Here is a 57,671-nt window from a genome sequence, read left to right as displayed (position 1 = left end):
ACGAATGCAGATACGTCACCGGCTTGGGTTTCAATAATAGGCAACGCCGTTAACGAACCTGTCTTGCCTTTCACTTCACCATTGGTTAAGCGCTCAACTTCTTGAGCATTGATGCGCGCTGCGCGTTCCAGTAAGCGCGAATGCAGGTAGAAAATATCCCCTGGGTAGGCTTCACGGCCTGGGGGACGACGCAACAGCAACGAAATCTGGCGATAAGCCCAAGCTTGCTTCGTCAAATCATCATAAACAATCAACGCATCCTCACCGCGCTCCATGAAATATTCGCCCATGGAACAGCCAGAGTAAGGTGCAATAAACTGCAACGCAGCGGAATCAGAAGCACCGGCAACCACAACAATGGTGTGCTCCATCGCGCCGTGCTCTTCCAGTTTTCGAACGATAGAAGAAATTGAGGATGCTTTCTGGCCGATAGCAACGTAAATACATTTAACGCCAGTGCCTTTTTGATTAATAATAGCATCAATAGCAATCGCGCTTTTACCCGTTTGACGGTCGCCAATGATAAGCTCACGCTGACCACGGCCGATAGGAATCATAGCGTCCACAGCTTTCAACCCAGTTTGCACGGGTTGGTCTACTGATTTACGAGCAATGACTCCGGGAGCTACTTTTTCAATTGGTGACAACTTATCGGCTTCGATAGGTCCTTTACCATCAATAGGATTTCCTAATGCGTCCACCACACGGCCTAGGAGGTTACGCCCAACGGGAACCTCAAGAATACGACCGGTACACTTGCCTTTCTGACCTTCAGATAGAGAACTTGCATCTCCTAAAACGACCGCACCAACGGAATCACGCTCTAAGTTAAGAGCCAAACCATAAATACCGCCTGGAAATTCAATCATTTCCCCTTGCATAACGTCAGCCAAGCCGTGAAGACGAACAATACCGTCTTTTAAACTTACGATTGTGCCTTCGTTACGGGCTTCAGAAATCACACTGAATTGTTCAATCTTACTTCGGATTAACTCACTGATTTCTGATGGATTTAACGCAATTTGTTCTGACATGGAATATATCCTCAAATAATTATGCGGCCAAACTGGTGCGAAGTTTATTCAGCTTCCCTCTCACCGAGCCATCAATGACCAAATCACCTGCATGTATTACAGCACCACCCAGCAATGACTCATCAATAGTCACATCAAGGGTGATTTGTCGTTGCAGGCGCTGACTAAGAGATTTGATTAGTTGCTGTTGTTGCGCTTCGGTTAATTTCGCAAACGAGCGAACCTTTACGACCAACGTTTTTTCCTGCTCAGCCCGTAAAGCCTCATATTGCGCGTAAATATCGGGCAACAATAAAAGACGCTTATTTTCAGCTAATAAAGCAATTAAGTTAAGAATCGCTTTTTGCTGCTCTTTAAATGGTGCGTCTTGAACGACCGCCATAAGCAACTTAGTTTGCTGCTCAATCGTGCTCGCAGGATTGCTTATAAAATCCCTTGCAGCATGGTCTAAGACAGCTCGTGCCAGCGTTTGCAATATCCCAGACCATACCGCTAACGCTCTGCTTTCTAGGGCATGCTCAAACATTGCTTTGGCATAAGGTCTGGCAGTAGTAGTTGTTTCAGCCATATCAAATCTCTTCGATCAAATTATCCAGCAGTGCACGATTTGTGCTTTCATTGATTTCCTGCTTCAGAATTTTTTCAGCACCAGCAATTGCTAATGAAGCGACTTGCTTACGTAAATCATCACGAGCGCGATTGACTTCTTGAGCAATCTGATCTTTAGCCATCGCTGCAAGCTTTTGTGCTTCTTGTCGTGCATCGTCTTTGGCTTCTTCGACGATTTGATTAGCGCGACGATTGGCCTTTTCGATGATTTCAGCAGCCTGAGCTTTCGCTTGTTTCATTTCATCTTTAACACGATGCTGCGCTAGCTCAAGTTCTCTACGGCCGCGCTCAGCAGCCGCCAAACCATCGGCTATCTTATCTTGGCGCTCTTCTAGCGCTTTAGACAGCGGAGGCCAGACAAATTTCATGGTAAACCAAACAAATGTAGCAAAGACCAGCATTTGTATGACCAGCGTTAGATTGATATCCAAGGTCTTTTCTCCTGTAGCATTGGGACAGTATTACCTATAGAACGTGTTCTCAAGAACCCAGGTTGGCTAAGAAAGGATTCGCGAACGTGAAAAATAACGCAATACCTACACCAATCATGGTCACCGCGTCCAGAAGACCCGCCACGATAAACATTTTCACTTGCAGCATAGGCACCATTTCTGGCTGACGAGCAGAACCTTCTAAGAATTTACCGCCCAGCAAACCGAAACCAATGGCTGTACCTAAAGCACCCAACCCAATCAGTAACGCGACTGCGATTACGGTCATGCCTTGAACTTGTGCTATTAAACTTGCAGCTTGCATATATTTCCCCTTAATGGATATTGATTAAAAAATTAAACACTAAAACACCGATTAATGATCTTCATGGGCCAGACTGAGGTATACAATCGTTAACACCATAAAGATAAAAGCTTGCAAGGTTATAACCAAAATATGGAATATGGACCATGCGAGCGATAACAAAAATTGTGCGACACCCAAGGTTGCAGCGCTTGCCATATGATCATTCGTGGCGTGCAGCGTCAGCAGTGCAATCAAAATAAAAATCAATTCACCGGCGTATAAGTTACCAAATAGACGAAGTGCTAATGAAATTGGCTTAGCGATGAGGCCTACCAATTCTAAGAGCAAGTTAAATGGAATAAATATTGGGTTATTAAACGGTTGCAGGGTAAGCTCTTTAACAAACCCCTTCACGCCTTTGATTTTCAGACTATAAAAAATGATAAGAAAGAAAACGGAGAGCGATAAAGCAAACGTTAAATTGAGATCGTTGGTTGGAACCACTTTAAGATAGTGTACGCCAAACGCTTGCGCAATAGCAGGCAGAACGTCCACGGGAACAATATCCATGAAGTTCATTAAAAACACCCAGATAAAGATCGTTAAGGCCAACGGGCCGATCACTTTATTTTTGCCGTGAAAACAATCTTTCACCTGGTTATCGGCAAACGACAGCATCATCTCGGCGAAGTTTTGTAATTTCCCAGGAACTCCAGTTGAAACACGTCTGGCTCCAGCATACATGAATAAAACAGCCAGCAACCCAAGGACGATGGAAAAAAACAGGGTATCCAGATTTAAAGTCCAAAACCCACCATCAGCACCAAGCGAGTTGGTTTTTAGGTTGTAGGTTAGGTAGGTTAGGTGATGTTTAATGTATTCGGTGTTTGATACCATTTCAGTCACTTTCTGGCCTATTCTGTTTATTATCAAAAATAATTGGCGCAAACCAAAAAACCATTTGCACCACGATATACGTTATGAAAAACAATAAGGGCTTTAAGGAAAAAAGCACAAACACCAACGCGAAGAGAATCAGTGTCAGAAAAATCTTTATGGCTTCGCCTTTATAAAGACTGTTTACGATTTTCCTGGCGGCTCTTGCGCCTTGGTATTGAAATACTTTCCAAGCAAAATAAGCATTAGGTATGACGCTGACTAACCCACCTAAAAAAGCGGATTGAGCGGCATGACCCCCGCCCCATAAAGCAGCCGCTATCGTTATGATTAAGGTTAGCCCGGTCTGGCATGCCAGAAGACGGCGAGCGCCCCGCATGCCTTGCTTGTTTTTCACGATTACACCCATCTTTTGGCGCGGATTATAAAGTAAACAAAATGGATAATCAACGCCAACGATGGCAATACATCTCAAAAATTTTACTACATACTATGAGTATTATTTCCTTCTTACGAATTTTTGCTGTTTTATATTTGTGCACCTTGCTTTGCATATCCTATAATTTTATTAACGATGGGTTACATCGTGGGGGCAGAAGTTTACACAGCTTCGTTCATCGCGAATCGCTTATTCTGCCAGCCTGGACTCAATTCGAAGGAAGAGGCATTATGTCTGAAAAGCAACAGCGCACCGCGGCTCATATGCGGGAGAAAATGGCTAATCGTTACGGAGATGGATTAGAACATAAACATGATAAATCACACAACCCTTACCGAAAACACTTCCGATCACACCCAGCTCAAAGAAACTTAAACGAAGAGACCACGAATATTAATGAATCCACTGGCCAGCAACGCGCGTATAAACTTAAAAAGGTGAGAAAGCGCTTGAGTAAAGGGCATATTCACTAATCTAGTTTGACCGTTACTGTTTTGATTGACTTATTGAATTGAACCGAAGCGTCTGAGCGTTCTTTGAAATTCCTATGTACTGCGGCTTTGACCGCATTACGTAGGAATAATGGAGAAGCTCTCAGCTTGTGGTGCTGTTTCTAGGTTTAGATACGTAGAAAGTTAAAAATACCTGTGTGCTGTGGAATATTTTAATCCATATGTCCGCAATCAAACCAACCATTCAATCAATTCTTCCAACTTGATGATTTTTATTTCATTTTTTTTTTAGAAATTCCGATAAACAACTGGATAATAGTTTCATCAATTGATAAAGTATAATTATCCACATCAGGTTTGCCACTTTCCTGATTGGGAACAGCAGCAAATGGCCTGAGATAGCTCAGGCCTTTTATTTTTTGGACAAGTGGTAAGCTTATAACCAGAGTCAATCAAGCGTGGCCTGGTCACTTAAATGATAATACTTAAATAATTTAACTACCCTTCTTACACCAAATGTTTTTCTTGCAATCAAAATAACCTTTTTGGCTTGTTCCGGGATTACATCGCCCATGAGATATACAATTTGATCCGACGTGACCACCTTAAACTTTTTAGGGTTAATCTCTGAATCTGCGATGATGCTACTTCGTATTTTAGCAGTTATCCAACTGTCTTCAAACGTGTCTCTGGGGGCTTTTTGAATGCTCATTTGGACAAACAATCTACGATAGCCCACTATTTTTTTCACGCGTCTCTCCGCCTCTTCCTTTAATGCGTGGCTTGGCACATGGCCGGCTAACAAAATATCTCCATTGAACGCCGCGTAATCGATTGCACAATAGTCGCATTTAAACGTCGTATCCTTATAGAGCGCTCGTCCAACGTTCGCACCGAGCTGAAAATCACTGGCCTGCTTATACAGATTATGACGATCATAAATTAACGTAGCACCCGTCAAAATATTGGTGATGCAGCCAGTTAACGCGACGCACGCTAGAAGAACCAGAATTACAATCCCCGCTTTTCGATTCATATTAGCCGTGAAATGAATGGTCAATCGTTTCGCTAGGTTATGTAGCGAAAGACTTTGACTACTTTAGTTACACCGTTAACTTGTCTTGCAACGTCCACTGCTAAGTTCGCTTGTTTGTGGGTCACAATCCCCATTAGATACACTACCGAATTTTCGGTTACTACGCGGATGGATCCAGACTCCAGTCCTTTTTTAGCCAGCATTTGTGCGCGAACTTGACTGGTGATCCAAGAGTCTTTGCTGCGTTGAGACAGCGGCGTGGGGTAACCAATTGCAATTTCATTGTACACGCGTTCAACGTTTGGCGTTTGTCTTGCAATTTTTTCAGCGAAAACTTTCAAGGAAGCTGCAGGTGTTTGCCCGGTTAATAAGACCACTTGGTTAAAACTGGTAACATCGATGTGTGAATCATCAAATTTTGGATTGGTTACAATGGTCTTATGAACGACATGAAAAATTCTTGCATCTTTTTCAATCATCACCACGCTGCGTTTGTCATAAACGATTAAGCCTCCGGCAGCTCCGGCGGCCACCACGGCGACGCATCCAGCCAAAAGAGAGGATAAGAATAAAATCGTTAATTGTTTCATAATGTATTACCCCACCATTTGTCCAAACAAGCACTGATCAATTAAATCGCAAAAACAATGTAAAATAAATAAATGCATTTCCCGAATTCGTGCAGCAGTGTCGCCTGCTACGCGAAGCTCAATATCTTCCGGTCCTAAATGGTTGGCTAAAACCCCCCCATCACGGCCGCTTAAAGCGATGGTATCCATCCCGCGATCATTCGCGGCATTGACCGCTTGTAATATGTTATCCGCGTTGCCAGACGTAGTGATCGCCACCAGCACGTCTCCTTCATGCCCAAGCGCCTGAATTTGGCGGGCAAACACTTGATCAAAGTGACCATCATTGCCAACGGAAGTCAACGCGCCTTGGTCCGTTAACGCAATCACAGGCAGCGCCGGGCGTTCAACCTCAAAGCGATTGAGCATCGCAGCAGAGAAATGCAGGCAGTTTGCGGCGGAGCCACCATTGCCGCAGAGAATCAATTTACCATCATTTAATAAACAATTGGCAAGACGCATTCCCGCTTTCGCAATTACAGAGGCCATAGTATCCGCAACAGCTATTTTTGCTTCTATGCTAGCACCAAATAAATGCTTAACGCGATCTTCCAGTTGTATCATTCTTACCTCATTTTAGGGGGGTTAGATGTTAACAATACCCTAGATACTTAATCTGCGCTCATAATTCCAACATAACGCGCCCACGTGTCTCTAACCCTAATAATCTGCCCTAAAGGCATCTTTTATCCAATTGATTTGATACGGTTTGCCTTCAAGAGAGATCACGTCAAATCGAACGGGGTATTTATTGTTCAGTTTTTTTTGCATTAAATAAAATAATGCGGTTTTAATTAGCTTTTGTTGCTTCTGGTAATTCACGCTGGCAAGTGCGCCTCCAAACGCGTTTGATGCCCGTGCTCGTACCTCAATAAAAACCAGATAAGCATTATCTTGCATGATTAAATCAATTTCGCCTAGCTTGCTGCGATAATTCTGATCAATGAGTTTCAACCCTTGTGAAAGAAGATACTGTTTAGCCTCTTCTTCCGCGGCAAATCCGATTTGTTGTGACATCCGTTTTCTTACCCTCTAAATGCGTTTTGCACTCCCACTTATCGTGCGTAGCAGTTCGGAAAGCCTTTGCTCATCTTCGTAATGAATTACTAATGATCCTTTTCCAGCTTTACCAGGCTTTAATTTAATTTTGGTGTTCAATTGACTAGCCAAGTCGTGCAATTGCGCTTCAAATTGCGAAGGGATATTGGTTCGCTTACCGGCCACGGCTTTTAACGAAGCGCCCGATTTTATGCGCGCCACCAACGCCTCCGTCTCACGCACAGAGAAATTTTTCGCCACAACAAGTTCTGCCACTTGTCTTTGTTGCTCGGGGGTTAACATCAGTAAGCAGCGTGCGTGCCCCATATCCAAATCGCCATGTTCAAGCAGAATTTTCACTTCATCGCTTAATTGCATTAACCTTAAAAAATTACTAACCGCAGTACGGGATTTGGATAATAGTTCAGCCACTTGCTTATGCGTTAAATCAAACTCATCGATTAAACGCTGCATTGCCCGGGCTTGGTCCATCGCATTTAAATCTTCGCGCTGTAAATTTTCAACCAAGGCCATGGCCATGGCGGTTTCATCATCCACTTGCCGGATTAAGGTTGGAACTTCGGTTAAGCCAGCTAGTTTACACGCGCGCCATCGACGCTCGCCAGCAATGATTTCAAAGCGCCCAGAATCAATTTCACGCACCACAATAGGCTGCAGTAACCCTTGCCTTTTTATTGACTCGGCAAGTTCAAGCAAACCAGATTCCTCAATATCGCCACGGGGTTGATACTTACCAGGTTGTAATTGGCTTAAGGGAAGAGAATGAAGCGTTTGTTCATTAGGTTGATCTACCGTAGCCTGATTGGTTTGACCCAAAAGAACGGATAAATTTCGCCCAAGACCACCCCGTTTTACCATTGTTGAACCCTCAAATTAATGACTCATGACTTCTTGCTTGCCCATCACTTCAGAGGCTAAAACCATATAAGCCGCAGCACCCGCTGAAGATTTATCGTAATGCATGGCGGCTAGGCCATGGCTTGGAGCTTCGGCAAGCCTAACGTTTCTAGGAACCACGGTACGGTATACCTTATCACCAAAATGTTCTAGCAATTGCTTAGAGACTTCCGCGGATAGGCGGTTTCGCGCATCATACATCGTACGCAATATGCCCTCGATTTGAAGCCTAGGATTCACCGAGGATTTGATTTGTTCAATGGTCGACAACAATGCCGCTAACCCTTCTAACGCGTAATATTCACATTGCATGGGTACCAACACTGAATCAGCCGCAACTAGCCCATTAATTGTCAATGTATTTAAAGCCGGCGGACAATCAATCAAGACAAAATCGTATTGGCTTTGTAAAGGTTGTAGGGCTTTAAATAAAAACGTCTCACGGTGATTGCGATCCATTAAGCTGACCTCGGCAACGGTTAGATCACCATTCGCAGGAATTAAGTCATAACCGCCGCTGGTGGTTAAAGCTGCCTGTGTGGCTAAACAATCATGAAGCAATACGTCATTACAGGTATGAACCAGATCGTTTTTATCAACGCCCGATCCCATCGTTGCATTACCCTGGGGATCTAAATCCACCAGTAACACCTTTTGAGGGATTGCCGCCAGAGAAGCCGCTAAATTAATGGCCGTGGTGGTTTTTCCAACACCGCCTTTTTGATTGGCAATGGCTATGACTTTCGCCATGATGATTCCTTGTATCTTACAGAACACGATTATCGTTAACGGTTAATGATCACGCAGCAACGCTGACCTTCCAAGCCTGGTACGGTGTATGGTACAACCTGATAAGGGTGCGCAATGGTTTTCAGCTCATCTTCGGGGATTCGCCCTTTCATAGCCAGCCAAATACCATCTGCTGCAATGAGGTGGCTTGTCCAAGTCAGCATCTGGGTTAGATCACTGAACGCTCGACTGATTACTGTATCAAAACCTTGCGTTGGGTGGTAGTTTTCGACTCGGCTTTGTACAATTTCGATTTGATTTAAAGAAAGCATGCGTTTCACTTCCTGTAAAAATCGAATTTTTTTGCCATTACTATCCAGTAATACCACTCGTTTATCAGGGTTTGCCAATGCTAAAGGAATTCCAGGAAGTCCAGGTCCCGTTCCCACATCAATAATACGCTGACCTTTTACCCAAGGAAGAATAGCAAGGCTGTCTAAAATATGACGAGACACCATAGAAGTCATATCCCGCACAGCGGTTAGATTATAGGCTTGATTCCATTTATGGAGCAACTGCAAATAAATCAAAAATGGTTCTGGTGACAGATAAAGCCCAAGTTGGCGCAATCCCTGCTCTAATTGTTCTTGAACGTTTTGGGGAAAGCTCATGCTAGTAATCGCTGTTTTTTTAAATGCACCAATAATAAGGATAACGCTGCTGGAGTCACACCTGAGATGCGACCCGCTTGGGCAATGGACTGCGGTTTAATCTTATTTAGCTTTTGAACCACCTCCGAAGAGAGTCCCGAGACGTTGCTGTAATCCAACGTCACGGGCAAACTTGTGTTTTCGTGCTTTCGAAGTCGTTCAATGTCTTCTCGTTGCCGATCGATATAACCGGCGTACTTGGTTTGAATCTCAACTTGTTCAGCAACTTCTAGAGAAAGGGCTGGTAACGTCATGTCACCTAACTGCTGCAAGTGATGATATTGAATTTCTGGGCGCTTTAATAAGTCCGATGCACGGCAATCGTGCAGCAAGGGGGCCTCAAGCACCTCTTTTAACGCGTCGTTATGATTCACGCGAATCCATGTGTTTTTCAAGGCCTGGTTGGCTTTTTCTATCGCTTCTTGTTTTTCAGAAAAGGCCTTCCAGCGCGCATCACCTACCAAGCCTAACTCACGCCCTTTTTCAGTTAACCGCAAATCGGCATTATCTTCCCGCAGCATTAAGCGGTATTCGGCTCTAGAAGTAAACATGCGATAAGGCTCTTGTGTACCACATGTGACTAAATCATCGATTAAAACCCCCGTGTAAGCTTCATCCCGACGAGGACTCCATAACGGCTTGTCATTGGCTTGCAAGGCCGCATTCATGCCGGCAATCAACCCTTGAGCCGCTGCTTCTTCATAGCCTGTGGTGCCATTGATTTGGCCCGCGAAAAATAAATTGGCTAACGGCTTAGTGTGTAAATAAGGAGTTAAGCCGCGGGGATCAAAATAATCGTATTCAATGGCATAGCCCGGGCGGGTGATATGAGCTTGTTCAAACCCTTTGATGGTGCGGACAAATTGCACCTGCACTTCAAACGGCAAACTCGTAGAAATACCGTTGGGATAAATTTCATCCGTAGTTAACCCTTCGGGCTCCACAAAAATCTGATGGGATAATTTATCCGCAAATCGTACAATTTTATCCTCAATAGAAGGGCAATAACGTGGACCTACGCCTTCAATGACCCCGGCATACATCGGGGAATGATGAAGATTTTCACGAATAATATCATGGGTGGCGGCGGTGGTATGGGTAATGTGACAAGGCATCTGTCTAGGATGGTCTGCGGCGTTACCAAGGTAAGAAAACACAGGCACTGGAGTATCCCCGGGTTGCACAGTCATTTGACTGTAATCGATGGTGCGTCCATCAATTCTGGGAGGCGTTCCTGTTTTTAATCGCCCTACGGGGAGATCAAGCTCGCGTAAACGATGCGCCAAGGCAATGGCAGGAGGATCGCCCGCTCGTCCCCCCGCGGATTGACTAGATCCTACGTGTATTTTTCCGCCAAGAAAGGTTCCTACGGTTAATACGACTGCGCGAGCACGAAGATAAAATCCCATTTGGGTGCGCACACCCGTAACCCGTTGATGTTCAATCACCAGATCATCCACGGCTTGCTGGAAAATGGTTAAATGCGGTTGCGCTTGCAAGGCTTGGCGAATTGCCTGACGATAAAGCACGCGATCGGCTTGCGCACGGGTGGCTCGAACAGCAGGGCCCTTAGAAGCATTTAAGATACGAAACTGAATGCCCGCAAAATCCGCCGCTTTTGCCATAACGCCATCGAGCGCATCAATTTCTTTTACTAAATGCCCTTTTCCAATCCCACCAATGGCGGGATTACAAGACATTTGGCCAAGCATATCCATGTTGTGGGTCAGCAATAAAGTGTCAGCGCCCATACGGGCCGCTGCCAGTGCCGCTTCAGTCCCAGCATGGCCTCCGCCAACCACAATCACATCATACTGTTTCTCAAGATTCATAGTGCGCAATCATCGTAAACAAAATCGCATAATTATACACTTTTTTACCAATTTTTGATAGCTCACTGACTGTTTGATCATGAATTCTTATCTTTTCCTTGCCGGCGTATCCATTTTCTTCTCTAAACTGGAAAGTAGGCTGATTATACTCCCTTTCCCCTACCTGGCCCAACATGTTCTGACCATCTCCAGCGCTTTGGGCTGACTAACCTTACTGACTGAAATTCCCGGGCAAACCAGGAGACGTAGATTGAGTATAGGGAGCGTTTGCTGCTGGCACATAAAAAAATGGCCCAAGAAAGTCGGGCCATTAGAAGCAAGATGCTCGAGTCTAGCTCTTTTTAGCCTGGGCAGCGGCGTCAGCTACATTATGGACTGCATCCTCTAAAGAAGGCTTCTTCACTGGATTAAAAAAACCACGACTAGCTGCTAAAGCTCCAGCGCCTACTCCTGCCACAGCACTTGTCCCTGCGACAGCGACCGCCGCGGCGCTGCCTGCCATAACACCACTTACAAAAGCACCAGGACCAGACCAAAGTCCGGCAGCAAAGCCGATTCCAAATCCTATGACTGCAGCAATAAATGTAACCACAACCGCAAGAACAACCCCTGCAATTGCTTTCATTACAGAACGTTGCTTTGGAAGAATTTTCTCACAGTTAGAAATATATTCTTGAGTCACTGTTTCAAGGTTTAAAGGGTCTGAATTTTGTAATTGGGTAACTAAAGATAATGCTTCTTCACCAAGCTGCTTTTTTTGAGCCTTCGAAATGTTACGGGAGACGTTGTTTAAGTTTATTAAAGCTTGGCCCAAAAGCGATTCCCGACCAGCTTTTTTGATGGCTTGTATCATTGGATTGTCAAGGGTATGTACCTCCTCAAAAAGCGCATCAACTGCAAGAACAACCCCTGCAATTGCTTTCATTACAGAACGTTGCTTTGCTGGGATTTCAGAAGAATTTAAAGATTTTGGAAGAGTTTTCTCACAGTTAGAAATAAATTCTTGAGTCACTGTTTCAAGGTTTAAAATTTCTGAACCTTTTAATTTGGTAACTAAAGATAATGCCGCTTCACCAAGCTGCTTTTTTTGAGCCAGCGAAATGTTAAGAGAGACGTTTATTAATTTTATTAAAGCTTCGCCCAAAAGTGATTCCCGACCAGCTTTTTTGATGGCAAGCGTCATTGGATTGCCAAGGGCATGTAACTCCTCAAAAAGCCCATCAATTCCTATAATTCCTATATTTTCTTTTGCTGACGTTAAATGGGCGCCATCATAACCATTTTTATCAGAAATTAGCTGCAGATCTTTTCGCGTAAATTTTGGGTTTGGTAAATCACATTTAGTTCCTACTAATAAAATCTTCGCCTCAGGTGAGGCCATTTTAGCATCCGCTAAATTGCTTTTAATATCCTCTTCATCTAATTCTGTAGTAGAGTCAATACAGTAAACAAATATAGTTGCACCACGGTTAACCGTGAGGCTACTATATTTTTTTAATCCCGCTTGGTCCCAAATAACTAGTTTTGATTCTTCATCATAGGGATCTGGAACAATAAAAAAATCCAAATTTATTGTGGGGGGGCTCGTCTCCCGAAAACGATCGTTTTTTTTTCTTTCTAGGATAGAAGTTTTTCCCTCTCCTACCCCTTTATCTCTGAGTTTACCTAAAAAAAAGACGTTTGTTCTTGTCATTCAAATACCCCAGAAGAAATAAATATATACAAATTGTATCATTGGCGCCCATTTATTGTCAAATTGCTAGGTCTTACAAACACTTCTGTAAATATAACCATATGGCACGGCGTCTCTTTGCTTACACCGAACATGACCCGAACAAGCCGGAGCAAGTAGACGAGAAGGTAGGTTTGACTGCGACAATAATTGCCGTATTGAAAAAAAAACGTTACCGTACTTCTTATCATATCAATAAAAGAGATCTAAAGATGGGGCTTGTCGTTCAGGTTTGTATTCCCCACACTAGCCGTGATTTTTTTGATTATCATTGCGAGCAAGAATGTCCCGCCATAGGAGCTCGGGTGTTGGTTCCTTTCCGAAACAAGCAACGACTTGGGGTGGTGATCGGGCAGCATTCTAAGGAATCTAGCGTCATTAAAACCAAAGCCATAGACATCGTGCTGGATAAAAAAGCCTTAATTCCTTCTGATTTATTATCCCTATGCCGCTGGGTAGCCGGCTATTATCAATCGCCTTTATCCGAAGTGTTGCCGCTGATGTTGCCAAAGCGCTATCGTGTAGGGAAAGCTGATATTTTACCTACGGCAGATTACTATGCCTTGGCGATGCCGCAAGAATTAGCTCATAAAACCCTTCGTGCCAACGCGCAAAAACAACATGAGTTGATTGATGCTTTGGCGAGTTCGCCCTCGCCACTTACTAAACAAATCCTTCTAAAGCAAGGATTTAGCACATCACAAATTAAAACACTTTTAGAACGGGGTATTCTGAGGAAAGATGAACGGGTGACTTTGCCTATTTTGCCAGCGCCCAGCGCTTATCAAGCCGTGGAATTAAATCTCGAACAAAAAATAGCCATTGATGCAATTTTAGCGAACCTTAATCGTTTTCAGTGCTTTTTACTTCAAGGGGTCACGGGCAGTGGTAAAACAGAGGTATACCTTCGTGTCATTGAGCAGGTGCTTTCTCGCAATCAACAAGTGTTGGTTTTGGTGCCAGAAATAGGGTTGACACCGCAATTATTAGCTCGTTTTTATGCGAGACTTAATGAGCCGATGGTGGTTATACATTCGAATTTAAACGATACGGAGCGACAACACGCGTGGCAACTCGCACATCGCGGGCTTGCAAAGCTTGTTATTGGCACTCGAACCGCTGTATTTACCCCGCTGCCTAAACTCGGCTTAATCATTATCGATGAAGAACATGACTCGTCCTTAAAACAAATGGATGGGGTTCGTTATTCCGCGCGTGATACCGCTTTAATTCGTGCACGCAATCACCAAATACCTATCGTTTTAGGATCAGCGACCCCAAGTCTTGAAAGTTTGCATAACTCTCTAAATCAAAAATATAAACGACTGTTACTGCCTAATCGTGCAGCAGCCACCACCCCTTTAGAATTTCAGATCCTAGATATTCGTAGCAAACCGCTTCATCATGGTTTAGCCGAGGCCACCTTAGAACAGATTCAATCTCACCTTAACCAAGGCAATCAAGTGTTGGTGTTTATTAACCGTCGTGGCTATGCTCCTGTTCTTCTTTGCCACCAGTGTGGCTGGATGGCGGATTGTCGAGCTTGTGATAGTCATTTGACTTTGCATCAAACCACGCAACAATTGATTTGCCATCATTGTGGACTGGCACAACCCATTCCCAAATCGTGCAAAGCCTGCAAAAGCGCAGAACTCATTCCTGTTGGCGCAGGTACTCAAAGAATTTTTGATTATTTATCAGAACGTTTTCCAACTACGAGCCTTATTCGTGTAGACCGAGATGAGGTACGACGAAAACAGGCGCTGGACGATTGCTTAACACGAATAAGCCAAGGTGAAGCGCAGCTAATTGTGGGTACGCAAATGCTTGCCAAAGGCCATCACTTTCCCAACTTAACCCTAGTCGTTATTTTAGATGCAGACCATGCTTTTTATAATCAAGACTTTCGCGCATTAGAGCGGTTTGGGCAGCTAATCACACAAGTCGCAGGGCGAGCAGGGCGAGAGGAGAAACCTGGTAAGGTGCTGATTCAAACGCATTTGCCACATCATCCCTTACTCAATTGTTTAATCCAAGAAGGTTATGAGGCGTTTGCTCAAACGTTACTCGAACAGCGACGGCTGGCAAGCTTGCCACCGTATCAATTTCTGGCGGTCATGCGCGCACAGAGTAAAACCCTACCTAGCGTATTAGAGTTTTTGCACCAAGCCAAACTCAAACTTAAAGATTCCAATTTACTCCCCTTAGGACCAGCGCCTGCGCCATTAGCTAGAAAATCGGATTATCATCGCATGCAATTATTAATTAAATCGCCTTCTCGAAAAGCATTGCAAACCACATTGACCGAGTTGCGATCCTGGTTAACAATTAACAACAAGAATAACCGAGTTCGCTGGAATGTGGATGTCGATCCCATGGATTTGTCATGAATCATCAAGTTAATTACGTGCATGAAAAAATGTTTGCCATAGCCTGGGGCGACATGGATGCCTTAGGACATGTTAATAACGGCAAGTATTTCGATTATTTTCAAGAAGCACGCATTGAGTGGTTACAAAGCCTTGGGTTCGATTTAAAACGCGATAAAGGGCCTGTCGTAGTTCATGTGGCTTGCACTTTTTTAAAGCCCGTAGTTTATCCTGCGACCTTAATGCTTAAAAGCAGTTTGCAAAGCATGGGACGCTCAAGTATGGAAATGCGACACGAATTATATCAAGAAACGATGTTAATGGCAGAAGGCACCAGCCGAATTGTTTGGATAGATTATCAAAACAATAAATCTCATCCGTTACCCGATGAAATTCGCTCGCTTTTTGAAAACAGCCGAAACCAGCCTTGAGTACTTAAGTCGAGACTAATTTTATATTAATGAATGGAACAATTACATGGCAAAACTTTATTTCTATTATGCTGCGATGAACGCAGGAAAAAGTACTGTTTTACTGCAATCTAGTTATAACTACCGCGAACGCGGCATGAATACCTTATTATTTACCCCTGCGATTGATAATCGCTTCAAATTAGGCACCGTCAGTTCTCGAATTGGCTTATCAGAGCCTGCGATTATGTTTCATAGTCCAGACAACTTATTGAACCTTGTTAAAGCGCAAAACGAACATTACGCTTGTGTATTAATTGACGAAGCACAATTTTTAACACGCGCGCAGGTGCAGCAATTAACCGAGATCACGGATGAATTGAAAATTCCTGTACTCGCTTATGGTCTTCGCACCGACTTTAGAGGGGAGTTATTTGAGGGCAGTCAATATTTACTCGCTTGGGCAGATGAGCTGGTTGAAATTAAAACCATTTGCCATTGTGGGCGCAAAGCGACAATGATTCTCCGTCTTGACGCTGAAGGGAATGTTTTATCTGAAGGAGAGCAAGTGGTCATTGGCGGCAATAATATGTATGTTTCAACATGCCGCGAACACTACAAAATGCGCCAACCCGGTTGCCTTGAGTTTACCAAGAAAGCTCTGCAAGTGACCGAGCATCACGAATAAACGCTAATCGCATGTTTTAACGACCATTACAGATTGTATGACGACCATGCAGATAGGGATTGCTGCGTGATCGGAAAATATATTCGCGACAGGACTCTCCTTCTGCGTTAGTAAAACGCCGTTCGTATTTGTAAGCAAAATCGCTAAAATTCATATCTTGCTTAATTTCTTGCTCCTTACGAGCTTTATCACGTGCTTCCATTTTGTTAAAAAAATCGCTTAATTTACTTGCGTGAGTTGTGGTTATCAACCCCATGGCAAGGACCAACAGAACTAATTTTTTCATAATAAGTATAATAATTAAACAACAGGGGCTTTATTAAAACACAAATTACATGATATTTCCAAATTCTATCGATCACTAACACTGATAATGAGGATTTGAACTAAGATCTGTAAACAAGCGCCACTCCTAAACTGCAATTGGCGCCTTTATAGCCGGATGCGATTCATAATTCACAAATTCAAAATCCTCATAGCGGTAATCGTATAAAGAGCTCGGACGACGATGAATTTTTAGCTCTGGGAGAGGCAGCGGGGTTCGTTGCAGCTGAGTTTTAGCCTGTTCAAGATGATTGAGGTATAAATGGCAGTCTCCACCAGTCCAAACAAAATCTCCCACCGCGAGATCACACTGCTCGGCAATCATATGAGTAAGAAGAGAATAAGAGGCGATGTTAAACGGAACCCCTAAAAAGACATCAGCAGATCGCTGATAGAGCTGACAAGATAAACGATTATCTGCCACATAAAACTGAAATAAAGCATGGCAAGGCGATAGCGCCATTTTATCCAGCTCGCCTACGTTCCATGCGTTGACAACCAAGCGGCGCGAGTGCGGATTAGATTTGATTTGATTCACCACGTCACTCAATTGGTCAATATGGCGGCCATCGGCGGTTGGCCAACTGCGCCATTGTTTACCGTAAATTGGTCCAAGCTCACCGCGCTCATCGGCCCATTCGTCCCAAATCCGAACCCCATGTTCGTTTAAATAAGCAATATTCGTATCGCCCCTTAAAAACCAAAGCAACTCATGAATAATACTGCGGGTATGAAGCTTTTTCGTGGTGACTAGAGGGAACCCTTCTGCCAAATTAAATCGCATTTGGTAGCCAAACACCGAAAGCGTGCCGACCCCAGTACGATCGGTTTTCTCGCTGCCCTGAGTTAATATATGTTCAAGAAGGTTTAGGTACGTTTTCATCTCGTTTCATCCACAAATATACGATTCCAATAATCAGCATCGGAATAGAGAGCAATTGTCCCATGGTTAGCCAATTAAACGCCAGATAACCTAGCTGAGGATCGGGAGCTCGGAAAAACTCTATAATAAGTCTGGCCGTTGCATAGCCTACTAAAAATACCGCAGAAACACATCCCAAAGGGCGTGGCTTAGAGGCATACCACCAAATTAACACAAATAATGCAACCCCCTCTAATCCAAACTCATACAGCTGTGAGGGATGACGCGGTTGCAGATCCACGTGCGGGAAAACAACCCCCCACGGCATATCCGTTGGCCGTCCCCATAACTCACCATTGATGAAATTTCCTAAGCGGCCTGCCGCTAAACCAATGGGAACGAGGGGGACAACAAAATCAGAGATCTCTAAGAAGCGTTTATTAAATTTATAAGTCAACAACCACAGTGCTAACATAACGCCTAGCAGTCCTCCATGAAAGGACATCCCACCTTGCCAGACTTTGAATAGAGATAACGGTTGTTCAATGAACTGGGGCAGGTTATAAAACACCATATAGCCAAGTCGTCCGCCAACGATAACACCCACAGCGCTATAAAAAATTAAATCGCCAATCTGCTCAGAAGTCCAATCCAAACGGTAACGTTTCACTCGCCAATGAGCCAAGAGCCAGGCGGCAATAAACCCCACGAGATACATTAACCCGTACCAATGCACGCGTACTGGCCCTAAAGAAAAAGCCACGGGATCAATATGTGGAAATACTAAAATTCGCATCGCTTTAGCATCCTTAAATCAGCAGATCCAAACCGGCCATGAGTAATATGGCGACCAACCCATATTTTAATTGTTGAACCGGTAACGTATAAGTTAAGTGTGCGCCAATTGGCGCAAATAAAATACTAGGAATCGCAACCCAAATCACGGCTGGCCAATATACGTATCCCGTAGAAAACGAGGGCAGGCCAGGTTCATTGCTACCAGTAATAATAAACACAATGGTGCCAATCATAGAAACCGCTAAGGTACATAGCGCGGATATGGCTGGAATTTTACGGGTATTAATCCCGCAAAAATTCAAATAAGGAATCACCAGCGTGCCGCCACCAACACCCAGTAACCCTGACAATAACCCGATCAAGGAACTGACGATACCGGTTATCTTATTACTGGGCATCCTCTGTGGACGTTCCACATGCACATCTGCCAGCATTTTAAATCCAACAAAGAGTAAAAAAATACCGAAAATCATTTTTAACACATTGGTTGATAACTGATCCGCTAAGAGCGCCCCAACAATGGTTCCTAAAATAATTCCCGGCCATAGACGATGATAAATGCCCCAAAGAATTTCGCCTTGGCGGTGGTGCGCTCGTATAGTGGACATAGCCGTAAAAATCATAATCGCTAATGAAGTGCCCGAAGCCACATGCATTTCAACCTCTGCGGGGACAACATGGGTATAATGAAAAATATAAAGCAGTGCCGGCACTACAATCATGCCTCCGCCAATTCCCAAAATCCCTGACATAAATCCGGTAAATGCACCGGTTAAGGCATAGGCTGTACCATGCTCAACTAGACTTGATAAAATCATGATTTTCCTGCCCTAATTAATCCACCCAGACCTGCTTCTTCCAGCGCCTTTTGTAAATAGAGCCTGATTTCTTCAGCATGCTCAAACTCTAAAACATCCGCTAAGATTTTCCGAGCATTCGCAATGGAAAAACTACGAATCACCCATTTTACTCTTGGCAAACTAAACGAGTTCATGCTTAACGTATCAAAGCCCATGGCCATCAGTAAGATCACCGCCAAAGGATCACTGGCCATTTCGCCGCAAATGCTGACCTCAACCCCTGCCGCATGCCCGCCTTCCACCACTTTCATTAACGTTTTTACCATAGCGGGGTGAAAAGAATTATAAAGTCCTGCCACTCTAGCATTATTTCGGTCAACCGCCAAAAGATACTGGGTTAAGTCATTGCTTCCAACGGATAAAAAATCAACCCGTCTTGCAAACTCACGTGCTTGATAGACCGCAGCAGGCACTTCAATCATAACCCCGATTTCTGGTTTTTCAATAACGCATCCTTCTTCCAGTAACTCCATAAAGGCCTGATCCACTAAAAATATAGCTTCATCAAGCTCCCCTAGCGTGGTGACCATCGGCAACATAATACGAAGATTATTTAATTCCTCATTGGCACGCATCATCGCTCTTACTTGCAATAAAAACACATCGGGATGATCTAGCGTGACACGAATACCTCGCCATCCGAGATAAGGGTTATCTTCTTCTACAGGAAAATAGCTCAGCGTTTTATCTCCACCAATATCCAAGGTGCGCATGGTCACTTTTCGAGGAGCGAAGGCTTTAAGAATCTGACGGTAAATCACGTGTTGCTCATCTTCGGAAGGAAAACGATCCCGGCTCATAAACGGAACTTCTGAGCGATAAAGGCCAACACCCTCAGCGCCAACACTCATGGATAAACCAGCATCCATTGCTAATCCCGTATTCACTTGCAACGAAATGCGGTAATTATCGGTGGTTTCCGCAGGCTTATCACGCAGATTAACCAAGCTTTGATTAAGCTCATCTTCTTCCTGAGCCAGCACTTTGTATTCTGCAACCAATCGCTTGGAAGGAGAAATATAAATCTGCCCATAATACCCATCCACCACCACAGCACGGCGTGACAATTGCTCAATGCTTAACCCCCGAACCCCCATAACAGTAGGCACGCCCATCCCGCGTGCTAAAATAGCCACATGAGAATTGTTGGATCCTTTGGCGGAAATAATCCCAGCCAGCTGCCCTTCTGGCACTTCAGCCAAAGCTCCTGCGGTAATTTCTTCTCCAACCAGAATGGTGCGCTTAGGGTATTCAATTTCTTCAATTTGTGAGGATTGTAATTCGGCCAACACACGACGTCCTAAATCACGAAAATCGCTCGCCCGTTCGCGAAGATACTCGTCTTTCATGCCCTCAAATTGCAGCACATGCTTCTTAACCACGGCAGACAAGGCTGCTTGTGCACTCAAGCTTTCTTCTCGAATAACCTCTTCGACTTCTTTCCCGAGGTTGTCTTTATCCATCATCCTAAGATAAACATCAAACAGCGCATGCTCGCTTTCGGCTACTCTGGACTTCATGCGGCGACTGAGGCGTTGCATATCTTCCCGCGCAGATTGCAGCGCCTCATAAAAAATCGCGACCTCTGCTTCAACATCATCCACCGTTCTTTTGGGAACCGCATCAATATCTGCAGGAGGATAAACCGTAACCGCTGTACCTATGCCAACACCTGGCACACAACCAATTCCAGATAAAGAAAGTTGGTTGACTTCAGACCTAGCTAATCCTACCGGCTTAGGAAGGGTCAGCTGACTAAGTTCACCGGTCGCTTCAGCATGGGATAATGTTCCCCCTAGCTGAGCTGCTAGCGTAATCATAAACGCTTCTTCAGCATCATCAAAAAAGCGCGCTTCTGCTCGTTGGGCGACTAAAACGCCGTATAACTTACGGTGCTGGATAATAGGGACGCCTAGGAATGAATTTAACTCTTCTTCACCGAGTAAAGAATGATAAAAATAATCTGCATGAGCGGAAGCATTATCAATGTTGATGGGTTCTTCACGGCGACCAACAAGTCCAATTAGTCCTTTATCCAGTGGCACTCGAACGCGAGACTCGGCCTTTTGCTGCAACCCATTGGTTGCAATCAATACATATTCACCGCTTTTATTATCGATAAGGAAAACAGAAACCGCTTCAGCAACGACGGCTTTTCGAAGCTCTTCTACCAGAATGTGTAAGGCATCACTTAACGAACCGGCCGTGGTAACACTCTGGACAATGCGGTTTAGTACTTTCAACATCTAAAGAATATGATTACCTCATTTTTTTGCGTTTACCGTAAGCGGTTTTACGCTTTTTTAGAAAAGGCTCCAGCTCTTTTAGAGCTTGAGCATAGACGTGTTTTTTAAAAAAAATCACATGATCTTGTGGTTCGTAATAATCAATCCACCGCCAACTATCAAACTCCGGTGAATCACTCAAATCTAACCGCAATTTTTGTTCACTGGCCACGAGCTTTAGCAAAAACCATTTTTGTTTTTGACCCACGACCAAAGGTTTGCTGCCATGACGTATATATTGCTTTGGCAAACGATATTTTAACCACCGCTTGGTAGCACCCAATAGTTCAATGTCGTCGCGGTCTAGGCCTATTTCTTCCCTAAGCTCACGATACATCGCCTCGGTAGCAGTTTCTCCGCTTGCAAGCCCACCTTGGGGAAACTGCCAGGCATCGTGACCATGACGGCGACCCCAAAATACGCGGCCGGAATCATTCACCAGAATGATCCCTACATTTAACCGGTAACCGGCTCTATCAATTACCATTCATTACTGCTTAAACGAACTATTAATACCCTGATTTTTCCACAAAACACGAGACTTTGGCAAATAAATAAGACGATATGACCCAAGAACGATTACAATAAAGTATACGACTATGATGAGCATCCGTGGAATGAAAAAGAAAATACTAATCATCAACACTGGCGGCACCATTAGCAGCATCAAAACGAATCATGGGTATGAACCTGCTCCAGGCTATGTGCAACAAGCGCTGCAAACTATATCTGCTTTGAGCCATAAAGACATGCCGGAGTTTTTTATTAAAGAATATGATCCCTTGCTGGATTCCTCAAACCTAACGCTAAGTGAATGGAATCGGATTGCCAGTGATATTAATGAAGAATATCAACACTATGATGGGTTTGTCGTCTTTCATGGCACTGATACTATGGCCTATACGGCATCGGCATTATCCTTTATGCTCGAGCATCTTGATAAACCCGTTATCCTGACAGGCTCTCAAATCCCTTTATCAGAAGTCCGTAACGATGCCGTTGATAACATCATCACCTCATTATGGCTATGTGCTCATCAACCCATTAAAGAGGTTTGTATTTTTTTTAATCAAAAACTCTTGCGAGGAAATCGCGCACAAAAAGTAAGCGCGCAACGCTTTGATGCCTTTGATTCACCTAATTTTCCAATCTTAGCCACACTAGACATTACCATCAACTTAAAAGAACGGTTACTGCTGAAACCGAAGTCAAGACCGTTTCGCTTTCTAACGATTACCCCACACTTTATCGCTAATTTTCGTTTATTTCCCGGATTTTCTACCGAAGTTTTGGCTTATATTCTTGAGCAACCGATTCGAGGTCTGATATTAGAAACGTATGGCGCAGGAAATGCACAAAATAATGATCCGCGTTTTTTGAATCTTCTAGAAGAGGCCTGTCGCCGCGGTGTGATCATTGTTAATTGCAGTCAATGCCAACACGGTCATGTTAAAATGAGTCAGTACGCGACTGGTTATACGCTAAAGCAAGCGGGGCTAATCAGCGGCCATGATATGACCCCTGAGGCGGCGCATTGCAAACTGTTATATTTATTAAGCAAGTATTCCGATATTCGCCAGGTCAAATCGTTATTAGAAACGGATCTATGCGGGGAGTTAACCGAGAAACAATAACCATTTGACCCAGCTATCTTTAGCACATTGTTCAATCCTTATGGCGACATAGAAGTAGCTCGGTCTAAGTTCGGAATAAAACTAAAATTCAGCTCCTGGTCATACAGCGCTGGGGTTTCAATCGCTTCCAAAGCTTTGTTCATAAAGTCATTAAGCCGACCCAGTGATGGTTTAAATTTTGGACCTATCCTAAGCGAACTAAACAAGGTAACATTAACACTCAAACCGAGATCTGTTCCAAGCTCATCACATAACTCTTTATTGGCAGCAAGAAGATTTTGGATTGCAGATTTAACACATAGTTTAATTGACAAACTGTCTTCAGACGCGTCCATTGGTGCAATCATAGCTTTGCAGTTGGTTAAAGCCTCATCTAATAGCTTATCTTTGGCGCTAGAAATTTTTGGAGCGCTAGACACGTGAGGATTATCCATGAAACTGGCAACGTTCACTTTTTTTAAATCATCTACCGATTTGGTGGTGAAGTATCTGGCGGCATAAAAACAAAAAATTCCATAAGGCTCCTTAGTGCATTCTATGTCAGTCAGACCATGTTCATGTAATTTTTTATGCATAAAATTTAATAACTGAGTGAGTGCTTCCAAAGCAGGTCCTGTAGCTCCCTCATTGACAAATCCACCTCGGTCACTTATTGCTTTTGCATGCCCCTTACTTTTTGAAATTAGATCAAGAAGTGCTGTTAAATTCTCCTCATCATTATCTCGTGGCGCAAACCCTTTTATCATAAGGCCCAAATCGTCAAGAATTTCACGCTTAGCATCGGAAATACGTTCATCACGGCCTAAACCAAAGCTCGAGAAAAACCGATTTGGCCAACTGTAATCAGCAGCAACCGATTGATTTTTCCGTTCTTTTAGCTGGGCTAATGCTATTTTTTGAGCCAATATAAGGAAAATTGTCATAATACTACTCCTTTTGTCGCAATTTTATATTTGTATACCCATTTTATCTGAAGGGACAGGATTTTCGCGGTTGCTTTTCTCGTCTAAACAATGTTAAAAAGCTCCCAATAGAGCTTGCTATTACTTCGTTTTTAAAATCCTGCCACCTCAAAAATCAATACGCGAAAAAACCAGTATCTTGGGGTAGAATCGGTATACAATATCTTTATTCGAAACAGTTTTCACTATTTTAATCACTTAGGGAATAAAATTAACATGTTACTCGACATTGTGATTCTTGCAGCCGGACAAGGTAAACGAATGCGCTCCAAAAAGCCTAAAGTGCTTCATCAGCTTGCGGGGAAATCTATGCTGGAGCGAGTGGTGGATACCGCTACTCGACTCAATCCTCATGCAATTCATGTCATAGTGGGTCATAACAGTGAGATGATTAAACAAGAGTTATCCCATCTTAACGTCAATTGGGTCAAGCAAGACATGCAACTCGGAACAGGGCATGCGGTGATGCAAGCCTTACCTTATTTGTCCGAGGACAGCCAGGTATTAATCCTTTCTGCCGATGTTCCTTTAATCCAACTTGAGACGTTATACGGCTTAATCGCTAGTACCACTGCCTCTGCAGCTAAAGAATTAGGGTTGCTTGTAGCCTGCGTCGAGGATCCGTTTGGGTTTGGGCGTGTGGTGCGAGATGGCGCTGAGCGAATTCATGCGATTATCGAAGAAAAAGATGCTTCTGACAATCAAAGAAAAATTAATGAAATTTACAGCGGCATATGCGTTGCTCATTCAAAAGCTTTACAACGCTGGCTACCGAAACTAAGCAATAAAAATGCACAGAAAGAATATTATCTTACCGAAATTATCGCCAAAGCATCGCAGGAAGGCGTTGAGATTGCGTCCATGAAAGCGAGTGATCCTCTAGAGATTTTGGGGGTTAATGACCGTATTCAGCTTCAATGGCTTGAGCGCGCATTTCAAAAACGCTTAGCCGAACAATTAATGCTTCAAGGGGTAAGAATTATGGATGCCGCACGCATCGATATTCGCGGAGTTTTGGAATGCGGCCTTGATGTTTGTATTGATGTTAATTCTGTATTTGAAGGATCCGTTTTTATCGGCGAGGGGAGTATTATAGGCCCAAATTGCGTACTTAAAAACGTCAACATTGGTGAGCATTGCGAAATTTTAGCAAACTCAGTGTTAGACAATTGTCAGATTGGAGACCATTGTCAAATTGGACCGTTTGCGCGTATAAGACCCGGGACGATTTTAGCGTCAAACTGTAAAATTGGTAATTTTGTTGAAGCTAAAAACGCCGTCATGGATGAAGGAAGTAAAGCCAATCATTTAAGTTATTTAGGGGATGTAACCATAGGTAAAAAAGTGAATATAGGCGCAGGCACCATTACTTGCAATTATGATGGCGCCAATAAATACCAAACCATTATCGAAGATGGGGCTTTTATAGGTTCAGATACGCAACTGGTAGCACCCGTTACCGTAGGAAAAAACGCCACCATCGGCGCTGGCAGTACTATTCGCAAAAATGCACCGCCGGGTGAATTAACGTTAAGCGAAAGCCGTCAAAAAACCATTTCGGGCTGGAAACGACCGGTTAAAGAATCCTAGTCTTCACCGAGTTGTGATGAGCTATCTCTGTACATGACAAAAAAACCTGTCATGTACAGAGATGAGCTATAGAGGACATTTTCATAGCGTTTCTCCACAATTTTTTTCGGCATTGACATTATAAGGGGCATTGATGTTGAATTACACAGATCGCATCCATTCTTGTGCTTTAGCGATCCATTTGAATACCTCTTTTTGCGACATGATTCTAGGGCCATCCCAGTTAGTATTGTCGACAATAATATCTGCATTTTGAAGATAGACAGCTAAATAGTGTAATATGGAAGGTAGATTGATACGTAAAAAATATTCTTTAATTAAGGCAGGAGCTCGATAAGCGAACGCCCGAACTAATAATCGTTGCAAAAGTTCATCTAAGTCTGCGAGTATTAAATATTGGAAATCGACATAATAATCTAAATAATGGATAAGATTATATGACCCATCCAGCAAAATGATTAAATGTGGTTTGAGATGAATTTCTTGGCGATGATTGGATAAACCGTCAACTCTGTTGTAGAGATGCTTTAAAACAATGGTTTTATCCTTAGTTAGCTTGCTATCTTTTTCTAAAAGCTGTTTATTATAATAACGAACTTTTTCTAGAAAACGATGGATATGATTCAATTCCATATGATGATAAGGCTCATAAGGCATAAATGTCATTCTGGAAATAATGAGTTTTAGATCGGCCTCTCGAGCGCTTCTTTCTTTCAAAACCCAGTCCATTTTAACACCAACAACAGACTTTCCTAGCTGTAATAATTGATTTTCCACAGCAGCTGCCAAAGTGCTTTTGCCTGATGCTGTTGGACCGGTTATACCTACGACAATTATTTTTCCTTCCGGGGACTGCTCCTGCAGTGCTATTGTTTTATTTACAATATCCAGAATCATACACTATCCTTCGCGCAGAATGTGAAATTCGAAGATAACCGCTCACTCGAATGAAAATCCATTCGTTCACCAAGTTTCAAGATCCAGCCTGAGTCATTACTCTTTAAGTATTCAATGCTTATGTTCCGTTTCTCATCTATATTACAAGTATAGCTTCTACTAGGAGTACTAATGCTCAAAAATACTCTTAATTGGCATGAAGACCCTCTTGATTTCATCTCCATACCAGGTGCTATCTCTATTAAAGAGCAGGCACAACGAAAATCCCTAGCGAGAAACAACCAACATTTTTTCACAGAGGAATCGCATGAAAAACGGACTACTCTAGCTAGAGGTTTTATCAGCGAATTGGCCGTACGTTATTATTTTAAAAACATTAATTCTGCAAATTATATAACCCCATGCATTACATCGTTTAATCCGAAAAAGCTGATGTTTACCGAAGACAAAATATTATCTATTACTGCAGCGCATTTTTTTTTATTGCTATACCACATAGAAAAAACGGAAAAAAAAATCTGGTATGCTCATGCAAAAAAAATTGGTGATTTATTAATTAACAGACTAGTTTTGCAACAGCATTTTTTTCAAGAAAGACAAACCGATCTGGAGCGAGCTATTTACCTTTTTGAAGATCGCTTTGATTTTCAAAAAGGTAATTTTATTCCTAAGGTTCCCTATTTTTCTCACTTTATGGAAAGTATTACACAAGCACTTGATGTCTTTTCTGACCACTTTCAGATCAATAAGCATTGCCAAGCAAAGATCTTGGCTCAACTAGAATATATATCAACAATTCTTGATCAAAATTGTACCTATTTATTCCGTGATGCTAATCCAAATAATACGCTTATTCCTATAGGCTCTGATTTGCCCAAGGAGATTTCTCGTACTGAATCACTAAAAACCATTACGCATTTTTTTTCTAAATGGGCCGCCACTAAAAATAAACCAAAACTATTTAAAAATATTGTTCAGATTGATTTTGAGTTAGTAGGGTTGAAAAAGACAAATCAGTTTGATGATTTTATCCATATTATAGGAATGATCCCCTCACATAGCTTACGTCAAAACGCGATTTCTTCTTTTACCTCCTCACTTACATTAGAGAAAAAAAACCTCTTTTATTTGACATGGGCTTTTCGCATGACAAGAGAAGGGGCAAGACGATTAAGATATTTTTCTGAAAACACTTTAGACAAACCGGAAAACTATGATAAACGGTATGAGATTTGGGGAATCATAGAAGAGTTTGAGTACATGTTTCTTTCGTCTGCTTCGAGTTTAAAGAGCGCGTCAAAAATAACAGGAAAGACTTATAATGAGCTTATTTATTTAATGCAACATATGGCCTTTTTAATACAAAAACTAAGAAAGCAACATTCACTGAGTACTGAGCATCACGTAAAACAGAGGATAAAATGAAACGAAAGCAAGGCATTGCGGTTATAACAGGAGGTACATCAGGTTTAGGACTTGCGATAGCTCGTAATTTATTGAAATATAATTATACAGTTTATGCCCTAGGTACAAATGAAGATAAAAAGAAACAAATTGAATTAGAGTTTAAGATCAATGGCTCACAAGTTTGCATGCTTAATCTAATGAATGAGGAGGCAATTCGTAACTTTTGCGCTAGTATCAATGAGGTGCACATAATTATATTATGTGCCGGAATTCTAAGGCAAGATACAGACTTATCTGAAGAAATTTTAAGAATGTGGCAGATTAATTTGTTGTCCCATCAGCTTTTAATCAATTGTCTTTTAACCAAAATACCACGGGATAAAAATAGTTGGATTTGGGCTGTTACATCATCTTCAATCAATAAACCTTATTTAAATCAAACGCAATATGCATCCACTAAACTTCAATTACAGCGCCATATAAACGAATTGCGCGAGCAATTAGCATACACTCACCCGCTGGCTCGAGTTACTGAAATTATTCCTGGAGGAATGTTAACGAACTTCCACGCTAAAGCAAAACTCAGTAGCCAAGTAGAAGATAATTATATGTCTGTTGCTGAAATAGCGCAGAGTGCGTGTAATCTCTTATTGAACCTAGGAGAAAGCGTACAAATCCCTTATGTGTCTTTTGCACGCCGCCCGAATTTAACAGGTTAAACGTAGCTTTAAGGGGTGTTGTAGTAGTTCAGACTTGATAGGCTGAATTAATGGGAATTTACTGCACTTTTGGACTTGCCCCTCAAATCATGGCCGAAATCCCTACTAGTAAGAGCAATCCACCTAAGGTCATAGTTAGGTTTCCAATGAAAATAATGGTATTAAGTGTACGAACAACCCCCCACTCCATGATCCAAAATGGATGAAATATGAAGGAGGCCACAATATCAAAAAGGATAAGCAATAAAGCCGCATAGCCCGTATAAATACCAAACATAATCATCAATCCTGTGACTCCTTCAAGAAATAGGCCAAATATCATCACAGGAAAAGCGAGCGTCGAGGGGATTTTGCGCAACCGCATAGCATCTAAAGTAGGTCGCCAATGATAACCATTCCAAAAAACAAAAAAGAAAAAATAAAAGCCGATTAAAACTCGCCCCGCCAGAAGAAAATAGGAAGAATAGGTTGTAATATCCATTTTGAGAAATTTTTCCTTTTTTTGGTAGTCTGTAGCATATCCCGATTATTTTAATTCTGTAAAGTTAATTGTTCAGTCATTCCCACTTAAGCTGACATAAGCAACATAAGTGCTTCATCGCCAATCTCTCGTTTCAATTCTTCAAGCTTAGAGCATGAATGCTGTGCTTAAAGCACAACGTATAAGACTATAACTATCTCTGAGTCTTATCCTTGTATTCACATAAATCATTAATAAAACACTCAGGACATTTAGGTTTTCTGGCAACACAAATATAACGACCATGCAATACCAGCCAGTGATGGACATTCGGAAGAAATCGTTTTTCAACGTTATTCAATAATTTTTTCTCAACCTCAAGGGGTGTTTTCCCTTTGGCAAGACCTGTACGGTTTGCCACACGAAAGACATGGGTATCCACTGGAATCGTCGGTTTATCAAATGCCGTGTTTAAAACCACATTTGCCGTTTTGCGACCAACGCCCGGTAAGGCTTCAAGCGCTTCGCGCTCTTTTGGCACTTCTCCATTATAACGTTCTAGCAATTGCTCGCAGGTATTGATGATGTTTTTCGCTTTGCTGTTATAAAGCCCAATGGTCTTGATGTATTGTTTTAATGATTCTTCCCCAAGCGCTACTATCCCCTCAGGGGTATTGGCCACTGCAAATAACTGTTCAGTGGCTTTATTCACACTCACATCCGTTGCTTGCGCCGATAAAATCACGGCAATCAATAATTCAAAAGGCGTGTCAAAATTTAACTCGGTCGTTGGATTCGGGTTCTCTTTTTGAAAGCGCTCAAAAATGGCGGTTCGTTTTTCTTTATTCATACGGTCGTCAAATGCTTTAGGAGGATTTGAATTGCTTGGCCTGAACCCGAGCTAAGGCTTGCAAGATATATTGATGCTTGGCCTGCTTATCCTGTGCATCATCTGCTTTTTGTGCGGCCAGTTTTCTTTTTTCACGATAGGCTTGTTGCTGTTCATGCTGCTCACGCAACAATCGCACTTCACGAGCGTTGAACCGCTCGCGCGCTATCGCTTTATCAAACCCAGGGGCTGGCACAGAAACCATATCAATGCAATCCACTGGACAAGGTTCCACACATAAACCACACCCCGTACACTCATGCTCAAGAACCGTGTGCATTTGTTTTGCGCTACCGACAATTGCATCCACAGGGCATGCTTGAATGCATTTAGTGCACCCAATGCATTCAGACTCTCGAATAACGGCTTTGGAAGGTGGTCGCGTTTTTTTGGCAACCTCTGCTAAATAGGGGGTCGAATCAATATGCAATAAGAGACCTAACGCTTTAAGCGTATCTACCCCTCCTGGCGGGCATCGATCAATCGACGCAGTCCCCTTTGCCAAAGCTTCAGCATATGGGCGACACGCTTTGAAATCGCATTCACCGCATTGCGTTTGCGGTAACAGTTGATCAATATCGTGAGCGGATGGCATTTAACGACCCTCGGCTAGAAGCGCGTCAACTTTTTCGCGCTCGACTCGCATCATTAACGGTTTAAACGGATTAATGCGCTGGCTCAGCAATGGGGTATCAAGCGATTGAAATGTCAATGATTCACAATCGAGAAAATCTTCCGAAGCGGACGCCATTTGTGGCACAACAGGCTTCAAGTACGCAATTAAAATACGATACAAATTTAAGCCCATGGTGCAAATGGCTTGTACTTGTGAACGCTTTTCTGGATCCTTGGCCAACACCCAAGGTTTCTCAGTATCGATGTATTGATTCACGCGATCAGCCGCTTCCATGATTAAGCGGATGGCTTGCGCGTAGTCTCTAGTCGTATAGGCTTCAATAATGGACTCGCGTCGCGCCAAAAGATCGATATACAATTCAGGCTCACTCAGTGCTTCAGCAAGTTGATTATCAAAGCGTTTATTAATAAACCCTGCGCATCGACTGGCAATATTGACCACTTTTCCCACGAGATCGGCATTAACCCGATTAATAAAATCGTCAAAGTTTAAATCCAAATCATCCACACGGCCGTTGAGCTTTGCGGCAAAGTAGTAGCGCAGATATTCGGGATTAAGGTATTCCAGGTAATTGCGCGCCTCAATAAACGTGCCGCGAGACTTTGACATTTTCTGACCGTTGACGGTTAAAAAACCATGCGTATAAATTGCCGTGGGTAGACGATGGCCACTTCCAGCAAGCATTGCGGGCCAAAAGAGCGCATGGAAATAAACAATGTCTTTGCCCACGAAATGATAAAGCTCCGTCTCACTGCCTTCAGCCCAGAACTCATCAAAAGAAAGCCCTTGCTCATCGCAGTATTTTTTAAAACTGGCCATGTAGCCAATGGGGGCGTCTAACCAAACGTAAAAATATTTATCCTTTGTTCCTGGAATCAAAAAACCAAAATAAGGCGCATCTCGAGAAATATCCCATTGCTTTAAGCCCGATTCAAACCATTCATCCAGTTTATTCACCACTTCGAGTTGTAAGTGTCCGCTTTTTGTCCATTTTCTTAATAAGGATTCATATCGAGGCAAATCAAAAAAATAATGCTCGGAGTCTTTTTCAATTGGTTTAGCGCCTGAGATGGCAGATACCGGATCAATCAAATCCGTTGGCAAATACGTCGCTCCGCACACCTCACAATTATCGCCGTATTGATCTGGCGCTTTGCATTTTGGGCAAGTCCCTTTAACGTAGCGATCTGGCAAAAACATTTCCTTGACGGGATCATACGCTTGTCGAATGGTTTTTTTAACAATATCACCGCGCGCATTCAAGCGTTCATAAATTAACGCCGAAAGAATGCGATTTTCTTCGGAGTGGGTAGTGTGGTAGCTGTCATAAGCAATGCCAAACGCCATAAAATCGCGTTCATGGCTTTGCTTAATTTCCGTGGTTAACGCTTCAGGGGTCATACCGACTTGCTCGGCTTTGAGCATAATAGGTGTGCCATGTGCATCATCGCCACAAACGCTGATGCATTGATGACCGAGCATTTTATGTGTTCGCACCCAAATGTCGGTTTGAATGTGCTCGACTAAATGACCTAAATGCAAATGGCCATTCGCATAAGGAAGAGCGCTGGTAACCAGCATTTTACGAGCGTTTGTCATAAACCCCTGTCCACCACTGAAAATGGCGAATTATAACGCAAAATTAGGAAGATTGCTGCCATAAATTAAGTGAAGCCTCTGTACATGACAAAAAAACCTGTCATGTACAGAGAAGTGAAGCAACGGAATCTGTTTCCAAGCTGTCATATTCATCTATGGATAAAGCAGGTCTCGTTCGCCGCTCTGCAGCGAATGGTGAGGGATACTGACCCGGTTCTTCGCCAAGAGTTTCATCATATAAAGAACTTGGGCTATTGCTTAAATTTCGTAAAGAAGGTGAAACTTCTTCTTCAGTACTCTGTGAGCGCCCAGCGGATTTGTTAAAAAACATATCCAACAATTTTTTAGTCCCAAATATTAATCCAAACACTGAAGCTACGGTTAATGCAACGGCTGAAGCGACCAACGTTGTAGCGGCAAGAACAGCTCCACTTCCAAAAGCCGCCATAGCAGGGCTAGAAGCCAAAGCAAATATGGCTAAAGAAAGCGCCATGGGTGGATACACCAAACATAACGCAGTGGCAAGGGATGCCACAGCAACGGTTGTAATTACCTTCCAATGGTTAAGAAATGGGTTTACAACAAAACGATTAAAAAAATCAGGTAGGTCTTTTATAAAAAAAGCCTTCACTTTCTCCCACATAGTTCTCTCCAGGTAAGATTAAAAATCCTCACGAGCTATACCACTTTCTTTTTTAAAAACGAAAGAAAAGCAATCAATTATCCTAAATTATTGATATAAGGTAGGATCCGGTATATTGGCAAGCTCAAATCCACGCGCACGAAAAATACAACTATCGCAGACACCACAAGCAGCTCTCTCTGAATCCAATTGGTAACAAGAGACGGTTAGTCCGTAATTGACGCCCAGCTTTACCCCAGCAGCAATGATTTCTGCTTTGGTCATCTCTAACAAAGGGGCATGAATGGTAAACGATTGTCCTTCTGCCCCGGCTTTGGTGGCGATATTAGCTAGCGCTTGAAAGCCTTGAATAAACTCAGGCCGGCAATCGGGATAATTCGAATAATCCACAGCATTAGCGCCAATAAAAATATCATAAGCTCCCAATACTTCAGCGTAACCTAAGGCGACGGACAAAAAAATTGTGTTTCGAGCAGGGACATAGGTCACAGGAATCGATGAGGTATCTTGAAAATCAGGAACGGCAATGTCTTCATCGGTTAAGGCTGAACCACCAAATTGTCCAATATCAAGGTTCACAACCTTATGCTCAGATACCCCCATCATCGCTGCAATTTGACGCGCCGCTTCCAATTCCGGACGGTGCTTTTGTCCATAAGAGAAGCTCAGTGCGTAGCATTGAAATCCTTGGTCTTTAGCTATTGCAAGACACGTTGTCGAATCCAGCCCCCCAGATAACAAAATGACAGCTTTTTTCATAATTCATTCATTAAGTGCATAATGTTGTCATTATAACCATTTTATGGATCAGAATCTATTCAGGTTATCGTACTGGACAAAAAGCACTGAACTAAGACCTACCCGTACGCAACGCGAATGGTGCGCGTTCCCATACTTAGTGTTTAGGGTATCGGATAACCCGAACCAGTCAGATCCAGTGGCAAGGTTCATTGACGCTGGATAACGAATTGCCACCCCAGTCGTTAAAGGCTAAAATAAGTCTCCAATCGCACAGGATGATATCGACCATGGCAGCGAACATTTTCCCGGTTATTCTAGCTGGCGGCTCTGGCACAAGGCTTTGGCCCTTATCACGTAAAAACTTTCCGAAACAGTTTCTAAGTTTACAAAGCGACTCAACTTTGTTGCAGCAAACCATGAAACGAGCAGTGAGTCTACCCATGCAAGAAGCGTTGGTGGTCTGTAACGAAGCTCATTACTTTTTATCACAAGAACAATTGCTACCCTATGAAACCTCTCTAACGTATCTTTTAGAACCATGTCCTAGAAACACCGCGGCCGCCATTGCCTGCGCTGCTCATTTCATAGCTCAAAAACATGGGCGTGATGCGATGATGGTTCTGTTGCCCTCAGATCATTGGATAGGGGATGAAATCGCCTGGAAAATGGCTATTCTTGCGGGCGTTCAAATCGCTCAAACGCATGATACCATCGTCACCTTTGGCATAACCCCAACCAGTCCTAAAAGCGGGTACGGATATATTGAAGCTGGCGAAGACTTTAGTTTTGAAGCGCTTAAAGTCAAACGCTTTCGTGAAAAGCCTGATGAGCAAACGGCGAAGCGTTTTATTGAATCCGGCAATTTTTACTGGAATAGCGGCATGTTTGCAGGCCGCACTGGAGTTTGGCTGGAGGAGCTTAAATCATACGCGCCTGATATTTACCAAAGCACGTTGCAATCCGTGTCTAAAGGCCAGAGTGCACATGATTTCTTCCGTCTTGAGGTGGAATCCTTTAGCCAGTGTCGCAGCGAATCCATCGATTACGCCATTATGGAAAACACCGATAAGGCGAGCGTCATTCCGATGAATTTACAATGGAGTGATTTAGGCGACTGGGCGGCGGTTGCCGAAACCAACGTGTTAGATGAACATGGCAATGCGTTGCAAGGGAACGTCATCGCCAAAGAAAGCAAAAATTGTCTCATTAGCAGCGAACAGACCTTAGTGACCACGTTAGGAATACAAGACCAGATCATCATCGCCACAGGCGATGCGGTATTGGTTGCTGACAAGCGCTATTCTCAGCAAGTTAAAGATATTGTCCAATCTCTAGCGGGAGAACACCGCCAATTAGCGGACGATCACAGGCGAGTATCACGGCCTTGGGGATTTTATGAAGTATTAGCTGAAGGGCCAACCTTTAAAGTAAAACGCTTAATGGTTAAGCCCGGTGCGCGATTATCCTTACAAATGCACCAGCACCGTGCAGAACACTGGGTTGTTGTAGGAGGTATTGCTGATGTTGTGAATGGTCGTAACACCATGCAATTGACGGCCAATCAATCCACCTACATTCCACAAAAAACGCTTCATCGCTTAAGCAATTCTAATCAAGAACCACTGTATGTCATTGAAGTCCAAAGTGGCGACTATTTAGGCGAAGATGACATTACCCGTTATGATGATGTGTATCATCGCCAAGTGGAAACTGAATTAGCCTAATGGGTTCATTTCTTACCAATTCCTGCCACTGAAACCGCGAGATCTAGTGCTATTCCAATTATAATTAACAAACACAATTTGATTTAATTACAACCAATGGATTGTTTTTCTAGTCCATGCTATGTTATAAATTAGTACACTTTGTACTTTTCAAATGTAACGGCACTGAGGAAAAGCGTTTTGGCTTTAAAAAACACCCCGAATAAAGGCACCACTAAGATGATTGAGCAATTAACCACGGCAACCTTCGCCTCGTTAAGTCCTGAAAGTCTAAAGGGTGTTATTACCTTATTTCAGCAACAAGAAAACACCACGCTGGCTGAAGTGTTTGAAAAAGAAACGCTGTCTATTTTTAGAAGTCGAACGCCCTTAGCAGAAGCGGTTGCGACAAAAAGTAATCGATTAGCTGAAATTAATCCCGCAAGCTTTGAATTTTTATCGCCATCTCAAAAACTAGCTTTGGAAGAAGAGTTGTTATTCTCCTTTTACATTTTTTCCGCTCAATATCACCTCGATGAAACTGAAGATCGAAAAAGCAGCTTGCGGGAGTTAAGTAACAAAATCTTTCTGTGCTCCGAACTAATCTACGCAATACGTTTAAGTACAGAACCCGCTTCTCCAGAAAAGCTATTAAGCGAATTAAGAAATCAGCATTATCATATGCATTGCAAGTACTTAGGTCTCAGCATGGGTTATAAAATAGGCGAGGCAGTGCATGAGTTTACTGGCGGGCAAGCCGTTGCTGTCAGAAATTTCATGAATGATATCAATGAGCGAAGGCTTTATTGGGTTTGGGGCGAAGGCATGACCGCGAGCATTCTAAGCGTGTTACCTGAAACCCTGGCCCAACGCAATCAGGCCCAAACCGTTTTAGCCGCGCCTGATTTTTACCTTGGCAGCTTAAGTTGGTCTCTATATTACGCGCGCTTTGGTTTGAATTTATCTCTTTTGCTCAAACACACCTTCCAAGGTCCCTGGATGAACAAACGAGAGAAAAAATATATTCCCCCGCACGAACGCTTTTTGACTCAATGGAACCAACGTAAATTTACCTTGCTCAATGACTTAGTCTGGGCAACGGTAAATTTAGTCACGTTTGCTTGGCTTGCGGGCAGTGGCATGCTGGGTTATTGGGGAAACGCCTTAACAGTCGGGTTGCTGTTAGTCGATGCTTCGCTCACAATCTGGCGAATCCACGAAGAGAGTACTCGCTTTAATAAAGAAATGCAGCGATACCAAATAGAACTGAATGATTTAAACTCAAAAATAAGAGAAGCGACTGGTGATAAAAGAGAAAGACTCGAGTACCATATAAAACGCTTAAAGCGTACCATTGCCGAACGAACGTTGGATTGGAAATATCAAAACTATCGCTGGGCATTAGATCTCACATACTCTGTTTCCTTAGTGGCTGGATTCTTTGTGGCCTGTACGTTCTTAATTCCTCCTGGCGTTTTATTAGCGCCAACTGCTTTGGTGATTGCCTTAGCTGGGGCTGCAATTTGTTTTGCGCTAAACCTTGCATACACTGCTGTTTCTGGCTTAATCAATATCTCGCATGCCAAAGCAAAAGGAACAGCAGCCAAGGAAGAATGTAGGGCATTGTTGCAAGAGTTTAATCAAACTGAAGACGAATCGTATAAAAAGCTATTATATTTAGAAATTAAGCGTCTCATGGCAACGTCTGAACACAGTGTCAAGGTCGTTAGTTTTCAGAAAAAACAAGTGATTCGTGCCGTATTTATTGATTTAATGATCCCTGCTTTGGTCATTACAACGTTATTGTTTTTGCCATTACCCATTGGTCTTGGCGTACTGGCCGCAGGATTTGCACTAGCTGCTCTGTCCGGCATGTTACTCAATCGCTATAAGCCCCAGGCAGGAAGTCTTCCAGAGTTTGATGAAGGTGAATATAAGAAGTTTCTAAACAATCCAACCCTTGATTTTACAACCAACCCAGCCTCTTCTATCAGGACCAATGGGATTTTTAGTGGTCGTATTGAGGAGAGAAATGAAGATCCAAGCCACCAATTAACTAGTCCACATACAAAGCTAGACTAACTTGCTTCGCATACCCATTCATGGCTAGCGGACTGGCCTGGCGCTGAAAATACTTTCACTACAATTTTTTCAATGCGGTGTCGTTTTAGTTCCGCTTCCTCTTTAATTAACTCATTGACAAACCAACGCGACAGCTCTTCCACCGTAATGTTGCTTAACGGCATTAAAGTGACGTCTTCTTTTAAAAAGGGGATGCGTTTCTGATTAAACGTGAAATAATAATAGGCTTCATCCTCCTCGATGGTCAGAAAAGGGGAGTGTTGTGGCATAAGAAACGTTTGATTTAGATATTGGCATAAGGCATGAATTCGTTTTTTATAATAACGATAATCAAACGTCATCCCATTATCTTCCACCCAGGTGGTTAACGCCAGATAAACGCCATAATGGTGCCCATGCAGCGGTTCGCGTTCTGTGGCTGAAAAAATGGTGGTGTGGCCAGCAGAAAATTTCATCGACTCTTTCTGTAGCTCCACCGTGGTTAAATATTTATTCATGTTTGTTATCTTACCCTTGTATATTACGATTCAATTCAAAGACTACTTCGCTTATCAAACCATTGAAAGCCCGATAATGACATATCTATATGTTTTCCTAGCGCCATGACCTTAAAAAGCTCACCCATTTCGCTTTCCTGTACCAACTGCTTGACGGCTTGGGTACTTTTAAACCGTTCTCGCTCACTGGTTAATTCGTTTAAACACTCTAAAATGCGATTTGCCAGTAAAAAGGACGCTTGATTAGTATACCCCAAAATTTGAAAGCCAGCGTCTATGGCTGCTTCAGCCACCTGGGTAAAATCCACGTGTGCGGTAATGTCTTCTTCGCCAGGATGCGCTAAAGGATTTGGATGCGATTGATGCTGGTAATGACACATTAAGGTTCCTGTTTGCCGATCAGGGTGATAATATTCGTGACGTGGAAAGCCGTAATCAATCAGAAATGTAACCCCATGATTAAGCACACTTGAACAAGCTTCTATCCAACCATGAATAAATAAATTGGCTTCAGATTGATAAGGATACGTTACAGCCGGTAACACTTGATGAACAAAATGAATTAAACGTTCATTCTCACAAGGTTTAAAGATTTCCCTGAGGTTTCCTTTCGAATCAAGGCTAATATAACTTTCTAATAGCCCTGACTCATCCACCATAAAACGATTAACTGGCATAGCATCCAATACCTCGTTGGCAATTATCACGCCGTTAAGAGGTTTTTCTGGCCATTTTGACAGCCATTGAACCCGGTGAGCGAAATCGGGGAGTTGTTTACGAATTAATTCTTCTTGCCGATGGCGTAAATTTGGACTGACCTCAAGAATATAATACACTTCGGGCAAACAATTTAACTGCCCTAAGCGCGTTAAAACATCCACACATAACCGACCCGAGCCCGCCCCAAACTCAAGAATAACAGGCGCGTCAAGCTCACTCAAAATGGGCTGACATTGATTCGCCAGGGTGTATCCAAATAAAGGAGTTAACTCAGGAGCTGTCACAAAATCGCCACCAGGACCAAATTTAGACAAGCCGGTGGTGTAATAACCAAATTCTGGGTGATACAGTGCCTGATGCATGTATTCTACAAAGGGCAAATCGCCTTTTTCATGAATTTGATTGGAAATTAGCTCGATTAAGTTCATATAATTAAATATTATCCAAAAAAACAGGAACATACCTTGGATCAACCCGGTAAACAACCCACTGCCTTAATCACCGGTTCCGCTCGACGAATTGGGGCTGCCATTGCCGAGTATTTGCATGAGCAAGGTTACCGCGTAGTCATTCATTGCTTGCAATCAAAAAAAGACGCAGAACGATTATCAAAAAAACTAAATGATACAATAAATGACAGCGCAAGGATAGTTTCTGCGGATCTTACTAACAAAACCGAGGTTGAAACCTTAATCAAAGAAACCATTGCCTGGGCCGGTCGGCTTGATGTGTTGGTAAATAACGCATCCTTCTTTAAGCCCACTGACTTTAGTGCGCACAAAGAACAAGATTGGGACGCATTATTTAATACAAACGTGCGCGCACCTTTTTGGCTCAGTCACAAAGCGTTTCCTCATCTGGCCCAAACTAAAGGATGCATCATCAACATCACCGACATTCATAGCGACAAGCCCTTAAAAGGGTATGCCATCTATTGTCAAACCAAAGCAGCCTTGACCATGCAAACCAAATCCTTAGCTCGTGAGTTCGCCCCCTTAGTACGGGTAAATGCCGTAGCTCCTGGCGCCATCGCCTGGCCAGAACAGAACAATGAACTTACCCAAGAATTAAAAGACCATATAATTAACGCCACCCCTCTTAAACAACACGGTGACCCCTTTTATATTGCTCAAGCTGTGTTCTCATTAATTAATAATCCATTTATTACGGGTGAAATCTTGCGGGTTGATGGGGGCCGGGGTATTGTGTAAGAGGTAGGTTAGTGACCCTCCCTAAACCTCCTAACTAAAGGAGTATGATTATGGAAAAGAATTACCTTGATGCAGTATCTATGCTAGAAATCGCAGCCCAGCATGCCTATTGCGCGGAACATTTGTTACAGCAAAATGCGGAAGTGTCATTTGATGATCATTTAAGCGTCGATGCGTTATTGCCCGTCACATCCCTAATCTATCTTGCTTTTGAACTCACACTTAAAGCATTTCTGCTGCATGAGCATCGCCCAGTAAGACAACAAGTCAAATTGATTGAACTCATTGAACTAAACGATCACCTTGGTTTATCGAAACATGAAAAAGAATTAGTGAATACCTTATGCCGCGTACAGGCATTTCGCAAAGGCGTAGATTATATGATTTGGGAAAATCGCCAACAACTGCAAGTATTTTGTGAGCAAACCATGGGATTGTATTCACGACTCCATCATGTCGTGCCATTGGAATTGCAGCGAGAGTATCAGTAGTAATTGGCTTGCTCCTATTTTTACTTCAATCAAGGATTAGAAGCAAAAATAACCTAACTTTTGAATTCGTCTACCTGAAAAAATATTGCAAGTAGGTAAACACTAAAAGAAAGCCCACGGCGATATAAATAATCGCTATGGGCGTTTTGTTTTTAAAGATTTCTTTATCGCTGAACACTTTTTTGTTTAAAGCCGCATTGATTTTATAAAGCGCTTCTGGCGTGAAAATCATCATCAATCCGATTACAATGATGAGTAGCCCTACTATAAATAACACAATCATTCATTTTTCCTTAAACAAATCTTAATAAAAAACACCCACACTAAAACGCCCCACCAAGGCGTGCAGAGCGTTCCTCATAAAGCATTATAGCGATTAAGTTTCATGAACTCTGGCAACGGCCGTTTGACCCGAAGTTCCTTCGGTTATGATACATTCAGCAATACCATTGGTGAAGGTAACCGCTGTTGTTCCGGAAGTATAACCCTCTGGTAATCCACCAGCTAATACGCTTGCAGCAATTTGTGTACAGGTTTGCCCTGTTGTTGTAATACAACTAGCAGATCCTGCTTTACAAGCGGCCAAATTAATTGCACTTGCTGAAGTCAGGCCACCAGCCACACCTTTTGTGCCAGCAGTACCAGCTTCATCTGTCAAGTCAATGTAATTTGGAACTGCAACCGCAGCAAGAATTCCAAGAATCACAATCACTACGACCAACTCCATCAAGGTAAAACCAGATTGTCTTTTCATTGTAGTGACCTCTAAAAATAGAATATCAGTTTAATATTCCTATATTTGAGTTTAGTATGGAGCAACTTTGTATTCAAGAAATAGGTGTGTACCATTTATCTCTGTACATGACAAAAAACCTGTCATGCCCGCGCAGGCGGGCAACCATCGATCAAAATAATCCGATGCCCAAATCAAGCCACTGGGGGTTGTTTTGCTCGATAAGGTTTATTTTCTATTGTCGGTTCCACTTCTTGATGCGTTTTCTCTGGTTATTGCTTCGTAGACATCAGAATGAATTTCATAATAAACCAAATGATGAACGTTGTACTTTTAAATTGGGATGGCCGTTCCTTTGAAAACAATGCCGAGCATTAAAATATTGATGTCTGATTTTCCCCAATGCCAATTGGTTCGATCCATGCTTAAATACCATTGCCCACCACTCACAAAAAACAATTTAAAAATAAATCCTGCTATTTGATGGTAATCCAAAGGAAATTCGGAAAAAAATTTTGACGATCGAGATTATATGATTTTCATTCTATGGCAGCGAGTTATCTTAAGTTACTTCAGTGCCAAACCAGAAATGGTTGCCCGCCTGCGCGGGCATGGCCGGTTTTTTTGTCATGTACAGAGACCATTTAGTACATACACTTGCCAATAGACAAAGCATGTGTTGATGCTATGTTAACTTATGCCTCCTAATCTTATACACCTGGAACTGCATAATTATCTAGAGTTGAGGAACCATACGTAATTTTACACCCAGAAGTCGTTCCGTCCGCTACCGTTACACCCGCAGGCCATGTTCCACCAACAAATAAAACTTTATGAGCATCACAGTTTGCGAGTGTTGTACATGACCCAACACCACTTTGACATGCATAATAATTAACCTTTGCAGCTTCGGCTATGTCAGATGCAATTTTTGCCAGTACATTTAACTCAGCTTCCGAACCTATATTGTTATAAGTTGCTACTGTACCTACTGCCAATGCGCCCACAATTGCTACGCCTAATGCAACTTCCATTAAACCATAACCCAGGCTCTGTTTCCTTTTCATCTACAACCTCTCCTTTCAAAATGAAAGTTACAATCGGTAGGACTATCTATTCAAAAAAATAGTCTATATATACCCGTAATCTTTCAAAATGCGTGATTTATGCTTTTTCTTTTTCGCCCTGCCGCATTTTAAAAACTCGCAAGGGAATGAGCCATTACTCGCTTTTTAAAATGCGGCAGGACAAAAAATAAAGGCGCCTAAAAACACGCATTTTGAAAGATTACGGGTATATAAAAAATTATACAATCAAAACGCCAAAAAAGTTTATCTGGCTAATGCCTTCCCTGCAAAATCCCACATCGGCATGTAAACTCCTAATGCCAGAATAAGGACCATGCCGGCGACAATAACAATCATGATCGGTTCAATATAATCATTGAATCGTGCTAGATCATATTCAATATCCCGCTGATAAAATTCGGCAGCATCGTTTAGGAGCTCATCAATTCGTCCAGTTTCCTCCCCAAGCGATATCATCTGCAACACCAACGGAGGAAAAAGTTTTGTTTGCGCAAGCGATGCTGAGATGGTGTTGCCGCGTGCAATTGATTGAGTAACCGATTGGATTTTGGTTGCAAAATAAGCATTATTAGTGGACTTGCCCACCAAGTTAATGCCATCAACAGCGCTTAACCCGGCCTTTAAAGCTAATGCGAACAGTCTTGTAAAACGCGATAAAATAATTCGATGAATGAGCCAACCAAAAATAGGTATTTTTAATTGCCACTTAGACCACACGACGGTACCCTCAGGGGTTTTTATGTAATATCTCAAGCCATAAATCAATAAAATTATGCTTATAAGCGCCACATACCAATAATTGATAAAAAAATTAGCAACGCTAACTAGAATAAGGGTAGGTAAGGGAAGTTCTGCGTTAAAGGATTGAAACATTTTAGCAAACGCAGGAATAACAAAGACGGTCACACCTATAATTGCACAAAACGTAACGAATGTGATAATTAAAGGATAGCGCATCGCTTTTTTTAATTTTTTACCCGTTTCAATCTCAAGTAACAGGTATTCAGAAAGATGATAAAATACTTCATCCAACTTTCCGATTTCTTCACCAAGCTTTACCAGATTAATAAAAAAATCAGAAAAAACTTTCGGAAAACGACTCATTGAGGCATTAAGGCTTTGTCCTTCATTTAAACTGACTAATATTTGCCGTAGGGTTTTAGCGAGTTCTTTATCGTGGGAGGATTCTGCAAGTCTTGCGATTGCTATGCTTAAAGGAATTCCTGATTTAATTAGCGCATACATTTGACGGCAAAACATTTGCAGCTCTTCTTTAGAAACCGGTTTTTTAAATAACCCTGAAGCCGAATATTTTGCAACAGATTGCTGGGGTTGTGCTTTCGCTTTAGTTGACTGCTCAATATCCAAAGGCAGTAATGATTCTTTTTGTAATTGGGTTGCCAAATCTTCAGCCGATCGCGCCTTTCGCACACCTCTGACTGTGCTGCCACTAGCATCTCGTGCTGTAAATTGAAAATCGGGCATGTTTGGACCCAAAGGATAATTGATTTATTTCATCTAATAATTAGTATAGGTGCATTTTAAGAAGGAATACCAGCCTTCAAGCGGGGTAGGCTTAATTAAGAAAGCATGCGATTATTCATCGGCTCCACAAGCCCTTGTTTAAACTGCCCCCAAGCCGAAATGCGTGCAATTTGGCCGTTAGGATTTAGATACAGTATCCCACTTTTATCGCGAACGCCCATGGCTGGGAAGATTAACAGTTGGTTTAATTGGCCGGAAAGCTCGAAACTATCCATGCCTAACGCGTATAACCGGTTATAACTGTTTAATTGTTCTGGCCAGTTTTTGTACCCCAAATTATGCTCAAACACCCATGGCATGTCGCAGAAGATAATTCCGTTTAGATCGCGATCTTTTAAAGAGTTCGGATGCCCACCATAAACACTGGATGTGGAATACACGGGAACATCGCCGGCATAATAATAACGCAATAAAGGCATGATTTGTCGTGCTTTACTTGGGTAGGCTAATAAAAAGATCATATCAAAATCCTGGCGACGTCTTGGTGTGGCTTCAATGCTATGCCCAAGAATTTCTTTTAATGCTTTTTTGCGTTCTTCACTCTTCGAGATATGTAAAAAATCACGGACAGTTTGATTCAAATTATCATTCTTACCGTATTGCAAGGTATCCGCTACGCGCCCGCCGTTGGCACGCCATTGTTGGCTAAACGCTGCCACGACTTCATCACCCCATGCGTCTTGTGGTGCAATCACCAAAGCACGGGTATGGCCATTTAATCTAGCTTTAGACGCCACTTGACGGGCTTCATTACTGGGTGAAAGGCCAAATTGATAGGCATTTTCTTTCACGTTACCATTCAAATCGTTTAAAAATAACGTCGGAACAGGATGATTTAATGCCGCAACCTTGGCCACATCGGATTTGGTAAGAGGGCCTACAATGTAATCTGCGCCTTCATCAATGGCTTGTTGGTATAATGAACTCACATCCGATTGATTGGTATCATAAAAACGAACGTTTAAATCATCAACATCTTTACTCGCTTGGTAGGCCGCAATAAAACCATCACGAATGGCCGTTCCTGGACCACCTAATGAACCTGTCAATGGCAATAGCAAGGCTACTTGTCTAGGATGAGAAAAGAGCTTTTGATCCACTTGCGATGTGTTTAGTAGGCTGTTGGCTGGGTGAGTTGGGTACTTGGTTTGCCAATTTTGAATGGCATTGAGCATATCGCTGGGTTTGGTATGGTCATCACGAGATAGGAGCGCTAATTGCATCCACCCCTTAAGTTCAGAAGACTCTTCGGCTTCAAGAGCCATGGTGTTTAATTCAGGCGTGGGTTGTCCGGCTAAAGCTAGCCAAAGCGCTCGTAAATTATTAGCTTGAGAGGCTTTGTCCGGTAAAAGCTTTGACAGTTTAATCCGTTCATCCACAGCCTCAGACACATTCGCGGTGCTTTTATAAGCTTCCGCTAAAAGCTCGTGATACTGCGCTTGATAATAAATCGGTAAATCATGAACATTGTTAATGGCAGCCAGTGTTTTGATGGCCGATTGTGGTCTTTCACGGATCAATTCAATTTTGGCTAATAACAGATGCTTTTTATCGGCCAAATCGGGAGGCAACTGCTTTAACCGTGCTAAAATAGTCTGACCTTGCTGCCATTGTCCTTCATGAATTAAGCGGCCAGCGGCCATCATTTGGAACGCTTGTTGTTCTTCGCCAATGCTTCTTTTAGCCTGAGCCAGATAAGTGGCTGCGGGCAGCGTGTAAGGACTTGCCAACTGTTGGTTGACTTGCATAGGGCTATCTGACACATTAGCGCATCCGGTCAATAATGAAAAACAGAGATACAACAAACCTAATTTATACATTGAGGATTTCATTCGCTTGACCTATTTTACCTACACTCAACCTAAAAGAAGAGAAGAGAATAAACCATGACTGCCTCTTCAGCAATAACTTCAGGCACGCTTTATATTGTTGCAACCCCGATTGGCAACTTGGAAGACATCAGCACAAGAGCGATCCATACTTTGCAATCGGTTGATGCAATTTTGGCAGAAGACACACGCCATTCTCAACCATTATTGACCGCATTAGGAATTAATAAACCCTTAGTCTCAATGCATGCCTTTAATGAAGCCGAAAAAAGCAAAGTCATTATTGAACGTTTACAACAAGGCCAAACTTACGCTTTAATCAGCGATGCAGGCACTCCTTTGATCAGCGATCCAGGATTTCCTTTGGTCAAACAAGCGAGAATCGAGGGTATTTCTGTCGTTCCCATCCCTGGACCTTGCGCTTTAATCACCGCATTATGTGCTGCTGGCGTTCCTTCAGATGTGTTTACGTTTATTGGTTTTCTTCCAGCAAAATCTTCAGCAAGAAAGCAAACGCTACAACACCTCAGCGCTACGCTACACACGCTAATTATGTATGAGTCTACCCATCGCATTGTTAATGCTGTGGAAGATATTGCCGCTGTATTTGGTGAAGACTGTCAATTGGTATTGGCAAAAGAACTCACCAAAACCTTTGAGCGATTTGTGGCGGGAAGCTCTATTGACGTTAAACATTGGTTGTTAAGCGATAAAAGGCACGTTAAGGGTGAGTTTGTCTTAATCATTCCTCCTCGAGAAGCAAAAAAGAAAACCCAGGAAGAAGAGCACCTCTTAAGCCTGTTAATGGAAGAAATGCCTTTAAAGCAAGCAGTAAAGCTTGCTTGTAAGATCACTGGTGGGAATAAAAATGAGTTGTATTCGCGGGCTTTGGAGATGAGTAAAGGGGATTAAAAACGATGATATGCCCGTGATCGGTCAAAATGCGTGATTTATGCTGTTTCTTTTTCGCCCAGCCGCATGTTGAAAAACTCGCAAAGGAATGAGCCATTACTCGCTTTTTAAACTGCGACAGGACAATAAATAAAGGCGCCTAACAGCTCGCATTGTGAACGATCATGGGTATATTTTTCTTTTTATTTCACGCAGCCAGGAACGAGACAGGTCATCGTTCCTAATGTTTTTGCACATCAGCGCCTCTTAAATTAGTCACAGATGTTTGAATTAACTTCCTGAAGGAGATGGCAGGATAGGATCTGTTTCTGTTTCTGTTTCTGTTTCTGTTTTATCGGCAGAATCCACCAATTCATTGCTAGGCAACATCGGCACATCGGGTGCGCGTTTTAGATTCAGGTATCCTTTACCCAACTCGTAGCCTAGATATAACACCGTAAGTAATACAGCAGCCGGCCAGGATACCGCGAATACACCCATGATGACCATCGGCACAAGCGCACTTTTGGCTACAAAAATCAGAAAATCAGTGCGTGCGTTTGTCACCGCCGCCATATCGTCTTCGGTTGCGAGTCCTTTTCCCTGCTTTTGTTCAAAGATCAATACTTTTTCTTTGTATTTTCCAAACATATCCGCGGAAACATACATCGCGACGGCAAAGCAACAGACCAAAAATGAAACGGGGACGGCCGCAGGAGAAGCCAACATTAAAGCCGCTGAAAATCCTCCCATTAAAAGAAGCGCCGCTGTAATATTAAACCAAAACGTCGCACTCGTAGCTTTCCAGCGAATTTCTAAACACTCCAATTGCTCCAGGATTACCTGTTGATGTGCGGGATCTTTGGCGTATAAGTCTAGTTCCTCCTGATATTGTGCTTTTTTGGTAAAATATTCCTGCTCAGCTAAACGACGACGATAAAACAGTAACGCCAAGTCAAACACTAGAAAAGCCGCCATTGTCCAGTTAGCTACAGAAGCAGAGATCTTAAAGTAGTGGGCGTAATTGGTTAAGCCATTGACGGTTCCCCAAACAAGATCATTGAGCATCTCACAATGCCGTTTATTAAATTCTTTAGCAAAACGTTGTGCGATGGGAAGTTTAGATTCTTCGGTGCTAGGAAAGAAGGTATGTTTTAGCAACGTTCCGGTATTCATAGTAAACCGGATAGCAAATAAACCAACACTCAAAGCATTAAATACCCCTGTTGGTTTACTAAGCATGTTGAGCATGCCATCAATTGTTCCACGTCTTCCCAGAAGCTTGCCAATGAACTCAGATTCTTTCAACACCACCAGCGTTTGTTGTAGAAATATGCGAGAAAAAACAATTTGCATTCTGGTGATATTCACTAAGCCCGCCATGTCTTTAATTTTGGCGGAATGTAGCGGTGTGCTGGCTAAGCCGCTTAAATCTGTAGCCAGTTGTTTACCAAGAGCATTTAAATAAGAATTGCTAGCTTGCCCAGACTGTTTTCCTAACTTTTGTGCTTCATAGCGAGCGCTGATCTCGTTAGCCAGCGCTTTATATTCCGCGGTTAATTCTTTCTTATCATACGCTTGATAATAAAATTCAAGCATTAAAGCGCAGTAGTAACCGTAATACCAAAATTTATCGCGGCCGTCACCGTTCTGTTGTAGGGCATTAAATAAATCAATAAAATCTTGTTCAATTTCTGAACGATGGTTTGCCACATACTCGTAATCTTTCTTCTTTGCTTCTGCTTCAACAAGACGCAGAGGAAGGAGGGTTGATGGAGTAGCTAAGGTTTTAAAGAAATTTTGCTTATCTAAAACGTATGTAAATCCTTGTGTTTCCGACATAGTTCCTACCCACCCCAATAAAAAATTAGAATTTGAAGCTTATTAAATTACAGCTTGTTTAATTCAAGATCAAGACTTTTTGTATTTATTTTTTTCATATTGAATGATTAACGCCGTGCAAGATTTCAGTAACGGTTTAGGTTTGGTGATTAAGGTGCATGTTAGGCGCTCTCTTACGAACTTAACTAGGTAAGTGTGGGCAAGGACGCGGATAGTTTATTTGCCGATGCAAAAACTTGAAAATATTTTGCCAAGCAAATCATCGGCGGTAAATTCCCCGGTTATTTCACACAGTGCTTGGTGCGCTTGGCGAAGATCATCGGCGAGGAGTTCACCGGCACGATGTATTGTTAGCTGTTCACGACCTGATACTAAGAAAGCGTGAGCATCTTCGAGCGCTTTAAGATGCCTTCTGCGTGCCAAAAATTGCCCTTCACTAGGATGATAGCCAACGACTTCTTTGATCTTAGCGATTAACAGAGGAAGTCCCGCACCTGATTTGGCAGAAATATATACCGCTTGTGCTTCTGTTGAAGGGGTTAAATCTAGCGAATCGATTTTGTTGTACACACGAATAATAGGAACCCCTGTGGGCAACGCGTCACGAATATCAGTATCCAATTGATTGACTTCAAGTTCAGGGGCTCTGGCATCAATCATTAACAACACGCAATCAGCACGTTTTACTTCCAGCCACGCGCGCTTAATCCCTTCTTGCTCAATAGGGTCGCTGCTTTCATGAAGACCTGCTGTATCAATTAGATGAACTGGAATCTCATCTAAAAGAATGTGTTCGCGCATGACGTCTCTGGTTGTACCGGCGACATCGGTTACAATCGCCACCTCACGGCCAGAAAGAGTATTCATTAAGGTGGATTTTCCGGCGTTTGGGCGACCGGCAATCACAATAGATAACCCTTCACGAAGCATTGCGCCTTGACTAGCAAGGTTACGGATCCGCTCCAGTTCAGTCATAATGTCTTGCAGCATCGCTTCGATTTTGCCATCGGCTAAAAAATCAATTTCTTCTTCTGGAAAATCAATAGCGGCTTCTACATAAAGGCGAAGGTGAATGATGTTCTCATTCAGCGCATGAATCGCTTTTGAAAACTCGCCTTGCAACGAGCGAATAGCCATGCGGGCGGCCATTTCTGAACTGGCATGAATTAAATCTGCAATGGCTTCAGCCTGTGCAAGATCAATTTTATCGTTTAAAAACGCGCGCTCAGAAAACTCGCCCGGGCGGGCGAGACGTGCGCCCAAATGACACGCTTCAGCAAGCAAGCGATCAAGAACAATCGGGGCACCATGCACCTGAAATTCCACCACGTCTTCGCCGGTAAATGAGTTTGGCGCTGGAAAATAAAGCACTAAGCCCTGATCTAATAATTCTTGGAGATGATCACGAAACAAACAAAAATGAGCTTCTCTTGGGTTAAGTTTTTTTTTGCCAGTTAAGGCTTTAGCAATAGCTAGGGCGTGAACTCCAGAAAGGCGGATAATGCCTACCCCGCCGCGACCGGGCGGAGTGGCAATGGCTACGATGGTGTCGATGGTCATTTATTCGCAGCAGCTAATTTCTTATTATTCGGCGTTTCATCGCTGTATTTTCGTGTGATGTACCACTGTTGCAGAATCGACAGCGTGTTATTCACAATCCAATACAAGACAAGACCGGCTGGGAAATTCCAGAACAGTGCCGTAAATAAAATCGGTAAAAACATCATGACTTTAGCTTGCATTGGATCCGGTGGCGCAGGATTAAGCTTTTGCTGAATTAACATGGTAGCGCCCATGATGATGGGGAGCACATGATAAGGATCGGCTGAAGCTAAATCTTGTATCCAAAAAATAAATGGTGCTTGTCGCAACTGCACGCTTTCTAGCAATACCCAATACAGTGCAATAAAGACTGGGATTTGAATTAGAATTGGCAAACACCCACCTAACGGATTGACTTTCTCCTGGCGATACAATTCCATGGTAGCCTGGCTTATTTTGGCTTTGTCATCTCCATATCGCTCACGTAAGGCTTGTAGTTTAGGCTGTAATTTCCGCATCGCAGCCATGGACTTATAACTGGTGGCCGATAAGCGATAAAAAGCCAGTTTAATCATTACCGTGACTAATACAATCGTCCAACCCCAGTTTCCAACCACGGAATGAATCCCTTTCATGATCCAAAAAAGAAAGGATGAAAGGAACCATAACCACCCATAATCAATGGTCAAATCAAGCGAGGGAGCAGCCGCGCTTAATTGATCATCTAACTCTGGCCCCACGTATAAATTAGCGCCAACTGTTTCAGTTTCGTTTGGTGAAACCACAATTGGTTTTGTCACCATACCAATGCTGTAATCGTCATCTAACGCGCGAGTGTAGAAACGATTCGTGGTGTCTGCTAATGGAATCCAAGCACTTAAGAAATAATGCTGTTGCATAGCCACCCAGCCGCCTTCCGATTTAACATCCAGATTACTCTTAGTCATGTTACTGAAAGGCACTTTTTGATATCGATGCTGTCCTGGAACGGAATAAGAAGCTCCAGTGTAGGATCCAATATGGAAAATGCTGGACTTATCTTCCTTAGGTGAACTGCGAAGCAGCTGTGCATTCATATACCCTTTCCAAGCCGCCTCACCCACATTGGTAAGATGATAACGAACCTCGATTAAATAACTGCCTTTGGTAAAGATGAATTCTTTTGTCGCATGTAAACCATTAGCTTGGCCGGTTAAGGTCACGGTTAGTTTTTGATCATCAGAGGTTAGCTGATAAAAGTCTTTTTCTGTCGTGAAATTAAAATCTAGATTATCTAATTGATGGCCACGAACCACAAATAAGCTGCTGTTGGCCACATACTGTTCACCTTTTTTTTCTTGAAGTAAGGTAATCGGGCGATCTTCCTCAACACTAACGGGATAATCCAACAATTTAGCGTTTACAATATCCCCATGTTGCAAATCAATTTCTAAATCAAGCACGTCGGTTTTTACAGTAATGTCTTTAGCCGATTGCTTGTCTACAGATGGCGTTTCAGTAGGAGTGATGGCTTCATCCATATGCGGACTCATTTTGGGGAGCAAGCGATCCTCTGCCGTTTGGGTTGGGGTGACGTGATTCACCTCTGATTGAGGGCTAACTGGCGCTGGAGGATGATCGGCTTGCCAATTTGTCCATAGTGAATAAATAACCAGCGCAAGCGCCGCATATAAAACAATTCGTCGAGTGTCCATCAATGTTTCTCTTTGGTGTTTGGTAATACAGGATCATAACCGCCTGGTGACCACGGGTGGCAGCGCAATAGACGGCGAACGGTCATTAAAAGCCCTTTGCAAACCCCATGATACTGGATCGCTAATAGTGCATATTGTGAACAACTAGGGTAATAGCGGCAACAGGGTTTAATTAGAGGGCTTATAACATATTGATAAAGCCTGATAGGAGCACAAATTACTTGTTGCATAAAGCGGATAATCTGTCCCATGCTTTACCTAATTTGATTGTAAGGTTTGGTTTATCTAAGTCAGCCACTCCGCTTCTGGCCAATACAACCACATCAATGGTTGGCAATTCTCGTCTACGAAAACTTTCGCGCAGTAGCCGTTTTAAACGATTACGGTCATGCGCTTTAGCCACGGCTTTTTTGGATAACGCCAATCCAAGTCGCCCATGACCTAGATTATTGATTCGGTATAAAAAAATAAACTCAGGAGTGACCAATTTTTTTGCCTGTTGAAAAACGTGATCATAGTCACTTTTTTTTAACAGGCGTCTTTGTTTACTAAAACGATACACTTAGGCAGACAAACGTTTACGGCCTTTCGCACGACGACGATTAATCACCAAACGACCACCGCGTGTCGCCATCCGAGCACGGAAACCGTGATCTCTTTTTCGTTTTAGATTACTGGGTTGAAAAGTTCGTTTCATGATGAACCTGCAAATATTTTTTCAAAGTGGGCAATGATAGAAAACTTTACACTAGCTGTCAAACAGGATTTTTGATTTGTTAACACAGAGAATCGTATTTTGAACCGTTCTAAAAAACATAGATTAGTATAAATGAAAACAATATTATTCAGCGATGTAATTATAATTATCATTTAATATTTCTTATTTGATGTTTATTATAAGCGTTTGTTTTTCTGTTGATAAATATATTTTTTTATTAATTATTAATAAGTTAAATTAAAACAAACCCTGTTTAAAAACACTGATTTGACTCCCTAATGGATCCTGAATAAGTCTAAACCGTTCTGGAGACACTGGAGTTATACACGACTAACGATCGCAATTGGATCGCATCCATTCACATGATTTGCTTGATAAAATATTGTTATGAGGGGAGATTACGTTCTTGTTGCTTTAGATTCCCGCGATAAGCGGTCTTCGTTAATGACGACTGCTTACAGCAAGTTAGAAAATTAATTTGGCATTCCCACGAGGGAAGAACTATTTCGAGGATAACTTTAAATTATGAAGCTTATACCGATTTACTCTAGATCATTAGTGAGGCTTGCTTAACAGGATTATGTCATTACTAAACGCTGTGAAAAATCTCCTAAAATCTTGTACCAGGCTTCGTTTGCAGGAGATCCTTCAAACGGCTTACGTCGCTTTCAGGATGACGTAGTGTGGTGCTGTTCGATTAGATCAACTAACCAACGTCCCTAAAGTGTTTTGCAATCTTCTCACTCTTAAACTGAAACATCTGTGCTCAGATTAGAATAGAGAAGATTGCAAAAAAACGTTAGGAACGTTGCCTAAGTATTGTCAACTAAAACTTAAGGCTAATTGGAAGCGCTGCGCTCGGATGACGTGGGGAGCTACGCTTTTTTTAACTAATCACCTAATAAATCGGCCGACTTAAAACGTAGTCCAATAATAAATATAATTATTTAATCTTTTAATTTAATTTTTATTATAAGCGCATGTATATTGCTTAATAACTTTAAATTATTTCATTAAATCATTATGTTATGGCTTAATTTTGCTTGTTAATAATCCCTGGTTTTAATGAAGGCTTGGATCGGGATAACTTAAGCTGGTTTGTTTTCCTAAGAGTTATGCGCCGTTTGTTCCTGTCACTATTTGCGAGTTATCCACTATTTATTGTGAATAAATGCTACGATTTAGTTCCTTGTTCCGTTATAATCGTCCTTTGGTTATTCTTTGCATTTCATAAAAGTCACTTTACAACGCGCCTCGTTGTTTTTTCTTGCCCGGGGGCGCATTCAATGGCACTATTTTAATGGTGCTTAATGAACATAATAGATGTACTACTTGTGCCGTTTTTCATGAGCCAGTATTGTATTGCTTTAGAGGCTTTAAACTCGTTGTGTCTTCAAGTAGCTTATAGAATGAAATTGATGTTTGTGGAATGCATTAACGCTTCTTAGGGTTTCCTAATATGCCGCTTTCACCAAAGTTCGTTATTCCCGGATTACGGCTACGCCTTCATCCGGCTACCAAACAGTTAAAAGGGCTTATAACTCATTGCAATAACTAATGGAATTGGTAGGGTATTGATAAACGATTTGATTGGTGTTCGCTGCGATAGTAAACCCATCAAGAACGCGTATAAAAAAAGTTTGAGGAGTTATCTGTGTCTGCAACGGTCTGGCAGAAATGTTTAGAATATTTACAAGAAGAGTATCCAGCTCAGCAATTTAATACCTGGTTACGCCCGCTGCAGGCGGAAGCAGCGGACGATAGCACGCTGGTTTTATTGGCGCCTAATCGTTTTGTGGTCGATTGGGTTAAAAAGCATTTTTATCCCCGGATTTTAGAATTAGTCAGTCAGTTGAGCACAGATGCGATAAAACTCGTTAGTATTGAAATCGGCAGCAAGCTTGCTAACCCAGTCGTTCTTGATGAAAAAAAACACACTGAGGCTCCGGCGGTAAAGGCGCAACCTAAAAAGACAGCCGATCATTATAAAAACAGTTATCTCAATAGAAAATTTGTGTTTGACAGCTTTGTGGAAGGAAATTCAAACCAGTTAGCGAAGGCAGCTGCTTTGCAAGTAGCTGAACGTCCAGGCGATGCTTACAACCCATTGTTTATTTATGGCGGGGTTGGATTAGGAAAAACGCACTTAATGCATGCGATTGGAAATTCGATTCTAAAGAATAACCCAGAAGCTAAAGTATTGTATTTACACTCTGAGCGCTTTGTCGCCGATATGGTTAAAGCGTTACAGACGAATTCTATTAACGAATTTAAACGCTTTTATCGCTCCCTTAATGCGCTTTTAATCGATGATATTCAATTTTTTGCCGGAAAAGATCGCTCTCAAGAAGAGTTTTTTCACACCTTTAATGCGTTGCTTGAAGGGCAGCAGCAAATTATTTTAACCAGTGATCGTTATCCGAAAGAAATTGAGGGTGTCGAAGAACGGTTGAAATCAAGATTTGGATGGGGATTAACCGTGGCTGTAGAGCCGCCTGAATTGGAAACGCGCGTGGCTATTCTAATCAGCAAGGCCGAATTATCGAATATTGAATTGCCTTATGAAGTCGCGTTTTTCATTGCTAAACGAATTCGCTCTAATGTTCGTGAGCTGGAAGGCGCTTTAAGACGAGTCATTGCTAATGCGCATTTTACTGGAAAACCTATTACCATTGAGTTTGTTAATGAAGCTCTTCGTGATTTACTTGCCTTGCAAGACAAATTAGTGACCATTGAAAACATTCAAAAAACAGTAGCTGAATATTATAAAGTCAAGGTGGCAGATTTATTGTCGAAACGACGTAGTCGCTCCATTGCAAGACCTAGGCAAATGGCGATGGCTTTAGCCAAAGAACTAACCAATCATAGCTTGCCTGAAATAGGGGATCATTTTGGCGGTCGTGATCACACCACCGTGATCCATGCTTGTCGCAAAGTCAAAGAGTTGCTACAGGAAGCCGGTGATTTTGCTGAAGATTATAAAAATCTTATGCGCACCCTATCTTCTTAATTAGAGAATGCCATGTTTGAACTGACGATTAGTAAACAAGATCTCTTAACTCCACTGCTGACAGTCGCTGGTGCAGTTGATAAAAAGCAGTCTTTGGCGATTTTGGCTAATATTTTAATTAAGCTGCAAAGCGAGTATGTTTTAATAACTGCGACTGATCTCGAAATCGAAATCACCGCGACCATTCCCTGTCAAGCGAAGCAAGCCTCAGGCGCGATTACAGTGCCCGCTAAAAAATTTGTCGATATTGTGCGTTCGTTGGAAGACGCAGCGAACCCCATTATTGCTTGCAATGATAAAGGCGTCATCATTAAAGAAGGCCGAAGCCAGTTTAAATTAGCCACCTTGCCATCGGATCATTATCCCAATAGCGAAGATGAAGTTAGCGAGTTAGAATTAACCCTAACTAGAGCGGATTTAGTACACTTATTGCAGTCCACGCATTTTGCCATGTCACAACAAGACGTTCGTGTATTTTTAAATGGCTTATTATTAGAACTGGAAGGACAACACATCACCTCTGTGGCTACAGACGGACATCGTATGGCCATTTGTAAATTGGCGTGTGACACTGGTGGACAATCGCAAAAGCTTTTGATCCCACGAAAGGGGATTCAAGAAGTGTTGCGTCTTCTTGGCAATATTAATGATGAACGTGTGACGTTGGCCGCTGGAAAGAATCACTTTAAAGTGATGACTGAGCAATATACCTTTGTTTCGAAGTTAATTGAAGCTCGTTTTCCTCCTTACGCCAAAGCAATTCCTAAACATCAGGATAAGCATGTTATTTTAGATCGAGACGTCTTAAAACGCGCGTTATCAAGAATTGTGATTTTGGCCAATGAAAAATCTCGTGCCGTATTACTGCATCTGCAAGAATCGCAATTGACCTTGGTGGCCAATAACCAAGAGCAAGAAGAAGCCATGGAGACTTTGGAAGCTAAAACCCAGGGCGATGAATTAAAAATTGGCATCAACGCCAGCTATTTACAAGATGTTTTAAACCACGTTCCCGAAGGCCCCCTGCAATTATCCATGACCAATAGCGATAGCAGTGTTTTGGTGGAATCATTAAAGGATGAAACCTACCAGTACATTATTATGCCTATGAAAATCTAAGGATCACGCTGCTCATGAACCTCAATCAACTTGACGTTCATCATGTTCGTAATATTGGCCAAGCTAGACTTAATCTTCACCCTTCCTATAACTTTATTTTAGGTGAGAATGGCAGTGGCAAAACGTCCTTGTTGGAATCCATTTATCTCTTAAGTACCGGGCATTCGTTTCGAACCCGAGAAACCAATCCGTTGATTCAACAAGGTCACAGCAATTTAACTGTTTTTGCAAGTTTGCCACAGGAAGAAACCGTCAGCATCCAGAAATCACTATCAGGCCCTACCATAGTCCATATCAACCGCCAGCCTTGTCGAAGCAGTAGTGAACTAGCTCGCTTTCTTCCTTGTCAGGTATTTTATCAAGATATTTTTGATATCATCGATGCCGGTCCCTCCATTCGACGCTCGCTCCTAGACTGGGGAATGTTTCACGTGAAACCCGATTATCTCTCATTATGGAAAGATTATCGCCGCATACTGAAACAACGAAACGCGCTTTTGCGCCAAAGAGCTGACAAAGATGCGTTTATCCCCTGGGATAAACAATTAGTAGAGCTTTCTCATCAATTAGACCATCTACGAGCACATTACGTTCGAGATTGGATGGACGCATTTAAAACGATTTTAGCTCAGTTGACGGATACATCTGCTGACATCCACTACTATAAGGGCTGGGGAAAAAAACAGGGAAATAATGACCTAGCAGTCATTATCAATGAGCAGTTTGAGTCAGACCGTCTCCGTCAATATACTCAATCAGGTGCCCATCAAGCTGATCTTATCGTACAACCGCCTGGTTCAGTAAAAGCTAAACAGCATTATTCGCGTGGCCAGCAAAAAATCATCTTGATTGCCTTAAAATTAGCCCAAGCTAAGCTATTACCAAAAAAATGCGTGTACCTATTCGATGATTTGGCCGCAGAATTAGATAAAGAGCATTTACATCGTGTATTCCAGCATTTAACAACAATAACAGGACAATTTATCATTACGGCAATTGATCTAAATCATTATCCTTTGGATACGCTTGGTGATGATTACAACGTCTTTGCTATGCGTCACGGACAAGTAGAAGACAAAAATTAATGCTTCGCTAGTTAGAGGTAGGTTCTGTCTTTTTGACTCAATAATTTATTATGTACATGCTCTGTACATGACAAAAAAACCGGTCATGCCCGCGCAGGCGGGCAACCATTTCTGGTTTGGCACTGAAGTAAATTAAGATAACTCGCTGCCATAGAATGAAACTCATATAATCTCGATCGTCAAAAAGAGGTTATATAGAGTGTATCAGCGAGTTGAAGGATCGTTTAAATATGTATTTTGGCTGGAACAAGGCGAGAATGACATGTTTTGTAACTATGTTGCTTGCATTGCTTGCTACGCGTAC

The 57,671-nt window shown here is 42.5% G+C and carries 58 protein-coding genes (1 of these 58 running past the window's edge); 16 read left to right on the top strand and 42 right to left on the bottom strand.

Annotated elements, in window-relative coordinates:
* The 6 genes in view from atpA to E1O47_RS05030 are tightly spaced (at most 51 nt apart) and all read right to left on the bottom strand, a layout consistent with a single transcriptional unit that may run on beyond the window.
* On the bottom strand, positions 1-1,034 hold the 5' portion of the coding sequence (gene atpA, locus E1O47_RS05055; protein WP_133130181.1) for a F0F1 ATP synthase subunit alpha. Its footprint begins 520 nt before the window's first position; only the first 1,034 of its 1,554 coding nucleotides appear in the window; it begins with the start codon at positions 1,032-1,034; its stop codon lies off the left edge, out of view.
* A 19-nt stretch (positions 1,035-1,053) separates the two neighbouring features.
* Complete coding sequence (locus E1O47_RS05050) at positions 1,054-1,602, bottom strand: F0F1 ATP synthase subunit delta (RefSeq protein WP_133130180.1); 549 nt, start codon at positions 1,600-1,602, stop codon at positions 1,054-1,056.
* A gap of 1 nt (position 1,603) precedes the next feature.
* Positions 1,604-2,074, bottom strand: a complete 471-nt coding sequence (locus E1O47_RS05045; RefSeq protein ID WP_133130179.1) for a F0F1 ATP synthase subunit B — start codon at positions 2,072-2,074, stop codon at positions 1,604-1,606.
* Positions 2,075-2,123: 49 nt separating this feature from the next.
* Entirely contained in the window at positions 2,124-2,399 is a 276-nt protein-coding gene (gene atpE, locus E1O47_RS05040; protein WP_131777001.1) for a F0F1 ATP synthase subunit C, read from the bottom strand.
* A gap of 51 nt (positions 2,400-2,450) precedes the next feature.
* Entirely contained in the window at positions 2,451-3,278 is an 828-nt protein-coding gene (gene atpB / locus E1O47_RS05035; RefSeq protein ID WP_133130178.1) for a F0F1 ATP synthase subunit A, read from the bottom strand.
* Between the two features lies 1 nt (position 3,279).
* Positions 3,280-3,675, bottom strand: coding sequence for a F0F1 ATP synthase subunit I (locus tag E1O47_RS05030; protein ID WP_242602014.1), 396 nt, complete (start codon positions 3,673-3,675; stop codon positions 3,280-3,282).
* 41 nt (positions 3,676-3,716) lie between these two features.
* Between E1O47_RS05030 and E1O47_RS12495 the strand changes: the two genes are divergently transcribed.
* Positions 3,717-4,190 carry a hypothetical protein gene (locus E1O47_RS12495; protein WP_242602013.1) on the top strand — a complete coding sequence of 158 codons (474 nt, stop codon included), beginning with the start codon at positions 3,717-3,719 and terminating at the stop codon, positions 4,188-4,190.
* Between the two features lie 427 nt (positions 4,191-4,617).
* Here E1O47_RS12495 and E1O47_RS05020 read toward each other — a convergent pair whose 3' ends face one another.
* The 9 genes from E1O47_RS05020 to E1O47_RS04980 all read right to left on the bottom strand — a co-directional run bounded on the left by E1O47_RS05020 (position 4,618) and on the right by E1O47_RS04980 (position 12,754).
* Positions 4,618-5,205 carry a BON domain-containing protein gene (locus tag E1O47_RS05020; protein WP_133130177.1) on the bottom strand — a complete coding sequence of 196 codons (588 nt, stop codon included), beginning with the start codon at positions 5,203-5,205 and terminating at the stop codon, positions 4,618-4,620.
* 32 nt (positions 5,206-5,237) lie between these two features.
* Positions 5,238-5,795 (bottom strand): BON domain-containing protein, encoded by a 558-nt coding sequence (locus E1O47_RS05015; RefSeq protein WP_133130176.1) that lies wholly within the window; start codon positions 5,793-5,795, stop codon positions 5,238-5,240.
* Positions 5,796-5,801: 6 nt separating this feature from the next.
* The gene (locus E1O47_RS05010; RefSeq protein WP_133130175.1) at positions 5,802-6,398 is read right to left on the bottom strand and encodes an SIS domain-containing protein; all 597 of its coding nucleotides are present in this window, start codon (positions 6,396-6,398) and stop codon (positions 5,802-5,804) included.
* 96 nt (positions 6,399-6,494) lie between these two features.
* Positions 6,495-6,851, bottom strand: a complete 357-nt coding sequence (locus E1O47_RS05005) for a YraN family protein (protein WP_133130174.1) — start codon at positions 6,849-6,851, stop codon at positions 6,495-6,497.
* A gap of 15 nt (positions 6,852-6,866) precedes the next feature.
* Entirely contained in the window at positions 6,867-7,751 is an 885-nt protein-coding gene (locus tag E1O47_RS05000) for a ParB/RepB/Spo0J family partition protein (protein ID WP_133130173.1), read from the bottom strand.
* Between the two features lie 15 nt (positions 7,752-7,766).
* Positions 7,767-8,540: a ParA family protein gene (locus tag E1O47_RS04995; protein WP_133130172.1), complete on the bottom strand. Its 774-nt coding sequence runs from the start codon at positions 8,538-8,540 to the stop codon at positions 7,767-7,769.
* A gap of 35 nt (positions 8,541-8,575) precedes the next feature.
* On the bottom strand, positions 8,576-9,190 hold the full coding sequence (rsmG, locus tag E1O47_RS04990; RefSeq protein ID WP_133130171.1) for a 16S rRNA (guanine(527)-N(7))-methyltransferase RsmG: 615 nt from the start codon (positions 9,188-9,190) through the stop codon (positions 8,576-8,578).
* The gene (gene mnmG / locus E1O47_RS04985) at positions 9,187-11,061 is read right to left on the bottom strand and encodes a tRNA uridine-5-carboxymethylaminomethyl(34) synthesis enzyme MnmG (RefSeq protein WP_133130170.1); all 1,875 of its coding nucleotides are present in this window, start codon (positions 11,059-11,061) and stop codon (positions 9,187-9,189) included. The genes rsmG and mnmG overlap by 4 nt, the downstream gene beginning before the upstream one ends.
* Before the next feature lie 331 nt (positions 11,062-11,392).
* Positions 11,393-12,754 (bottom strand): hypothetical protein, encoded by a 1,362-nt coding sequence (locus tag E1O47_RS04980; protein ID WP_133130169.1) that lies wholly within the window; start codon positions 12,752-12,754, stop codon positions 11,393-11,395.
* 101 nt (positions 12,755-12,855) lie between these two features.
* On the opposite strand from E1O47_RS04980, the gene E1O47_RS04975 reads away from it, so the two are divergent.
* The 3 genes from E1O47_RS04975 to E1O47_RS04965 are packed head-to-tail and all read left to right on the top strand — an operon-like array spanning position 12,856 to position 16,260.
* A complete protein-coding gene (locus E1O47_RS04975) occupies positions 12,856-15,183 on the top strand; it encodes a primosomal protein N' (protein ID WP_242602012.1) in 2,328 nt (775 codons plus the stop codon).
* Positions 15,180-15,593 carry an acyl-CoA thioesterase gene (locus E1O47_RS04970; protein WP_133130168.1) on the top strand — a complete coding sequence of 138 codons (414 nt, stop codon included), beginning with the start codon at positions 15,180-15,182 and terminating at the stop codon, positions 15,591-15,593. Before E1O47_RS04975 ends, E1O47_RS04970 begins: the two co-directional genes overlap by 4 nt.
* Before the next feature lie 46 nt (positions 15,594-15,639).
* Positions 15,640-16,260, top strand: a complete 621-nt coding sequence (locus E1O47_RS04965; RefSeq protein ID WP_133130167.1) for a thymidine kinase — start codon at positions 15,640-15,642, stop codon at positions 16,258-16,260.
* Positions 16,261-16,276: 16 nt separating this feature from the next.
* Here the strand turns inward: E1O47_RS04965 and E1O47_RS04960 are convergent, their stop codons facing one another.
* The 6 genes from E1O47_RS04960 to E1O47_RS04935 all read right to left on the bottom strand — a co-directional run bounded on the left by E1O47_RS04960 (position 16,277) and on the right by E1O47_RS04935 (position 21,876).
* Positions 16,277-16,546 (bottom strand): hypothetical protein, encoded by a 270-nt coding sequence (locus tag E1O47_RS04960; RefSeq protein WP_133130166.1) that lies wholly within the window; start codon positions 16,544-16,546, stop codon positions 16,277-16,279.
* Positions 16,547-16,672: 126 nt separating this feature from the next.
* Positions 16,673-17,467 carry a thymidylate synthase gene (thyA, locus tag E1O47_RS04955; protein ID WP_133130165.1) on the bottom strand — a complete coding sequence of 265 codons (795 nt, stop codon included), beginning with the start codon at positions 17,465-17,467 and terminating at the stop codon, positions 16,673-16,675.
* Positions 17,442-18,236 carry a prolipoprotein diacylglyceryl transferase gene (lgt, locus tag E1O47_RS04950; protein WP_133130210.1) on the bottom strand — a complete coding sequence of 265 codons (795 nt, stop codon included), beginning with the start codon at positions 18,234-18,236 and terminating at the stop codon, positions 17,442-17,444. The genes thyA and lgt overlap by 26 nt, the downstream gene beginning before the upstream one ends.
* Positions 18,237-18,255: 19 nt before the next feature.
* Positions 18,256-19,062: a sulfite exporter TauE/SafE family protein gene (locus tag E1O47_RS04945; RefSeq protein ID WP_133130164.1), complete on the bottom strand. Its 807-nt coding sequence runs from the start codon at positions 19,060-19,062 to the stop codon at positions 18,256-18,258.
* Positions 19,059-21,350: a phosphoenolpyruvate--protein phosphotransferase gene (gene ptsP / locus E1O47_RS04940; protein ID WP_133130163.1), complete on the bottom strand. Its 2,292-nt coding sequence runs from the start codon at positions 21,348-21,350 to the stop codon at positions 19,059-19,061. The genes E1O47_RS04945 and ptsP overlap by 4 nt, the downstream gene beginning before the upstream one ends.
* A gap of 13 nt (positions 21,351-21,363) precedes the next feature.
* Positions 21,364-21,876, bottom strand: a complete 513-nt coding sequence (locus E1O47_RS04935) for an RNA pyrophosphohydrolase (RefSeq protein ID WP_133130162.1) — start codon at positions 21,874-21,876, stop codon at positions 21,364-21,366.
* Between the two features lie 130 nt (positions 21,877-22,006).
* Between E1O47_RS04935 and ansA the strand changes: the two genes are divergently transcribed.
* The gene (ansA, locus tag E1O47_RS04930; protein WP_133130161.1) at positions 22,007-23,023 is read left to right on the top strand and encodes an asparaginase; all 1,017 of its coding nucleotides are present in this window, start codon (positions 22,007-22,009) and stop codon (positions 23,021-23,023) included.
* Positions 23,024-23,061: 38 nt separating this feature from the next.
* Here ansA and E1O47_RS04925 read toward each other — a convergent pair whose 3' ends face one another.
* Positions 23,062-23,946, bottom strand: a complete 885-nt coding sequence (locus E1O47_RS04925) for a hypothetical protein (protein WP_133130160.1) — start codon at positions 23,944-23,946, stop codon at positions 23,062-23,064.
* Between the two features lie 255 nt (positions 23,947-24,201).
* Here E1O47_RS04925 and glmU point away from each other — a divergent pair, with 255 nt between their 5' ends.
* On the top strand, positions 24,202-25,575 hold the full coding sequence (glmU, locus tag E1O47_RS04920; protein WP_133130159.1) for a bifunctional UDP-N-acetylglucosamine diphosphorylase/glucosamine-1-phosphate N-acetyltransferase GlmU: 1,374 nt from the start codon (positions 24,202-24,204) through the stop codon (positions 25,573-25,575).
* A gap of 141 nt (positions 25,576-25,716) precedes the next feature.
* Here the strand turns inward: glmU and E1O47_RS04915 are convergent, their stop codons facing one another.
* A complete protein-coding gene (locus E1O47_RS04915; protein ID WP_133130158.1) occupies positions 25,717-26,472 on the bottom strand; it encodes a hypothetical protein in 756 nt (251 codons plus the stop codon).
* 171 nt (positions 26,473-26,643) lie between these two features.
* Here E1O47_RS04915 and E1O47_RS04910 point away from each other — a divergent pair, with 171 nt between their 5' ends.
* Both E1O47_RS04910 and E1O47_RS04905 read left to right on the top strand, forming a co-directional pair.
* Entirely contained in the window at positions 26,644-27,897 is a 1,254-nt protein-coding gene (locus tag E1O47_RS04910) for a hypothetical protein (protein WP_133130157.1), read from the top strand.
* Positions 27,894-28,598, top strand: a complete 705-nt coding sequence (locus tag E1O47_RS04905) for an SDR family NAD(P)-dependent oxidoreductase (RefSeq protein WP_133130156.1) — start codon at positions 27,894-27,896, stop codon at positions 28,596-28,598. The genes E1O47_RS04910 and E1O47_RS04905 overlap by 4 nt, the downstream gene beginning before the upstream one ends.
* Positions 28,599-28,680: 82 nt before the next feature.
* On the opposite strand, the gene E1O47_RS04900 is transcribed toward E1O47_RS04905, so the two are convergent.
* The 6 genes from E1O47_RS04900 to queC form a co-directional block, all read right to left on the bottom strand.
* Positions 28,681-29,079 (bottom strand): hypothetical protein, encoded by a 399-nt coding sequence (locus E1O47_RS04900; protein ID WP_133130155.1) that lies wholly within the window; start codon positions 29,077-29,079, stop codon positions 28,681-28,683.
* A gap of 193 nt (positions 29,080-29,272) precedes the next feature.
* Positions 29,273-29,908 (bottom strand): endonuclease III, encoded by a 636-nt coding sequence (gene nth, locus E1O47_RS04895; RefSeq protein WP_133130154.1) that lies wholly within the window; start codon positions 29,906-29,908, stop codon positions 29,273-29,275.
* Between the two features lie 16 nt (positions 29,909-29,924).
* Positions 29,925-30,542, bottom strand: coding sequence for an RnfABCDGE type electron transport complex subunit B (locus E1O47_RS04890; RefSeq protein WP_133130153.1), 618 nt, complete (start codon positions 30,540-30,542; stop codon positions 29,925-29,927).
* Positions 30,543-32,183, bottom strand: a complete 1,641-nt coding sequence (metG, locus tag E1O47_RS04885; protein WP_133130152.1) for a methionine--tRNA ligase — start codon at positions 32,181-32,183, stop codon at positions 30,543-30,545. It abuts the gene before it with no gap.
* A 100-nt stretch (positions 32,184-32,283) separates the two neighbouring features.
* On the bottom strand, positions 32,284-32,826 hold the full coding sequence (locus E1O47_RS04880; RefSeq protein ID WP_133130151.1) for a hypothetical protein: 543 nt from the start codon (positions 32,824-32,826) through the stop codon (positions 32,284-32,286).
* A gap of 87 nt (positions 32,827-32,913) precedes the next feature.
* Positions 32,914-33,585 carry a 7-cyano-7-deazaguanine synthase QueC gene (gene queC / locus E1O47_RS04875; RefSeq protein ID WP_133130150.1) on the bottom strand — a complete coding sequence of 224 codons (672 nt, stop codon included), beginning with the start codon at positions 33,583-33,585 and terminating at the stop codon, positions 32,914-32,916.
* 269 nt (positions 33,586-33,854) lie between these two features.
* Between queC and E1O47_RS04870 the strand changes: the two genes are divergently transcribed.
* On the top strand, positions 33,855-35,291 hold the full coding sequence (locus E1O47_RS04870) for a mannose-1-phosphate guanylyltransferase/mannose-6-phosphate isomerase (RefSeq protein ID WP_133130149.1): 1,437 nt from the start codon (positions 33,855-33,857) through the stop codon (positions 35,289-35,291).
* 180 nt (positions 35,292-35,471) lie between these two features.
* Positions 35,472-37,352, top strand: a complete 1,881-nt coding sequence (locus tag E1O47_RS04865; protein WP_133130148.1) for a hypothetical protein — start codon at positions 35,472-35,474, stop codon at positions 37,350-37,352.
* On the opposite strand, the gene E1O47_RS04860 is transcribed toward E1O47_RS04865, so the two are convergent.
* Together E1O47_RS04860 and E1O47_RS04855 are read right to left on the bottom strand one after the other, a co-directional pair.
* A complete protein-coding gene (locus E1O47_RS04860) occupies positions 37,349-37,849 on the bottom strand; it encodes a 6-pyruvoyl trahydropterin synthase family protein (RefSeq protein WP_133130147.1) in 501 nt (166 codons plus the stop codon). The genes E1O47_RS04865 and E1O47_RS04860 overlap by 4 nt on opposite strands.
* Positions 37,850-37,884: 35 nt before the next feature.
* Positions 37,885-38,997, bottom strand: a complete 1,113-nt coding sequence (locus E1O47_RS04855) for a class I SAM-dependent methyltransferase (protein ID WP_133130146.1) — start codon at positions 38,995-38,997, stop codon at positions 37,885-37,887.
* Positions 38,998-39,033: 36 nt separating this feature from the next.
* Between E1O47_RS04855 and E1O47_RS04850 the strand changes: the two genes are divergently transcribed.
* Positions 39,034-39,780, top strand: coding sequence for a pteridine reductase (locus tag E1O47_RS04850; protein WP_242602010.1), 747 nt, complete (start codon positions 39,034-39,036; stop codon positions 39,778-39,780).
* Positions 39,781-39,830: 50 nt separating this feature from the next.
* Positions 39,831-40,271, top strand: coding sequence for a hypothetical protein (locus tag E1O47_RS04845; protein ID WP_133130144.1), 441 nt, complete (start codon positions 39,831-39,833; stop codon positions 40,269-40,271).
* A gap of 70 nt (positions 40,272-40,341) precedes the next feature.
* On the opposite strand, the gene E1O47_RS04840 is transcribed toward E1O47_RS04845, so the two are convergent.
* The 5 genes from E1O47_RS04840 to E1O47_RS04810 form a co-directional block, all read right to left on the bottom strand.
* Complete coding sequence (locus E1O47_RS04840; RefSeq protein WP_133130143.1) at positions 40,342-40,554, bottom strand: hypothetical protein; 213 nt, start codon at positions 40,552-40,554, stop codon at positions 40,342-40,344.
* 93 nt (positions 40,555-40,647) lie between these two features.
* A complete protein-coding gene (locus tag E1O47_RS12600; RefSeq protein ID WP_133130142.1) occupies positions 40,648-41,025 on the bottom strand; it encodes a prepilin-type N-terminal cleavage/methylation domain-containing protein in 378 nt (125 codons plus the stop codon).
* 689 nt (positions 41,026-41,714) lie between these two features.
* A complete protein-coding gene (locus E1O47_RS04820; RefSeq protein WP_133130141.1) occupies positions 41,715-42,071 on the bottom strand; it encodes a type II secretion system protein in 357 nt (118 codons plus the stop codon).
* Between the two features lie 264 nt (positions 42,072-42,335).
* On the bottom strand, positions 42,336-43,577 hold the full coding sequence (locus E1O47_RS04815) for a type II secretion system F family protein (protein WP_133130140.1): 1,242 nt from the start codon (positions 43,575-43,577) through the stop codon (positions 42,336-42,338).
* Positions 43,578-43,672: 95 nt separating this feature from the next.
* The gene (locus tag E1O47_RS04810; protein ID WP_165475040.1) at positions 43,673-45,457 is read right to left on the bottom strand and encodes a penicillin-binding protein activator; all 1,785 of its coding nucleotides are present in this window, start codon (positions 45,455-45,457) and stop codon (positions 43,673-43,675) included.
* A 66-nt stretch (positions 45,458-45,523) separates the two neighbouring features.
* Here E1O47_RS04810 and rsmI point away from each other — a divergent pair, with 66 nt between their 5' ends.
* The gene (gene rsmI / locus E1O47_RS04805; protein ID WP_133130138.1) at positions 45,524-46,378 is read left to right on the top strand and encodes a 16S rRNA (cytidine(1402)-2'-O)-methyltransferase; all 855 of its coding nucleotides are present in this window, start codon (positions 45,524-45,526) and stop codon (positions 46,376-46,378) included.
* Between the two features lie 270 nt (positions 46,379-46,648).
* On the opposite strand, the gene E1O47_RS04800 is transcribed toward rsmI, so the two are convergent.
* From E1O47_RS04800 to rpmH, 6 genes are all read right to left on the bottom strand, one after another.
* Positions 46,649-48,199 carry a hypothetical protein gene (locus E1O47_RS04800; protein WP_133130137.1) on the bottom strand — a complete coding sequence of 517 codons (1,551 nt, stop codon included), beginning with the start codon at positions 48,197-48,199 and terminating at the stop codon, positions 46,649-46,651.
* 216 nt (positions 48,200-48,415) lie between these two features.
* The gene (mnmE, locus tag E1O47_RS04795; RefSeq protein WP_133130136.1) at positions 48,416-49,759 is read right to left on the bottom strand and encodes a tRNA uridine-5-carboxymethylaminomethyl(34) synthesis GTPase MnmE; all 1,344 of its coding nucleotides are present in this window, start codon (positions 49,757-49,759) and stop codon (positions 48,416-48,418) included.
* Positions 49,756-51,435, bottom strand: coding sequence for a membrane protein insertase YidC (gene yidC / locus E1O47_RS04790; protein ID WP_133130135.1), 1,680 nt, complete (start codon positions 51,433-51,435; stop codon positions 49,756-49,758). Before yidC ends, mnmE begins: the two co-directional genes overlap by 4 nt.
* Positions 51,435-51,686: a membrane protein insertion efficiency factor YidD gene (yidD, locus tag E1O47_RS04785; RefSeq protein ID WP_133130134.1), complete on the bottom strand. Its 252-nt coding sequence runs from the start codon at positions 51,684-51,686 to the stop codon at positions 51,435-51,437. Before yidD ends, yidC begins: the two co-directional genes overlap by 1 nt.
* Positions 51,653-51,997 (bottom strand): ribonuclease P protein component, encoded by a 345-nt coding sequence (gene rnpA, locus E1O47_RS04780; protein WP_133130133.1) that lies wholly within the window; start codon positions 51,995-51,997, stop codon positions 51,653-51,655. Before rnpA ends, yidD begins: the two co-directional genes overlap by 34 nt.
* Positions 51,998-52,132 (bottom strand): 50S ribosomal protein L34, encoded by a 135-nt coding sequence (rpmH, locus tag E1O47_RS04775; protein ID WP_131776956.1) that lies wholly within the window; start codon positions 52,130-52,132, stop codon positions 51,998-52,000. It abuts the gene before it with no gap.
* Positions 52,133-53,807: 1,675 nt separating this feature from the next.
* On the opposite strand from rpmH, the gene dnaA reads away from it, so the two are divergent.
* Genes dnaA through recF form a run of 3 tightly spaced genes read left to right on the top strand, consistent with a single transcriptional unit; the run spans position 53,808 to position 57,367 of the window.
* Positions 53,808-55,163, top strand: a complete 1,356-nt coding sequence (gene dnaA, locus E1O47_RS04770; RefSeq protein ID WP_133130132.1) for a chromosomal replication initiator protein DnaA — start codon at positions 53,808-53,810, stop codon at positions 55,161-55,163.
* Positions 55,164-55,175: 12 nt separating this feature from the next.
* A complete protein-coding gene (gene dnaN, locus E1O47_RS04765) occupies positions 55,176-56,282 on the top strand; it encodes a DNA polymerase III subunit beta (RefSeq protein ID WP_133130131.1) in 1,107 nt (368 codons plus the stop codon).
* A gap of 14 nt (positions 56,283-56,296) precedes the next feature.
* The gene (gene recF / locus E1O47_RS04760; protein WP_133130130.1) at positions 56,297-57,367 is read left to right on the top strand and encodes a DNA replication/repair protein RecF; all 1,071 of its coding nucleotides are present in this window, start codon (positions 56,297-56,299) and stop codon (positions 57,365-57,367) included.
* Positions 57,368-57,671 lie beyond the last annotated feature (304 nt).

Origin of the sequence: Legionella yabuuchiae, from assembly GCF_900640115.1 — a bacterium.
Taxonomy (GTDB): Bacteria; Pseudomonadota; Gammaproteobacteria; order Legionellales; family Legionellaceae; genus Legionella_A; species Legionella_A yabuuchiae.
The sequence above is the reverse complement of the archived record's forward strand: the minus strand, read 5'-3'. Positions and strand labels throughout refer to the sequence as shown.

Coding starts and splice junctions, on each gene's coding strand:
- E1O47_RS05050 (WP_133130180.1), bottom strand. CDS start 1,602: ATGGCTGAAACAACTACTACTGCCAGACCTTATGCCAAAGCAATGTTT.
- atpE (WP_131777001.1), bottom strand. CDS start 2,399: ATGCAAGCTGCAAGTTTAATAGCACAAGTTCAAGGCATGACCGTAATC.
- atpB (WP_133130178.1), bottom strand. CDS start 3,278: ATGGTATCAAACACCGAATACATTAAACATCACCTAACCTACCTAACC.
- E1O47_RS12495 (WP_242602013.1), top strand. CDS start 3,717: ATGGATAATCAACGCCAACGATGGCAATACATCTCAAAAATTTTACTA.
- E1O47_RS05020 (WP_133130177.1), bottom strand. CDS start 5,205: ATGAATCGAAAAGCGGGGATTGTAATTCTGGTTCTTCTAGCGTGCGTC.
- E1O47_RS05015 (WP_133130176.1), bottom strand. CDS start 5,795: ATGAAACAATTAACGATTTTATTCTTATCCTCTCTTTTGGCTGGATGC.
- E1O47_RS05010 (WP_133130175.1), bottom strand. CDS start 6,398: ATGATACAACTGGAAGATCGCGTTAAGCATTTATTTGGTGCTAGCATA.
- E1O47_RS05005 (WP_133130174.1), bottom strand. CDS start 6,851: ATGTCACAACAAATCGGATTTGCCGCGGAAGAAGAGGCTAAACAGTAT.
- E1O47_RS05000 (WP_133130173.1), bottom strand. CDS start 7,751: ATGGTAAAACGGGGTGGTCTTGGGCGAAATTTATCCGTTCTTTTGGGT.
- E1O47_RS04995 (WP_133130172.1), bottom strand. CDS start 8,540: ATGGCGAAAGTCATAGCCATTGCCAATCAAAAAGGCGGTGTTGGAAAA.
- rsmG (WP_133130171.1), bottom strand. CDS start 9,190: ATGAGCTTTCCCCAAAACGTTCAAGAACAATTAGAGCAGGGATTGCGC.
- mnmG (WP_133130170.1), bottom strand. CDS start 11,061: ATGAATCTTGAGAAACAGTATGATGTGATTGTGGTTGGCGGAGGCCAT.
- E1O47_RS04980 (WP_133130169.1), bottom strand. CDS start 12,754: ATGACAAGAACAAACGTCTTTTTTTTAGGTAAACTCAGAGATAAAGGG.
- E1O47_RS04975 (WP_242602012.1), top strand. CDS start 12,856: ATGGCACGGCGTCTCTTTGCTTACACCGAACATGACCCGAACAAGCCG.
- E1O47_RS04970 (WP_133130168.1), top strand. CDS start 15,180: ATGAATCATCAAGTTAATTACGTGCATGAAAAAATGTTTGCCATAGCC.
- E1O47_RS04965 (WP_133130167.1), top strand. CDS start 15,640: ATGGCAAAACTTTATTTCTATTATGCTGCGATGAACGCAGGAAAAAGT.
- E1O47_RS04960 (WP_133130166.1), bottom strand. CDS start 16,546: ATGAAAAAATTAGTTCTGTTGGTCCTTGCCATGGGGTTGATAACCACA.
- thyA (WP_133130165.1), bottom strand. CDS start 17,467: ATGAAAACGTACCTAAACCTTCTTGAACATATATTAACTCAGGGCAGC.
- E1O47_RS04945 (WP_133130164.1), bottom strand. CDS start 19,062: ATGATTTTATCAAGTCTAGTTGAGCATGGTACAGCCTATGCCTTAACC.
- ptsP (WP_133130163.1), bottom strand. CDS start 21,350: ATGTTGAAAGTACTAAACCGCATTGTCCAGAGTGTTACCACGGCCGGT.
- E1O47_RS04935 (WP_133130162.1), bottom strand. CDS start 21,876: ATGGTAATTGATAGAGCCGGTTACCGGTTAAATGTAGGGATCATTCTG.
- ansA (WP_133130161.1), top strand. CDS start 22,007: ATGAAAAAGAAAATACTAATCATCAACACTGGCGGCACCATTAGCAGC.
- E1O47_RS04925 (WP_133130160.1), bottom strand. CDS start 23,946: ATGACAATTTTCCTTATATTGGCTCAAAAAATAGCATTAGCCCAGCTA.
- glmU (WP_133130159.1), top strand. CDS start 24,202: ATGTTACTCGACATTGTGATTCTTGCAGCCGGACAAGGTAAACGAATG.
- E1O47_RS04915 (WP_133130158.1), bottom strand. CDS start 26,472: ATGATTCTGGATATTGTAAATAAAACAATAGCACTGCAGGAGCAGTCC.
- E1O47_RS04910 (WP_133130157.1), top strand. CDS start 26,644: ATGCTCAAAAATACTCTTAATTGGCATGAAGACCCTCTTGATTTCATC.
- E1O47_RS04905 (WP_133130156.1), top strand. CDS start 27,894: ATGAAACGAAAGCAAGGCATTGCGGTTATAACAGGAGGTACATCAGGT.
- E1O47_RS04900 (WP_133130155.1), bottom strand. CDS start 29,079: ATGGATATTACAACCTATTCTTCCTATTTTCTTCTGGCGGGGCGAGTT.
- nth (WP_133130154.1), bottom strand. CDS start 29,908: ATGAATAAAGAAAAACGAACCGCCATTTTTGAGCGCTTTCAAAAAGAG.
- E1O47_RS04890 (WP_133130153.1), bottom strand. CDS start 30,542: ATGCCATCCGCTCACGATATTGATCAACTGTTACCGCAAACGCAATGC.
- metG (WP_133130152.1), bottom strand. CDS start 32,183: ATGACAAACGCTCGTAAAATGCTGGTTACCAGCGCTCTTCCTTATGCG.
- E1O47_RS04880 (WP_133130151.1), bottom strand. CDS start 32,826: ATGTGGGAGAAAGTGAAGGCTTTTTTTATAAAAGACCTACCTGATTTT.
- queC (WP_133130150.1), bottom strand. CDS start 33,585: ATGAAAAAAGCTGTCATTTTGTTATCTGGGGGGCTGGATTCGACAACG.
- E1O47_RS04870 (WP_133130149.1), top strand. CDS start 33,855: ATGGCAGCGAACATTTTCCCGGTTATTCTAGCTGGCGGCTCTGGCACA.
- E1O47_RS04860 (WP_133130147.1), bottom strand. CDS start 37,849: ATGAATAAATATTTAACCACGGTGGAGCTACAGAAAGAGTCGATGAAA.
- E1O47_RS04855 (WP_133130146.1), bottom strand. CDS start 38,997: ATGAACTTAATCGAGCTAATTTCCAATCAAATTCATGAAAAAGGCGAT.
- E1O47_RS04845 (WP_133130144.1), top strand. CDS start 39,831: ATGGAAAAGAATTACCTTGATGCAGTATCTATGCTAGAAATCGCAGCC.
- E1O47_RS04840 (WP_133130143.1), bottom strand. CDS start 40,554: ATGATTGTGTTATTTATAGTAGGGCTACTCATCATTGTAATCGGATTG.
- E1O47_RS12600 (WP_133130142.1), bottom strand. CDS start 41,025: ATGAAAAGACAATCTGGTTTTACCTTGATGGAGTTGGTCGTAGTGATT.
- E1O47_RS04820 (WP_133130141.1), bottom strand. CDS start 42,071: ATGAAAAGGAAACAGAGCCTGGGTTATGGTTTAATGGAAGTTGCATTA.
- E1O47_RS04815 (WP_133130140.1), bottom strand. CDS start 43,577: ATGCCCGATTTTCAATTTACAGCACGAGATGCTAGTGGCAGCACAGTC.
- E1O47_RS04810 (WP_165475040.1), bottom strand. CDS start 45,457: ATGTATAAATTAGGTTTGTTGTATCTCTGTTTTTCATTATTGACCGGA.
- rsmI (WP_133130138.1), top strand. CDS start 45,524: ATGACTGCCTCTTCAGCAATAACTTCAGGCACGCTTTATATTGTTGCA.
- E1O47_RS04800 (WP_133130137.1), bottom strand. CDS start 48,199: ATGTCGGAAACACAAGGATTTACATACGTTTTAGATAAGCAAAATTTC.
- mnmE (WP_133130136.1), bottom strand. CDS start 49,759: ATGACCATCGACACCATCGTAGCCATTGCCACTCCGCCCGGTCGCGGC.
- yidC (WP_133130135.1), bottom strand. CDS start 51,435: ATGGACACTCGACGAATTGTTTTATATGCGGCGCTTGCGCTGGTTATT.
- yidD (WP_133130134.1), bottom strand. CDS start 51,686: ATGGGACAGATTATCCGCTTTATGCAACAAGTAATTTGTGCTCCTATC.
- rpmH (WP_131776956.1), bottom strand. CDS start 52,132: ATGAAACGAACTTTTCAACCCAGTAATCTAAAACGAAAAAGAGATCAC.
- dnaN (WP_133130131.1), top strand. CDS start 55,176: ATGTTTGAACTGACGATTAGTAAACAAGATCTCTTAACTCCACTGCTG.
- recF (WP_133130130.1), top strand. CDS start 56,297: ATGAACCTCAATCAACTTGACGTTCATCATGTTCGTAATATTGGCCAA.